We start from the raw sequence: 55,554 nt of genomic DNA on the forward strand, positions 1-55,554 counted from the left end.
AGGCGCACCCCCGAGGCGCCGCGCCCGAGCGAGATCAGCTTCAAGGCCATGACCAGCCGCACCACGGCAGCCGGCAGCGGCGCACCGAAGCCGCAGGCGTGGGAGCGGATCAGGTTCTCCTGGAGCGTCGCCACGTCGCGCGCCGGGATGCGGATCGAGGCGAGCTTACCGAAGCCGGTGTTCACGCCGTAGACCGGCGCGTCCCCCGCCGCGATCTCGGCGATCCGTGCGGCGGAGCGCGCGATCCCCGCGTCGCAGGCGGGCGCGAGCCGCGCGGGCGTACCCGTGCGGTAGATCCGCTCGAGCGTCGCGAGCGGCACGCGCCCGGGCTCGAGCACGATGAGGTCGGGGCTCACGGGCGCACCTCCTCGCCCGCGACCACGCGGGCGTGCAGCGGGTTGAAGCCGATGCGGTAGACGAGCTCGGCCGGCGTCTCGACGTCCCAGATCGCGAGATCCGCCGCCTTGCCCGGCTCCAGCGTGCCGATCTCGGCGAGGAGCCCGAGCGCGCGCGCGGCCTCGCGGGTCGTGCCGGCGAGGCACTCGCTCGGGGTGAGGCGGAAGAGGGTGGCGCCCATGTTCATGGCGAGCAGCAGCGAGGTCAGCGGCGAGGAGCCGGGATTGCAGTCGCTCGCGAGCGCGATTCCGACGCCGGCGGCGCGCAGCGCCGCCACCGGCGGTTCCTGCGTCTCACGCAGCGTGTAATAGGCGCCGGGCAGGAGCACCGCCACCGTGCCGGCCCGCGCCATCGCGGCGACGCCGGCCTCGTCGAGATATTCCAGGTGGTCCGCCGACAGAGCGCCCCGGGACGCGGCGAGCGCCGCGCCGCCGAGATTCGAGAGCTGCTCGGCGTGGAGCTTCACCGGGAGGCCCATGGCGACCGCGGCGTCGAGCACGCGGGCGATCTCGGCGGGCGAGAAGGCGATTCCCTCGCAGAAGCCGTCGACCGCATCGACGAGCCCGCGCGCATGCGCCTGCGCGAGGCCCGGCAGGACGACGGCATCGATGTAGTCGCCCGACCGGCCGGCGAACTCCGGCGGCACCGCGTGCGCCGCGAGCCACGAGGTGACGACCCGCACGCGCCGCGCCGCTCCCAGCCGGCGGGCGGCGTCGAGCATGGCGATCTCGGTCTCCACGTCGAGCCCGTAGCCGGACTTCACCTCGATCGTCGTCACGCCCTCGGCGAGGAAGGCATCGAGCCGCGGCAGCGCGGCGGCGACGAGCCCGTCGACGTCGAGCGCGCGGGTGGCGCGCACGGTGGAGAGGATGCCGCCCCCGGCCCGCGCGATGTCCTCGTAGCGCGCGCCCTCGAGGCGCATCTCGAACTCGCGGGCGCGGTCCCCGCCGTGGACGATGTGGGTGTGGCAGTCGACGAGGCCCGGCGTGATCCAGCGTCCGTCGCAGGAGACGGACTCGGCCCCGCGCGCCGCCTCGGCCGGCAGGTCGCGCTCCGGGCCGGCCCAGACGATGCGGCCGTCGCGGGCGAGGATCGCGCCGGCCTCCACCGCGCCGATCCCCGGCAGGCCGGGGGCGAAGGTGGCGAGCCGGGCGTCGCGCCACAGGCGCGCCGGGCTGGTCAGTGGCGTGGGCTGCGATGCCGCCATGCCGGCCTCCTTCCTGGTGAGCACATGTCTATGCCGCGCGCCGCGGCGCGCAAGCGAAATCGGGCGGCGGCGCGGCGTTCGCGGCGATGCGGGTGCATGGCCGCCGGCGCTCCCCGAAAGCGAGAAGGCCGCCTCGCGGCGGCCTTCCGTCGTCGTGTCCGGACGCGTCGATCGCGGCCTCAGAGCCCGAGCCGGGCCTTCGCCTCGCGCAGCTGCGCGACCGTGTCGGCGGCCTCGGCCTTGAGCACCGGGTCCTCGACCGTCTCGTGCTCGGTCTCGGCGCGGGAGATCTCACGGGCGAGGATGTCGCCGGTGACCTCGGAGACCGGCATGGCGCGCTCGGCCAGCACGGTCGCGCCCTTGGGGCCGACGTCGACGAAGCCGCCCTGGACCAGGATGCGCTCCTCGCCCTTGCCGGAGCCGACGACGAGGAAGCCCGTCTTGAGCGAGGTCATCATCGGGGCGTGGTCGGCGAGCAGCGTCATCTCGCCCTCGGAGGCGGGGATCACCACCGTCTCGACCTCGCCCGAGAAGATGATGCGCTCCGGAGAGACGAGCTCGAAGGGGAAGCTGGCCATGGGACCCTCGTCGGAATGGGTGCCGGGCGCGCCGGGCTCGATCTCGACGATCGGGCGCGCCCGTGATGATCGTGCGGGCCGATCAGGCGGCCTGGGCGAGGCGCTCGGCCTTCTCGACCGCCATGTCGATGGAGCCGACCATGTAGAAGGCGGCCTCCGGCAGGTGGTCGTACTGGCCCTCGACGAGGCCCTTGAAGCCCTTGATCGTGTCCTCGAGCGAGACGAGCTGGCCCGGCGAGCCGGTGAACACCTCGGCCACGAAGAACGGCTGCGACAGGAAGCGCTCGATCTTGCGGGCGCGCGCCACCGTCATCTTGTCCTCTTCCGAGAGCTCGTCCATGCCCAGGATCGCGATGATGTCCTGCAGCGACTTGTAGCGCTGGAGCACCTGCTGGACCTGGCGGGCGACCTGGTAGTGCTCCTCGCCGACGATGCGCGGGTCGAGCATGCGCGAGGTCGAGTCGAGCGGGTCCACCGCCGGGTAGATGCCCTTCTCGGAGATCGCGCGGTTGAGCACGGTCGTCGCGTCGAGGTGGGCGAAGGAGGTGGCCGGCGCCGGGTCGGTCAGGTCGTCGGCGGGCACGTAGATCGCCTGCACGGACGTGATCGAGCCCTTGGTCGTCGTGGTGATGCGCTCCTGCAGCTGGCCCATGTCGGTCGACAAGGTCGGCTGGTAGCCCACCGCGGAGGGGATGCGGCCGAGCAGCGCCGACACCTCGGAGCCCGCCTGCGTGAAGCGGAAGATGTTGTCGACGAAGAACAGCACGTCCTGGCCCTGGTCGCGGAAGTGCTCCGCGATGGTGAGCCCGGTGAGGCCGACGCGGGCGCGGGCGCCGGGCGGCTCGTTCATCTGGCCGAACACGAGGGCGCACTTCGAGCCCTCGGTCGAGCCGCCGTGCTCGTGCGGGTCCTTGTTGACGCCCGACTCGATCATCTCGTGATAGAGGTCGTTGCCCTCGCGGGTGCGCTCGCCGACGCCGGCGAACACCGAGTAGCCGCCGTGGGCCTTGGCGACGTTGTTGATCAGCTCCTGGATCAGCACGGTCTTGCCGACGCCGGCGCCGCCGAACAGGCCGATCTTGCCGCCGCGGGCGTAGGGGGCGAGCAGGTCGATGACCTTGATGCCGGTGACGAGGATCTGCGCCTCGGTCGACTGGTCGGCGTAGCTCGGCGCCTCGGCGTGGATCGGGCGGAAGCCCTCGTTCGGGACCGGGCCGGCCTCGTCGATCGGCTCGCCGATGACGTTGATGATGCGGCCGAGGCAGCCGGCGCCGACGGGCACCTGGATCGGGGCGCCGGTGTCGGTGACCGGCTGGCCGCGGGTCAGGCCCTCGGTCGTGTCCATGGCGATGCAGCGCACGGCGCTCTCGCCGAGCTGCTGGGCGACCTCGAGGACGAGGCGCGTGCCGTTGTTGTCGGTCTCGAGCGCGTTGAGGATCTCCGGCAGGTGGCCGTCGAAGGTGACGTCGACGACGGCGCCGATGACCTGCGAGATGCGTCCGGTAGCTTCAGCCATGGGTCTCGTCCTTCAAGATGGCAGCGTGCTCAGAGCGCCTCGGCGCCCGAGATGATTTCGATGAGTTCCTTGGTGATCTGAGCCTGGCGCGTCCTGTTGTAGGTCAGCGTCTGCTTCTTGATCATCTCGCCGGCGTTGCGCGTGGCCGAGTCCATCGCCGACATGCGCGCGCCCTGCTCGGAGGCGCCGTTCTCGAGCAGCGCCGAGAAGATCTGCACCGAGACGTTGCGCGGGAGCAGCTTCTCGAGGATCTCCTGCTCGGAGGGCTCGTATTCGTAGATCGCGCCGGAGCCGGCCTCCTCGACCTGCGGGATCTCGGTCGGGATCAGCCGCTGGGCGGTGGGGATCTGCTGGATCACCGAGCGGAAGCGCGAGTAGAACAGCGTCGCCACGTCGAAGCCGCCCTCGGCGTAGAGGTTGAGCACCTTCTTGCCGATCTCCTCGGCGTTCTCGAAGCCGAGCACCTTCACGGAGCGCAGCTCGATCAGCTCGAGGATGAGCTTGCCGTGCGTGCGGCGCAGGATGTCGTAGCCCTTGCGGCCCACGCAGACGATCTTGACCGTCTTGCCCTCGGCCAGGAGCCGGTTCGCCGTGTCGCGGGCCAGACGCGCGATCGAGGAGTTGAACGCGCCGCACAGGCCGCGCTCGGCGGTGCAGACGAGGAGCAGGTGGGTGTCGGTTTTGCCGGTGCCGGAGAGGAGCTTGGGCGTCTCCGGGCCGATCTGGACGCCGGCGGCGACGTTGCCGAGCACCTTCGCCATGCGCTCGGCATAGGGACGGGCCGCCTCGGCCTGCATCTGGGCGCGGCGCAGCTTCGCCGCCGCGACCATCTGCATGGCCTTGGTGATCTTCTGCGTCGCCTTCACCGAGGCGATGCGGTTGCGCAGATCCTTCAGAGACGGCATCGAGCGCCCAGACCTCTTCTCGTGTTCGCGACGTGTGCGGATACCTCGCCGCCGGTAGCCGGCGGCGAGGGCCTAGGGCCGCCTCAGGCGGTGAAGGTCTTGGCGAAGTCCGACACGACCGTCTTGAGCTGCTCGGCGGTGTCGTCCTTGAGGTCCTTGGTCTCGCGGATCGCGTCGAGGATCTCCGGGTGCTTCTGGCGCAGCAGCGACAGGAGCCCCTCCTCGAAGGCGCGGACCTTGGCCACCGGCAGCTGGTCGAGGTAGCCGTTGACGCCCGCGTAGATGACGCAGACCTGCTCCTCCATCTTCAGCGGCGAGAACTGCGGCTGCTTCAGGAGCTCGGTGAGGCGCGCACCGCGGTTGAGCAGGCGCTGGGTCGTGGCGTCGAGGTCCGAGCCGAACTGCGCGAAGGCGGCCATCTCGCGGTACTGCGCGAGCTCGCCCTTGATCTTGCCGGCGACCTTCTTCATCGCCTTGGTCTGGGCCGAGGAGCCCACGCGCGACACCGAGAGGCCGACGTTCACCGCCGGGCGGATGCCCTGGTAGAACAGGTCGGTCTCGAGGAAGATCTGCCCGTCGGTGATCGAGATCACGTTCGTCGGGATGTAGGCGGACACGTCGTTCGCCTGCGTCTCGATCACCGGCAGCGCGGTCAGCGAGCCGAGGCCGGCGGCCTCGCCCATCTTCGCGGCGCGCTCGAGCAGGCGCGAGTGCAGGTAGAACACGTCGCCCGGGAAGGCCTCGCGGCCCGGCGGGCGGCGCAGCAGCAGCGACATCTGGCGGTAGGCGACGGCCTGCTTCGACAGGTCGTCGTAGATGATCACGGCGTGCATGCCGTTGTCGCGGAAATACTCGCCCATGGCGCAGCCGGCGAAGGGCGCGATGAACTGCATCGGCGCCGGGTCGGAGGCGGTCGCCGCGATGACGACCGAGTACTCCATCGCGCCGTTCTCCTCGAGCGCCTTCACGAACTGGGCGACCGTGGAGCGCTTCTGGCCCACCGCGACGTAGACGCAGTAGAGCTTCTGGCTCTCGGGCGCGCCCTCGACGTTGAGCGGCTTCTGGTTGAGGATCGTGTCGAGCGCGATTGCGGTCTTGCCGGTCTGGCGGTCGCCGATGATCAGCTCGCGCTGGCCGCGGCCGATCGGGATCAGCGCGTCGATGGCCTTGAGGCCCGTGGCCATCGGCTCGTGCACGGACTTGCGCGGGATGATGCCCGGCGCCTTCACGTCGACGCGCGCGCGCTCGGTGTACTGGATCGGGCCCTTGCCGTCGATCGGGTTGCCGAGCGCGTCGACGACGCGGCCGAGCAGGCCCTTGCCGACGGGCACGTCCACGATGGCGCCGGTGCGCTTGACCGTCTGGCCCTCGGAGATCTCGCGGTCGGAGCCGAACACCACGACGCCGACGTTGTCGGTCTCGAGGTTGAGCGCCATGCCGCGCACGCCGGACTCGAACTCCACCATCTCGCCGTACTGGACCTTGTCGAGGCCGTAGCAGCGCGCGATGCCGTCACCGATGGACAGCACCTGGCCGACTTCGCTGACCTCGGCCTCCTGGCCGAAGTTCTTGATCTGCTCCTTGAGGATCGCGGAGATCTCGGCTGCACGAATGTCCATCAGCGGGCCTCTTTCAGGCTGAGACGAATTGCATTGAGCTTGGTGCGCAGGGACGCGTCGATCATGCGCGAGCCGACCTTGACGACGAGGCCGCCGATCAGCGCGGGGTCGACCTTCACGTCCAGCGACACCTCGGACTGGGCGAGGTCGCGCACGGTGGCGCGGATCTCGTCGAGGAGGGCGGCGGAGGGCTCCTCGGCGACGCGGACCTCGGCGGGGACGATGCCCTTGGCCTGGGCGTTGAGGGCCTTGTAGGCCCGGATCATCTGGAGAAGCAGGAAGAGACGGCGCTTCGAGGCGACGAGCCGCACGAAGTTGCCGGCCAGCCCACCGATGCCGGCCTTGTCGAGCAGGGCGCCGATGGCGGCCTTCTGCTCGTCGGCGGTGTAGACGGGGCTCCGGAGCAGGCGGCGCAGGTCCGCGCTCTCGGCGGCCATCGCCTCGATGCGCGCGAGATCGCTCTCCACGGCGTCGACCGCGTTCTGGTCCTGCGCGAGCTCGAACAGGGCTGACGCGTACCGGCCGGCGACCCCTGACACGATCGAGCCGCCGGACGACGACCCGCCTTCTTGATTTCGCTCAGCCACCGAAAGTCTCTTCCCGAATGGGAGCGCTCGGCCGCCGCGGGGCTGCGAAGGAGCGCTCGCTGAGGTCTGGATTTGGCTCGGCCGCAGGAGTGCGAGGCACCCGGCGCCCGCGAGGCGTGGCTGCGATACCATGGGATGTCAGGGGGCGCAAGCGCTCCGCACGACCCGACGGCAGCGCTTCGCCGCAGTGCGAAAACCGCGCAGGGGACGGGGGAATCAGGCGCGCTTGCGCGCCGCCGCCTCCTGGGCCCGGGCCGCCTTCTCGGCGGCGCGCTCGGCCGGGGTCGGGTCCTCGCGGTCGCGCTGGGGCGGCAGCCGCGGAGGCGCGTCGATGCGCTGCTTGAGCTGCTCCATCTGCCGCGCCACCGTGGCGATCTGCTCGATCATCGCCTGGGCCACGCGGGCGGGCGGGATCCCGGTGTCGCCGGTGAGGCCTTCGGGCGCGAAGGTTCGCGAGACGCCCACCGCCTTGCGCCGGTCCGCGAAGGAGGCGTTCTCCATCGCGGCGATGTAGGCGGCGCAGCCCGCGGCCATTCCGGCGACGCCGTCGATGGCGCTGGCGAGCTTCTTGATGGCGGCGCGGGTCTCTGCGTCCACGATGGTCGGCCCCTCGTCTGCCCCGGCGCATCCCGGTACGGACCCGAGCCTAGGTGGCGACCCGTCACCTTTGCGTTAAGCCCGATGCACAGCGGCCGGCGTGGAGGCGTCGGGGTGCGCGGCTGTGGACGTCCACCTGCGACCGCTGGACGCGGGGCGCCGCGTGGTGCAGGCTGCGCCCCGGCCGTGGGAGGCGACGGGGAAGAGCCCGGGCACAACGGGCCGCCCCGACTCGCCGCTCGCTGCGGAACGCCGCCGCCCGCCCGGCTCGCCTCAGTCCGCCGCGGGGGCGACCGCGCCGTCGAGCTCGATCAGGTGACCGGCCTTGTCGCGCTTGGTCGCGAGGTAGCGCACGTTCTCGGGGTGGCGGCGGCCGATGCTGCGGACGTCGGCGACGACCTCCAGGCCCGCGCCGCGCAGGGCGGCGATCTTCTCGGGATTGTTCGTCATCACCCGCACGCGGGCGACGCCGAGCTGGCGCAGCATCTCCGCGGCGAAGCCGAAGCGGCGCTGGTCGAGCCCGAAGCCCAGCGTCTCGTCCGCCTCGTAGGTGTCGAATCCCTCCGCCTGAAGCTGGTAGGCGCGGATCTTGTTGGCGATCCCGTTCCCGCGGCCCTCCTGGTCGAGGTAGAGCAGGATGCCGCCGCCGCCCTCCGCCATCGCCTGGACCGTGCCGCGCAGCTGGTCGCCGCAATCGCACTTGAGCGAGCCGAAGAGATCGCCTGTGAGGCAGGCCGAATGCAGGCGCACCAGCACGGGCTTGGCGAGATCCGGCTCGCCGACCACGACGGCGACCTGGTCGCGCATGCCCTCGCCGCCGCGGAAGACGACGAACTCGGTCGTCGCCGCGCCCTCGAGCGGCACCGGCGCGCGGCTCGCGATGCGCAGCGTCTTCGCCTGCCGGGCGCGGAAGCTCCGGATCGCCTCGGCCGGCACGCGCAGGAGGCTCGGCTCGCGCTCGATCCCCGCCCGCACGGGGAAGGTCACCACGGCGGGCGTGACGAAGGCGAGGCGCGCGAGCTCGAGCGCATCGGCGTCGAGCGCGTCGACGGGGTGGGCGGGCGCGTCGAGCCGCGTCTCCGAACGCCGGGCGAGGCTCTCGATGCGCTGCGCGTCGAGCCGCGGCAGGGCGACGGCCCCGGGCTCGGCACGCTCGCGGCCGATGCGCGACAGGCGCTTCTCGGTGAGGACGAGCCGGGCGGTGCCGCCGGCGACGAGGTCGAGCCGCGCGCAGGCGTCCGCGTCGAGGTCCTCGACGCCCACGGCGACGACGGCCGCGTCGCCGTCCTCGATCAGCACGGGGCGGGCGTGGCGGAACTCGGCGATGGCGCGCTCGACCCGCGTCAGGTCGATATCCCCGCTCAAGCCCATTACGAGACGCATCATGACTTCCTGGCCTTTCACCCGTGGCGGGCACGCTCTCCGGCCGAGGGTCGGACGACAAGCCTCGACCCTGGCCGTTCGTTCCCGCCACGCTAGTTCGAGAGGGTCTCTCCGATTGCGCGCCGAATTGAGCCGGCTCGCGTTATATCGGGCGCATGTCGCGCGAGGCAATTCGGGTACGGCGGATGCGAAATCACGGATCAGGGAGAAGCGCGGCCGTATTGCCGCAGGGGGACGGCGCGGCGCCGGCATGCGCCCCGCCCGAGGCCGTGTTCGCGCCCTTCGCCGCGGGGCGTCCCGACGCGCCCTTCGTGGTCGGCCAGCTCGGACAGTCCCTCGACGGGCGCATCGCGACGGTGACGGGGCACTCCAAGTACATCAACGGCACGGCGGCGCTCGATCACCTGCACGCGATCCGCGCGCGGGTGGACGCGGTCCTCGTCGGCGTGGGCACGGCGCTCGCCGACGATCCGCTGCTCACCGTGCGTCGCGTGCCGGGCCGGAGCCCCGCGCGAATTGTGCTCGACCCCGGCGGCCGCCTGCCCGCCGCCGCCGCGGTGTGGCGCGCGGACGGGGCGCGACGGATCGTCCTGCGTCGCGGCGGAGTCGAGGCGCCGCTTCCCGACGGCGTCGAGGCCGTCGCCCTGCCGGCGGACGACGCGGGGGGTGTCGATCCCCGGACGATCGTCGCCGCGCTCGGGCGGCTCGGGATCGCGCGGCTCCTGGTGGAGGGCGGAGCCGACACGGTCTCGCGCTTCCTCGCGGCCGGCGCGCTCGACCGGCTGCACGTGCTCGTCTCGCCGATGCTGATCGGCTCGGGGCGACCGGGCCTGACGCTCGCGCCGATCGACACCGTCGGGGAGGCCTTGCGCCCGCGCGCGCGGGCCTATCTCCTGGCGGACGGGGACGTCCTGTTCGATTGCGACCTGCGGTCCGAGGCCGCGGGCGGCGCCTAAGGGAGGAAGCGGATGGCGAGGCGGGACATGGCGGCCGTGCCGCGCTACGCGAGGGTCCAGATCTGGATCCATTGGCTCACGGCGCTCGCGGTCCTCGGCCTGATCGCGGCGGGGCTGACGATGACGCGCATCGGCCCCGGCACGCTGACAAACGCGCTCTACGAGCTGCACAAGTCCTTCGGGCTCGTCGTCGTCGGCCTCGTCGTCCTGCGGCTCGTCGCCCGCGCCGTCCACGGCGCGCCGGCGCACGCGCCGATGCCGGGATGGCAGCTGCTCGCCGCCCGGATCAGCCACGTCGCGCTCTATCTCCTGCTCGTCGTCGTGCCGCTGTCGGGCTGGGCGGCGACCTCGGCCTGCTGCGCGCCGGTCAACCTGTTCTGGAGCGTGGAGATGACGCTGCCGGTCGCGCGCGGGTTCGACGTCGCGCGGCCGATCTTCGTCGTGCACACGTATGCCGCCTACCTGCTCGCCTTCGTGGTGCTGGTGCACGCGGGCGCCGCGCTCCAGCACCATTACCTGCGGCGCGACGACACGCTGGCGCGGATGGCCGGCGGCCGCCCGCGCCGGGTCGGCCTCACCCGGACCTGAGGCTCACGCCTCTCCCGCGCTCACGCCCACTCCCACGCCGACCGGGCAGGAGACGCCGGTGCCGCCGAGCCCGCAATAGCCGCCGGGGTTCTTGGCGAGGTACTGCTGGTGGTAGTCCTCGGCGAAGTAGAACGGCCCGGCCTCGCGGATCTCGGTCGTGATCGCGGGAAAGCCGTTTTCGCGCAGGCGCGCGTCGTAGGCCGCCCGCACCGCCTCCGCCGCCCGGCGCTGGCCGTCGTCGTGGACGTAGACGCCCGAGCGGTACTGCGTGCCGACGTCGTTGCCCTGGCGCATGCCCTGGGTCGGGTCGTGGCTCTCGAAGAAGGCCTCGAGCAGCCGCTCGTAGGAGATCTCGGCCGGGTCGTAGACCACGCGCACGACCTCGTTGTGCCCGGTCATGCCCGAGCAGACCTCCTCGTAGGTCGGGTTCGGGGTGTGCCCGCCGGCGTAGCCGACCGCGGTGACCCACACGCCGGGCAGCTGCCAGAAGGCGCGCTCGGCGCCCCAGAAGCAGCCGAGCCCGAAATCCGCGATCGCCGCGCCCTCGGGATACGGCCCCTGGAGCGGGCGGCCCGAGACGTGGTGGCGCTCGGCCGTCGGGATCGCACGGTCGCGGCCCGGCAGCGCCTCGGCCGGCGTCGGGATCGTGGTCTTCTTGCGGGTGAAGAACATGGGGAGCCTCCTGGTGGCGTCCCCCGACATATGGCCCCGCGCACGCGTGCTTTCGAGGGGCGTGGCCCCGCGCCTCACCGCTCCGTGAGGTAGCCCACGGGCTCGGGCCGCTTCTGCGACAGCCACAGGAGGAGCGCGCCGAGCACGAACGCCACGATCGAGGCCGGCCAGAGCAGGATCGTCAGCAGCACCGGGTCCCACAGGACCGGCGAGACGTGGCGCGTGATCGCGGGCTCGAGCATGGGGAAGCTCTCCGGGAAGGCCTGGAACAGCACCTCGCCGAGCGGCGTGAACGCGATCTCGTAGTTGGCGATCGAGCGGGTGCCGTCCACCACGAGCCCCACGAACCCCGCCGCGACGAGGAGGAGGCCGAGGACACGCACGAGGAAACGGATCATGGGAACACGCTCGCGAACGCCGAGGACACGATGGCGCCACAAGCCTTAACCGCTTGCGTGGGCGGTGCAACAGCGAAATGCGGCTACGCTTCGTCGCGCGCCGCGGGGGGCGAGCGACGCGACGCTCCGGAATGGGGCTTGCGCCGCGGGGGGCGCCGGATATATGGAGAGCCTCCGCGGGCGGCGGCCACTTGTTCGGCGCCCCCCGCGATGCGGACAGGTGGCCGAGTGGTTTAAGGCGCACGCCTGGAAAGTGTGTATACGGGAAACCGTATCGCGGGTTCGAATCCCGCCCTGTCCGCCACTTAATCGCCGCAAGTCTTGGCCAACAAGAATCGTTCCTGTGGTGGTCGTCACATTTGCCCCACCGTTGATCTCACCTTGCGAAGCTGCCTGCAGGCACGAATGAGCCGGGCACGATGGCTGGGCGTTGGGGCGGCTCGAACTTTGCGGCGAGCGGTTCATCGCGGGTTTCTGCAGATTGATCGGATCGGAACCAGAAATCTGAGGAAATCGCTTTGGAGCGCAGAGCGCCATCTGTTTTCATGGAAGATGACGAGGCTGCTCACCGGGACGGCCCTCTCTCCGACTACTTGTGACGTTCCTTCATTTCCCTGTCGTTCACGCCGCCGGGCTCATTCCCGCCTCCTCGCCCGCCGCCTAGCCCGGTGCGCTCACCTGGACCTTCACCCAAAGGAGGCGAGCGGTCGTTCCCCGTGCCCATGCTCTTGTCGATTGCGTCATGCGTGCGGTCAAAGTTGCTCGGGGCGTCCTTTGGCGCCACTCCCTGCTCCCCGCGTTGCGGGGTCTCCTTTTGGTTGGCCATGTCGTACCCTCCGTTGGGCGCCCTTGCTGCGAAGGTCGATCATGGCGGCATTGATGGACACCCGCCACGTAGAAATGAAGCAGGAAGGCGTGGGCCACGGCGTCCTCGATCCGCTGGAGGGCATGTTCCCCGCCGCGATCCACGCGCTCGGGCGTTGACGGGCCTCCATCACCCTCCCGCATCCCGGCCGGGGCTCGTGCCGCGGAAGATGTTGGTCTCGCCGATCATGCGCTCGAGCGCCGAGATGCGCTCCACGCTGGAGCGGGAGCTGCGGCTCTGCACCTCGGCGATGAGGCTCTCGACGAGGATGTTGATCGCGAGCGTCGAGTCCCAGCTCGACGGCACCTCCACGGCGCAGCGGAAGGTGTGGAGCGCGCAACGCTCGATGGGCGAGCCCCACTGGTCGGTGAACAGCACGACGCGTGCGCCCTGCTTCACGGCGAGCTGCGCCAGCTTCTCGAGCTCGCGCTCGTAGCGGCGGATGTCGAAGCAGATCAGCGTCGAGGTCCCGTCCATGTCGAGCAGCGACTGCGGCCAGACGCTGGGCGAGCTGTCGAGCAGGAAGACGCGGGGGCGGATGATCTGCAGGTGATTGTAGAAGTAGTGCGCGTTCGAGCGCGTGATGCGCCCGCCGACGAGGTGCAGTTGCTGCTCGGTCGCCGACAGGAGCGCGGCGACGCGGTCGAACTCGTCGAGGTCGATCTGCTCGAGCGTGCGGCCGATGTTCTCGAAGGCGGCCTTGGCGAATCGCGAGAGGATGTGGTCGCGCGGCGCCTGCGGCTCGGCCATGTCGAGCTTGGCCAGCGGCTGCTTGATGCGCGCGGCGATCTCCTCGCGGATCGCGTCCTGCAGGCCGCCGTAGCCGTCGAAGCCGAGCTTCCGGGCGAGGCGGATGACGGTGGGCGTCGAGACCTCGGCGCTCTCGGCGAGCTTGGTGATGGACTGCAGCCCGCCCACGAGCGAATCCTGCAGGAGCACCGCCGTGAGCCGGCGCTCGGCGGCGGTCAGCTCCGCCTGCTTGCGCTTCAGGAGGTCGCGCACGAGGGGCTTCCTGCTCAAGAAATGTCCTTTCCGCTTCAGTTCGGACCGTCGATGACGAATCCGCTACAGAAACAAGCTTGACACGCCTCGAACTCGTGTAGTGAATTTTACACGAGCTCGGCAAGGGGATTCCGGCGGGGATTCCGGCGACGGGTGCGGGGGCGGAGGAGCGACGACGTGGCGGAGTGCGGCTGGACGGCGGTGGAGATCACGGGAACGGCCGGCGCCGCGCCGCTCGTCCTCGTGTGCGAGCACGCCTCCCGCGCGATCCCCCCGGAGCTCGGGACCCTCGGCCTCGACGCGGAGGCGCGCAGCGCCCACGTCGCCTGGGACATCGGCGCCGCGGTCCTGGCGCGCCGGCTGTCCGAGCGCCTCGACGCGCCGCTGGTGTCGGGCGGCCTGTCGCGGCTCGTCTACGACTGCAATCGTCCGCTCTCGGCACCCGACTCCATTCCCGCGCGCAGCGAGCGCTGGGACGTCCCCGGCAACCGCGACCTCGACGAGGCGGCCAGGCGCGCGCGCTTCGAGCGCGTGCACGAGCCCTTCCACGCCGCCGTCGCGGACGTGTGCCGGCGCCAGGAGCGGCGCTGCGGGCGCGCGATCGACCTCGTCACGGTCCACAGCTTCACGCCGGTCTATCTCGGCGTCTCGCGCGCGGTGGAGATCGGCTTCCTGCATCACGCGGACGCGGCGCTGGCGCGCGCGGCGCTCGCCGCGGAGGTCGCCCGCGGCGCCTATCGCGCGGCGCTCGACGAGCCCTATTCCGCCGCCGACGGCGTCACCTACACGCTCGCGCGCCACGGCGAGAGCGAGGGGCGCCGCGCGCTGATGATCGAGGTGCGCAACGACCTGATCGCCGACGACGAGGCGGCCGCGCGCATGGGCGACCATCTCGCGCAGACGCTGGCGCGTGCGCTCGCCGAGGCGCCGCAGGCGGCGGGGGCGGCGCCATGAGCGTTCTCCTGAGGGGCCTTCGCGCCTACGTCGCCGTGGTCGACCGCTGCAACTGGGCCATCGGCCGCGTGGTCATGTTCGGCCTGTTCGCCTTGATGGGCATCCTGCTCTGGTCCTCGATCTCGAAGACCTTCTTCGTGCCGTCCTTGTGGACGCTGGAGATGGCCCAGTTCGTGATGGTCGCCTACTTCATCCTGGGCGGGCCGTACGCGATGCAGATGGGCTCGAACGTGCGCATGGACCTGATCTACGGCGCGCTCTCGCCACGGCGCAAGGCGCTGATGGACGTGCTCACCGTGGGCTTCCTGATCTTCTATCTCGGCGTCCTGCTCTGGGGCGGGATCGAGAGCACGATCTACTCCTTCTCCTTCGGCGGGGAGCGCTCGTCCTCCGCCTGGCGCCCGTATCTCTGGCCGATCAAGGTGACGATCTGCATCGGCGTGACGCTGATGCTGCTCCAGGCGCTGAGCGAGCTGGCGAAGGACGTCCTCTTCCTCGCTACCGGCGAGCCCGTCCGCCACGAGGACGACGCGCCGGGCAGCCAGGCGCTCGGCGGCGAGGAGCGCGGCGATGCCCTATGAGCTGATCGCCATCCTGATGTTCTCGACGATGATGCTGATGCTCTTCACGGGCCAGCGCGTCTTCGCGGCGATCGGCTTCGTGGCGGTGATCGCGGCGATCCTGCTCTGGGGCGACCGCGGCGGCTACGACCTCGGCTTCTCGGCGATCATCAAGGTGATGCGCTGGTATCCGCTGCTGACGCTGCCGATGTTCGTCTTCATGGGCTACGTCCTGTCGGAATCGAAGATCGCCGACGACCTCTACCGCATGTTCCACGTCTGGACCGGCGGCATGCCCGGCGGCCTCGCCATGGGCACGATCGGGCTCATGGTGCTGATCTCCGCCATGAACGGCCTCTCCGTGGCCGGCATGGCCATCGGCGCCACGATCGCGCTGCCGGAGCTGCTCAAGCGCAACTACGACAAGCTGATGGTGACGGGGGTGATCCAGGCGGGGTCCTCGCTCGGCATCCTCGTGCCGCCCTCCGTCGTCCTCGTGCTCTACGCCATGATCGCCCGCCAGCCGGTGGGCCAGCTCTGGCTCGCGGGGGCGATCCCCGGGCTGATGATGGCGGCTCTGTTCATCGTCTACATCGCGATCCGCTGCCGGCTGAACCCGAAGCTCGGGCCCACCCTCTCGCTCGAGGAGCGCGACCAGATCACGCGCGCCGAGAAGCTGCGCCTCCTGCGCGCCGGCCTGCTGCCGCTCGGCATCTTCGCCGTCATGATGGTGCCCTTCGTCAACGGCTGGACCAGCCTCGTCGAGAGCTCGGCGGTGGGCGCCATGGCTGCGTTCCTGGCGGCGGTCGCCAAGCGGCGCATGACCTGGACGGTGTTCGAGACGAGCGTGCGCCAGACGCTCGGCATCACCTGCATGTTCATGTGGATCATCACGGCGGCGCTCGCCTTCGGGGCGGTGTTCGACGGGCTCGGCGCGGTGCGCGCCATCGACGACCTCTTCACCGACAAGCTCGGGCTCAATCCCTGGGTGATCCTCATCCTGATGCAGCTGAGCTTCATCCTGATGGGCACGTTCCTCGACGACACGGCGATGCTCGTCATCGTCGCGCCGCTCTACGTGCCGCTGGTGGGGGCGCTCGGGTTCGACCTCGTCTGGTACGGCGTGCTATACACGATCACCTGCCAGATCGCGTACATGACGCCGCCCTTCGGATACAATCTGTTCCTGATGCGGGCGATGGCGCCGCCGGAGATCAAGCTCGGGGACATCTACCGCTCGATCATCCCCTTCGTCTTCATCATGATCCTGGCGCTCGCGCTGGTGATGATCTTCCCGCAGATCGCGCTCTGGCTCCCTGCCCAAGTCTACGGTCTGTGACCGTGAGGACCAGAGTGTACGGTCTGTGATCGCAAGGACCAGAGCCGGGACAACCGGCCGGCCATTCGAACCAGAGGAGAAGCCGAGATGACCACACGACGCAGTTTCCTGAAGAGCGCCGCCCTCGCGGCGCCCGCGACCCTCGCCGCCCCCGCGATCGTGCGCGCCCAGGCGCCGATCCGCTGGCGCTTCCAGACCTATGCCGGCGCCGCGCTCGGCGAGCAGGTGACGAAGCCCATCATCGACTACATCAACGCCGCCTCGAACGGCGAGATGGAGATCGAGCTGTTCTACGCCGACCAGATCGTCCCCACCGGCGAGCTGTTCCAGGCGCTCCAGCGCGGCACCATCGACGGCGTGCATTCCGACGACGACTCGATGGCCTCGCCGACGCCGCTGCGCGTCTTCGGCGGCTACTTCCCCTTCGCCACGAAGCACATCCTCGACGTGCCGGTGCTGTTCAATCAGTACGGCCTCGCCGAGATCTGGGACGAGGAATACGCGAAGGTCGGCGTGAAGTGGCTCTCCGCCGCGGGGCAGGACCCGTGCAACTTCAACACGACGAAGGAGATCACCTCCGTCGCGGACCTCGAGGGCCTGCGGCTCTACACCTTCCCCACCGCCGGGCGCTTCCTCAGCCGCTTCGGCGTCGTGCCGGTGAACATCCCCTACGAGGACGCCGAGGTGGCGGTGCAGACGGGTGAGCTCGACGGAATGGCCTGGTCGGGCATCACCGAGGACTACACCGTCGGCTGGGCCGACGTGACGGACTACTTCCTGACGAACAACATTTCCGGTGCCTGGATCGGCTCCTTCTTCGTCAACGAGGCACGCTGGGCCGAGCTGCCGGATCACCTGAAGCAGCTCGTCATGGCGGCGATCGAGGCCGGCCACACCTACCGGAACCAGTGGTACTGGGGCGGCGAGGCGCGCCTGCGCGCCACCGGCGACAAGCTCGCGCTGCGCACCGTCCCGGCCGCGGAATGGGCCGAGGTCGAGAACGCGGCGAAGGAGTTCTGGAACGAGATCGCCGAGGAAGGCGAGGTGCACGCGAAGATCGTCTCGATCTTCCGCGAGTACAACGAGACCATCAACCAGGCGGGACCGCCCTACACGTTCTGACCCGACGCGTCCCCGACACCGAGGGGCGGCCCGTCGCGGGCCGCCCTTCTCCACCCGCTACCGGTATTCGGCACTGGAGCCCGCCATGCCCGCGAACCTGACCCTCGAGTCCCTCGCCGCCAAGGCGGCCGCCGGCGAGATCGACACCGTGCTCGTCGCCATGGTGGACATGCAGGGCCGGCTGATGGGCAAGCGCTACCACGTGGCGAACTTCCTGGAGCACGGGCATCGCGAGACCCATTGCTGCAACTACCTGCTCGCCACCGACCTCGTGATGGCGACGCCCGACGGCTACGCCGCGACGAGCTGGGCCAAGGGCTACGGCGACTACGTCATGCAGCCGGACCTCGCGACCCTGCGGCCGATGCCCTGGCTCCCGGGCACCGCGCTCGTGCTCTGCGACGTGCTCGACCATCACAGCCACGCGCCCGTGCCGCATTCCCCGCGCGAGATGCTGCGCCGGCAGGCCGCGCGGCTCGAGGCGATGGGCCTCGAGGCGATGATGGCGACCGAGCTCGAGTTCTTCCTGTTCGAGGGCGACTATCGCAGCCTGCAGAAGCGCGGCTACCGCGATCTCGTCCCGCTCAACGGCCACAACGAGGACTACAACCTCTTCCAGACCACGAAGGAGGAGGTGGTCATGCGGCCCCTGCGCAACCACCTGGTGGGCGCGGGCGTGCCGGTGGAGAATTCCAAGGGGGAGGCCGAGACCGGCCAGCAGGAGCTCAACATCCGCTACTCCCCGGCGCTCGACTGCGCCGACTACCACACCATCGCCAAGCATGCGGCCAAGGAGATCGCCTGGATGAACGGCTGCTCGGCGACCTTCCTGCCGAAATGGGCGGCGAACAAGGTCGGCTCGTCGAGCCACGTCCACCTGTCGGTCTGGAAGGAGGGCGAGCCCGCCTTCCACGACGCCCGGGCCGAGCACGGCATGTCGGACCTGATGCGCAGCTTCACGGCGGGGCTCCTCGCCTACGCCCGCGACTACACGATCTTCCTCGCTCCATACGTGAACAGCTACAAGCGCTTCGCGCCGGGCACGTTCGCGCCGACGAAGGCGGTCTGGTCGGTGGACAACCGCACCGCGGGCTTCCGCCTGTGCGGGGAGGGCACGCGCGGCGTGCGCATGGAGTGCCGCATCGGCGGCTCCGACATGAACCCCTACCTCGCCCAGGCCGCGATGATCGCGGCGGGGATCAAGGGCATGGAGGAGGGCCTCGAGCTCGCCCCGCCCTACCGCGGCGACGCCTACGCCAGCGGCGACGTCGCCGAGATCCCGCGCGCGCTGCGCGATGCGATCGAGACGCTGCGCGGCTCGGCGATGCTGCGCGAGGCGTTCGGCGACGCCGTCGTCGACCACTACGTCCGCTGCGGCGAGTGGGAGCAGGAAGAGTTCGACCGCGCGGTCACCGACTGGGAGATCGAGCGGGGCTTCGAGAGAGCGTGACCATGACGCAGACACTGAGATGCATCTCGCCGATCGACGGATCGGTGTTCGCCGAGCGGCCCGCCCTGTCCGCGGACGCCGCCCGCGCCGCCGCCGCGCGCGCCCGCGCGGCGCAGCCGGCCTGGGCCGCGAGGCCCCTTCGCGAACGCGTGGCGCTGGTGCGTGCCGGCATCGCGGCGGTGGGCGCGATGAACGACGAGGTCGTCCCCGAACTCGCCCGCATGATGGGCCGGCCCGTGCGCTACGGCGGCGAGTTCCGCGGCTTCGAGGAGCGCGGCGCGCACATGGCGGCGATCGCCGAGGAGGCGCTCGCGGACATCGCCGTGAGCGACGATGCCCAGTTTCGCCGCTACATCCGCCGGCTGCCCTGGGGCGTCGTCTTCGTGGTGGCGCCCTGGAACTACCCCTGGATGACGGCGATCAACACCGTCGCCCCCGCGCTGATCGCCGGCAACACGGTGCTGCTCAAGCACGCCACCCAGACGCTGCTCGTGGGCGAGCGCATGGCGAAGGCCTTCCACTCCGCCGGCGTGCCGGAGGACGTCTTCCAGAACGTCTTCCTCGACCACGACACCGCGAGCGCGCTGATCGCGGAGCGCGCCGTCGACTTCGTCAACTTCACGGGCTCCGTCCCCGGCGGGCAGGCGATGGAGCGCGCGGCGGCCGGCACCTTCATTCCCGTCGCCACCGAGCTCGGCGGCAAGGATCCCGGCTACGTCATGGACGACGCCGATCTCGACGCCGCGGTCGACGGGCTGATGGACGGCGCGATGTTCAATTCCGGGCAATGCTGCTGCGGGATCGAGCGCATCTACGTCCACCAGAGCCTCTACGACGCCTTCGTCGAGAAGGCGGTCGCCTGGGCTGGTGCCCAGCGCCTGGGCAACCCGCTCGATCCGGAGACGACGCTCGGGCCGATGGCGCACGTGCGCTTCGCGCGGCTCGTGCGCGAGCAGATCGACGCCGCCGTCGCCGCCGGCGCCACCGCGCATCTCCCGAAGGATCCCGCCGACGACGGCGGCGCCTACCTGACGCCGCAGGTGCTCACGGGCGTCACCCACGACATGGCCGTGATGCGCGAGGAGAGCTTCGGGCCCGTCGTCGGCATCATGCCCGTGAGGGACGACGAGGAGGCGATCCGGCTGATGAACGACAGCCGCTTCGGCCTCACCGCGAGCCTGTGGACCGCGGATCCGGACCGCGCCGCGCGCGTCGGCGACCGGGTCGAGACCGGCACGATCTTCATGAACCGCGCCGACTATCTCGACCCGGCCCTGTGCTGGACCGGCTGCAAGGACACCGGCCGCGGCGCCGGGCTCTCCGTGCTCGGCTACCACGCGCTCACCCGCCCGAAATCCTACCATCTCAAGAAGGTTCGCTCATGAGCCCGCACGACGGTCCCCGCGCCACCTGGTCCTATCCCACCGCCATCCGCTTCGGCGCCGGCCGCATCGCGGAGCTGCCGCAGGCCTGCCGGGCGGCGGGGATCGCGCGCCCGCTCCTCGTCACCGATCGCGGGCTCGCCTCCATGGAGATCACCGCGCGGGCGCTCGCCATCCTGGAGGAGGCCGGCCTCGGCCGCGCGCTCTTCGCCGAGGTCGACCCGAACCCGAACGAGATCAATCTCGAGGCCGGGCTCGACGCCTACCGCGCGGGCGGGCACGACGGCGTCGTCGCCTTCGGCGGCGGCTCGGGGCTCGACCTCGCCAAGATGGTCGCCTTCATGTCCGGCCAGACGCGGCCGATCTGGGACTTCGAGGATATCGGCGACTGGTGGACCCGCGCCGACCCGGCCGGCATCGCGCCGATCGTCGCCGTGCCGACGACGGCGGGCACCGGGTCCGAGGTGGGCCGCGCGAGCGTGATCACCAACTCGCGCACGCACGTGAAGAAGATCATCTTCCACCCGAAGGTGCTGCCGTCGGTCGTCATCGCCGACCCGGAGCTGACGGTGGGCATGCCGAAGGCCATCACGGCGGGGACCGGGCTCGACGCCTTCGCGCATTGCGTCGAGGCCTTCTCCAGCCCGCACTACCACCCGATGAGCCAGGGCATCGCGCTCGAGGGCATGCGGCTCGTGATCGAGAACCTGCCGCGCGCGTACGACACGCCCGGCGACATCGCGGCGCGCGCCGACATGATGTCGGCCGCCGCCATGGGCGCCGTCGCCTTCCAGAAGGGGCTCGGCGCCATCCACGCCATGAGCCACCCCGTCGGCGCGCTCTTCAACACCCACCACGGCACGACGAACGCGGTCTGCATGCCCGCCGTGCTCGACCTGAACGCGCCCGCGATCCGCGAGCGCTTCGACCGCGCCGCGCCCTATCTCGGCATCGAGGGCGGGTACGAGGGCTTCCGCGCCTTCGTCCAGGCCTTCAACGACCGCTTCGGCATCCCCCGTCGCCTGTCCGACCTCGGTGTGACGGCGGACCGGATCGACGAGATGGTGGCGATGGCGCTCGACGATCCCTCCTGCGGCGGCAACCCCGTGCCGCTGACGGCGGAGAACGTGCGGGGGCTGTTCGAGGCGGCGCTCTGATCGCGGGGGCGGGAGGCGGGTTACGGGGGCGCCGGGGGCGGGGTCGTCAGGGAATCGTCAAGGCGCTCCCGCTAGCCTCCCGCCCGTCCCCCGACGCGAGGAGCCCCGATTCCCCATGCCCTTCATCGAGCTGACCGTCGAGACCGTCCAGAAGCCCAAGGTCCTCATCAACATCGCCCACATCGTCCGCGTCGAGCCCCACCCCCACGCCAAGGGCACGCTCGTCTACACGAGCCCGAAGGCCGACGGGAGCCCGGCCGTGCATGCGGTGGAGGGGTACAAGGCGATCAGGGATCGGTTGATGGGGGAGGGGTGAGGGGGGCGATCAAAACCCGATCAAGACCGGATCCATCGCTCTCGCCATACTAACCCACTGGATTGCATGATCTTTCCTTTTTTGACCGCCTTGCCGGAGGCTCTCCGATCAAAACACGATCAAGACCCTACGCCCAGGCAGGTACATAGCCTGCGCGCGGGCTTTCCGGATCGGCCAGCTTGATCAGGCCGGCGTCCCGAGCTTCATTGATGATCCGCGAGACCTGCGCCGCATTCTGTGGTGCAACACCCGGGCGGACGCGCAGGGAGCCGTTCGTCAGCCGCTCCGCGGCCACGTAGCGCAGGACGGCATGCTGATAGCAGGCGCGCACGCGTTCCGAAGCCGTCATGTGAGCGAAGGAACGGGGAGCGAACAGGACCACTCTCGTGTTCTCGCCGTCCGCTCGAAAATCCGGTGCCGGCAGCTGGAACACCTCGACCGCTGTTACGACCTTGTCGACACCGCTCCCCTGCTCCTCGCAAATCCCCATACGTCGCATCAGCGCGGCCAGACTCTCGTTTCTGGATCTAGGAGGCATGTCGATAAACCTAGCGGGATCGATCAAAGGGCTCCCGGGATTTGTAATCTCGATCCTGTCGCTGAACAGCTCGATGGTAGGGCCGGCGCCCGTTACGGTCATGTCCTGGTGGATCAATGCATTGGCTATAAGTTCGCGGAGCGCAATCTCCGGGTACATTGGACGCTCCTCGCGCAGAGCTTGACCGATGTGCTCGTTCTTCGGGAGAAGACCGCTCACGTAGTCGATCAAGCCCAAGAACCCGCTTGCGTACCCCAACTGCCTATCACGCCTGTTGACGACCGGATCAGCACGGCTGCTGCCGGCGTAGGAGACAACCCTGACGGCTTTCCGCGCCAATCGTTCGAACCGGTCCAGACGCCGGGCGAAGAGAGCGGCGCCCAGGTTCGTAACGTTCCAGCGGCCGCCGACGTCGCGCTGCACGAGCCGCTCGGCCTCAAGCTGGTCGAATATTCCGCCCCGATTGTCCGGGAGCGGACGCCTGAGCAAGCTGAAGTACGAAGGGTAATCGAGCAAGTCCAAGACCTCGTCGGCTTCGACGAATTCTTTCGCGACGCCGCTCTCCCACACGAACGGCTGGAGCTTGGCCCAGAGTGCACGAAGCCGCTCTGGGTAATCGGAAAGGCGTGGCGTTGCGCTGCCGATCCGGACACGAGCGGTCCGATCGAACTCGACCGGCGCATGGGTGGCTGCCGGAATCTCAAGCACGACAACGCGTCCTTCGGGATGCTCTACCTCGTGGAATTGAAGGGCCGGGCCGGGCTGGAGACGCTGAGCGAGCCAGAACTCCAAAGGCTGGTTGCCGACGCGAGTAGCTTTGGGGTCAAACGCTGTACCGACTACCGCGTGCCCTTCGTCGGAGACGCCCCAGACCATGTAGCCCATGTGCTTGTCGACAAGTCGTGCACCATTGGCAAGCGCGGAGATGCGCCCACCGATCATCGTCGGGTCCGCGTTGTTCTCCTTGAACTCGAACCATCCCGCTTCAGCCGGCTGCCCTCGGAGCTCGTCGACCAACGCCACCATGCGATCTTTCGGCATGTTCTCCAGCTCACGATCTCAGGACCGCCACGAGCAGCTCGCGACCGACATCGCCCCAATGCAGCCAACGGGACGGCTCATGAGAGGCGACGGCACTGCCACTGCCGCATCTTCTACACCGGTCGCTCGCAAAGCACGCGCCAAGGCAACACAGAAGCCCGCGAGGGCGGACGATAGCCAACACGGTCTGTAGCGCGGAGTGAGATGTCGAAGTCGTGGGCTGGGAGCGGGCGACGTCGTCCCGAGTAACCGATCGCCGGTGGTATCACGAAGACACCGCGCATCTGCGACCGTTTGGTGCCCAGGAGAGGACTCGAACCTCCACGGCTGTTAACCACTGGTACCTGAAACCAGCGCGTCTACCAATTCCGCCACCTGGGCCCGCTTGCGCGGTGGGGCGCTTCATAGCAGGTCCGCGGGCGCCGTCAATCGTCTTTCTCGCGTCGCCGGGCGCGGCGATCGCGACGGATTCCCCGCGGGCGATGAGGAAATCGGTAACGGGAGGGATCCAGGATGGGGCGGGATGCGTAGTCTCCCATAGACGCGCTCGAATCCGAGAAGGAGGGCCGCCATGCGTGCCCTGATGAAGCAGCCGCTGATCCGCCTGTTCGTGATGAACGGGTTCCTCGGGATCGGCTTCGGCATGGCGATCGCCGCCGTGCTGGTCGCGGTCGACTTCCGCGGCGTGGCGACGCTCGCGCTCACCGATCCCAACGGCTTCGTCGCCGTGATCCTGCTCGCCTTCGGGCTCGCCGTCACCTGCGGCGGGGCGGCCATCGCCACGGCGGTGATGCTGCTGCCCTGGGAGGACGACGACAACGAGGGCGGCTCCGGCGGCGGTGGCGGCCGCTTCGACGAGGACGGCGGGCTGGAGCTGCGCCCCGTGCGGGTGCGGGCCCAGGGCCGCCACGGCGTGCCGCGCATCCCGCCGCGGGATCGATAGGCGCGAGGAGCGCGGCCCCGCGGTCGACGCGCAGGCCGACCACGCAGGCCGACCACGCAGGCCGACCACGCAGGCCGACCACGCAGGCGCCGGCGCGCGTCAAAATCGCCCCGCGCCCTTCCCCAGCGCTGCGGAACGCTCTAGAGATCCCCCGCATCGTGAGCGAGGGGTGAGTGAAATGCAGGCGGCAGGCTGGCCGAGCGCGAAACTGATCACCGTCTTCGGCGGATCCGGCTTCCTCGGCCGGTACGTGTGCCAGGTCCTGGCGCGACGCGGCTACCGGGTGCGCGTCGCCGTGCGCCGGCCCGATCTCGCCTACCATCTCCAGCCCCTCGGCACCGTCGGGCAGATCATGCCGGTGCAGGCGAACCTGCGCTTCCCGGAATCGGTCCGGGCCGCGATGAAGAACGCCGACGGCGCGGTCAACCTCGTCGGCATCCTCCAGGAAGGCGGCAAGCAGACCTTCTCCGCCGTGCAGACGGAGGGCGCCGCCGCCGTGGCGCGGGCCGCGGCGGAAGCGGGCGTGCCGCTCGTCCACGTCTCCGCCATCGGCGCCGATCCCGACAGCCCCTCGCGCTACGGCCGCACCAAGGCCGAGGGCGAGGCGCGGGTCCTCGAGGCGCTGCCCGAGGCGGTGGTGCTGCGCCCCTCGATCGTCTTCGGCCCCGGCGACGGCTTCTTCACCCGCTTCGCCGTGCTGGCGCGCGCGCTCCCCGTGATGCCGATCGCCGCCGCGGGCACGCGCTTCCAGCCGGTCTACGTCGCCGACGTCGCCGAGGCGATCGCCCGCGCGATGGACGGGACGGTCCCGGGCGGGACGGTCTACGAGCTCGGCGGGCCGGAGGTCTTCACCTTCCGGGAGGTGGTCGAGCTCGTTCTGCGCCACACCGAGCGCCGCCGCCCGATCCTCACGCTGCCGGACGGCCTCGCCCGCCTGCAGGCGGGGCTGACGGAGACGCTCGACAAGATCACGCTCGGCCTCCTCCCGGACGAGATCGTGCTCACCCGCGACCAGCTGAAGATGCTCGCCGCCGACAACGTCGTCTCGGAGGCGGCGAAGACCGAGGGTCGCACGCTCGAGGGCCTCGGCATCGCGCCCACCGCCGTCGAGGCGATCGTGCCGGCCTACCTCAAGCGCTTCCGCAAGCGCGGCCAGTTCGAGGCCCCGCGCGACCCGCGGGAGGGGACCGCGGCGTGACGGCCCGCGCCGGCGCAGCTTGACAGCGAAGCCGCCCGGCTTCTTAACCTCCGGCGTTCCACAGCCGTCCGGAGGCCGCCCGTGCCCGCTCTCGCCGAACTCTCCACCGACGACCTCCGGGCGCTCGCAGCCGAGGTCGCGCGCGACATCGAGGCGTTCCGCGCGAAGGGGCTGGCGCTCGACATGACCCGCGGCAAGCCCGCGCCGGAGCAGCTCGACCTCGCCAACGCCATGCTCGCGCTGCCCGGCAACGGCGACTATCACACCCAGGCGGGCGAGGACGCGCGCAACTACGGCGGCCTGCAGGGCATCGCCGAGGCCCGCCGGCTCTTCGCCGGCATGGTCGGCGCGCCGCCCGAGCAGGTCGTGATCGGCGAGAACGCCTCGCTCGCGATGATGCACGATTGCCTCGTCTGGGCGCTGCTCCACGGCGTGCCCGGCGGGGCCGGCCCCTGGTCGCGCGAGCCGGACGGCATCGCCTTCCTCTGCCCGGTGCCGGGCTACGACCGCCACTTCGCCATCACCGAAGGCTACGGCGTGCGCATGATCCCGGTGCCGCTGACCGGCGAGGGACCGGACGTCGACGCGGTGGCCCGTGCGGTCGAGGACCCCTCCGTCAAGGGCATGTGGTGCGTGCCGAAGTATTCCAATCCCACCGGCGAGACCTACGCGCCGGGCGTGGTCGAGGCGCTGGCGCGGATGCGGACCGCCGCGCCGGACTTCCGGCTGTTCTGGGACAACGCCTACGCGGTCCACGACCTCGTCGCGGAGGGCGACGCGCTCGCGAACGTGCTCGACGCCTGCGCGGCGGCGGGCAACCCGGACCGCGCCTTCGTCTTCGCCTCGACCTCGAAGGTGACCTTCGCCGGTGCGGGGCTGTCCTTCTTCGGCTCCTCGCCGGCGAACGTCGCCTGGTACCTCGCCAAGGCGAGCCTGCGCACGATCGGGCCGAACAAGCTCAACCAGCTGCGGCACGTGCGCTTCTTCGGGGACGAGGCGGGGCTCTCCGCGCACATGGACCGGCACCGCGCTCTGCTCGCGCCGAAGTTCGCGGCGGTGGAGGACGCGCTCCAGGCGCGGCTCGCCGGCACGGGTGCGGCGCACTGGGCGCGGCCCCGGGGCGGCTACTTCGTGTCGGTGGACGTGCGCCCGGGCACGGCGCGCCAGGTCGTCGCCACCGCGAAGGCGCTCGGCATCGCGATGACGCCCGCGGGCTCGACCTGGCCCGGCGGCACGGACCCGCGCGACGAAAACCTGCGCATCGCCCCGAGCTTCCCCTCGCTCGCCGACGTGCGCGCGGCGGCGGAGGGCGTCGCGCTCGCCATCCTGGCGGCCGCGGTCGAGGCCGAGCAGCAGGCCCGCGGCGAGGGCACGGCGTCGGCCTGAGCCGCGCCGTCGTCCGCCATATTTTGGCCGCCGGCGCCGATTGTGGTATCCGGAGATCCCCCGCGTCGATCGGCTTTCCAGTCCATGCACCTGTCCCGATACTTTCCCGCGTCCGCCCTGGCGCTCGCGCTCGTCGCGCTCGCCGGTGCGGCCCTCCTCGCGACGAGCGCGCCCGTGCGCGCCCAGAGCGCCACGGAGATCGTCGTGCGGCTCAACCAGCTCGAGGAGGAGGTGCGCCGCCTCTCCGGGCAGGTGGAGCAGCTGACCTTCCAGAACCGCCAGCTGCGCGAGCAGCTCCAGCGCTTCCAGGAGGACGTCGATTTCCGCTTCCGCGAGATGGGCGGCCCCGGGTCGTCGCTGCCGCCCCCCGCGACACCGCCCTCCGCGGCACCCGCGCCCGGCCAGCGTTCCGACGTGTTCGACCCCGGCACGAGCCCGGGCGCGCCCGGCGCGCCGCAGCCGCTCGGCACGACGACGCCCTCCACCCCGCTGGGCACCGCCGAGGCGCCTCCGCCGGAGGGCGGCGGCGCGCCGCTCGACATCGCCGCGATCCTGCGCGGCGAGGCGCCCGTGCCGTCCGTCGAGCGCGCGGGTCCCTCGATCGCCGCCACCGGCTCCGAGGATCCGCGCTTCGACTACGATTCGGCCTACGCCTACCTGCTGCAGCGCCAGTACGAGCGCGCCGAGATGGGCTTTCGGCAGTACCTCCAGTCCCACCCGCGCGACGCGCTGGTGCCGGACGCCACCTTCTGGCTCGGTGAGACCTACGCCCAGCGCGGCCGCCACCGCGAGGCGGCGGAGCAGTTCCTCAAGGTCTCGACGGAGCACGCCGAGTCGCCCAAGGCGCCGGACGCGATGCTCAAGCTCGGAACCTCGCTGATCGAGCTCGGTGCCCGCGAGCAGGCCTGCGCCACATTCGCCGAGCTGACACGCCGCTACGACGACGCCTCCATGCCCGTGCGCGAGGCGGTCGAGCGCGAGCGCCGCCGCGCCTCCTGCGGCTGACGCCGCGCCCGCGATGGCCGCGCCGGACGACGCTCCCCTCGCCGATGCCGAGGCGGACGCGTGCCTGTCGCCGCTCCTCCACGACTTCCGCGAAAGCGGGCTGATCCTCGCGGTGTCCGGCGGCCCCGACTCGGTCGCGCTCATGCGCCTCGCCGCACCGCTGGCCCGCGAGACCGGCACCCCCACCCGCGTCGTCACGATCGACCACGGCCTGCGCCCCGACTCCGTCGAGGAGGCGCCGCGCGTGGCGCGATGGGCCCGCGAGGCGGGCCTTCCCCACGAGATCCGCGCCTGGGACGGCGAGAAGCCGGCCCGCGGCATCCAGGACGCCGCCCGCGAGGCCCGCTACGTGCTCCTCTCCGCCGCCGCCCGCGCCGCCGGCGCCGGCGCGATCCTGACCGCGCACCATCGGGACGACCAGGCCGAGACCGTGTTGATGCGGCTCTGCGCGGGCTCCGGTCCCGCCGGGCTCGCGGGGATGCGGCCGCGCGGCGACCTCGACGGGCTCGTGCTGGCGCGGCCCTTCCTCGACCTGCCCAAGGCGCGCCTCGTCGCCACCTGCATGGCGCGCGGGTGGGGCTTCGTCGAGGACCCGTCGAACGCCTCCCTGCGCTACGCGCGCGCGCGGCTGCGGCGCCTCGCGCCGCAGCTGGCCGACGAGGGCCTCGGCCCCGCGCGCCTCGCCAAGCTCGCCGCACGCGCCGCACGGGCGGAGGACGCGCTGGACGCGGCGAGCATCGCCGCCTTCGCGCGGCTCGCGACCGGGCAGGCGCCGCTCGTCCTCGACGCCGCCGGGCTCGCGGCCGAGCCCGAGGAGATCGCGCTGCGCGTCCTTTCGCGGGCGGTCCGGCGGGTGGGCGGAGCCGCGGGCTACGATCGGCTGTCGCGGCTCGAGGCCTTCTGGAGCCGCCTCGCCCCCGCGATCGCCGCGGGCGCACCGTTCCGCGAGACGCTCGGCGGCGCGCTCGCGACGCTCGAGGCCGGCCGGCTCGTCGTCACGCCCGAGCCGCCGCGGCGCGGTCGCCGACCGCTTTGCGCGAAGCGGGGAGGATGCTAGAGCCTCGCTCATGCTCGAAGGCCTGCACCCCAACCGCCCCACCCACGTCATGCGCCTCGCCACCAGCGAGCGCGCCGCGCGTGCCACCACCGACGTGATCGGCGAGATGTTCGACCCCGCCGAGACGGCGGTCGCCGCCTTCGAGGCCGACGACGGCGCGACCTGGCTGCTCGAGGCCTATTTCGCCTCGCCGCCCGACGAGGAGGCGGTTCGCGCCATGATCCGCCCCGTCATCGGCGAGGAGGCCGATCGCGCGGTGTTCGAGGCGATCGCGCAGAAGGACTGGGTGGCGGCGTCGCTCGAGGGGTTGAAGCCCGTGCGGGCCGGGCGCTTCCTCGTGCACGGGTCGCACGATCGGCACACGAGGGCGGCGAACGATCTCGCCATCGAGATCGAGGCGGCGCTCGCCTTCGGCACGGGGCATCACGGCACGACGCGCGGCTGCCTGCTCGCACTCGTCGACGAGCTGAAGCGCAGGCGTCCGATCCACGTTCTCGACGTCGGCACGGGCACCGGCATCCTCGCCTTCGCGGCGGCGAAGGCGGTGCGGCGGCGCGTGGTGGCGGGGGACATCGATCCGGTGGCGATCGCGGTGGCGCGGGACAACGCGCGGGCGAACGGCGTCGCGCCCTGGCTCGACCTCTACGTCGGGCCGGGCATCCGTGCGCCGCAAGCGGCGCGCGCGCGGCATTTCGATCTCGTCTTCGCCAACATCCTGGCGAAGCCGTTGCGGCGCCTCGCGCCCGATCTCGCGGGGGTGGTGGCGCCGGGCGGGACGCTGGTGCTGTCGGGGCTGCTCGCGCGCGACGTGCCGGGTGTGCTCTCGGCCTATCGCGCGCAAGGGTTCGCGCTGGCGAAGCGCCGCGACCTCGAGGGCTGGGCCGCGCTCACCCTGAGACGCGGCGGCGCGGCGGCCCGGCCGATCGAGCGCTGATCGGCGCGCGAGAACAGCGGGAGACGTGGGTCAGCGCACGAAGGGCAGGCGCGAATCGTCGGCGAGGCCGACGGCGCGGACGCCCTCGTTCTCCATGCGCGCCTCGAGGTGCGGCGCATAGAGGCGCAGCTCCCGCCGCACGCGCTCCATCTGCGCGGCCTGGATGCGGCGCAGGAGGCGCGCGAACAGGCCGGGGCGGGCGCTGTCCGCGGCGGGGGCGGCGGTCTCGCGGGCGGCGCCGCCGAACGTGTCGAGAGCATAGGCCATGATACGGTCTCCGGTCGTGGATCTCGGCTGTGCGAAGGCCCGAGCGTTTCCTTGTTGCGGTGCAAGATAGGTAAGCACCGCTGTCCTAGCTACGCCGCAGGCGCAGGAGCCGCCATGCGATCAGCGCAAGTCTCGTCTATAATTTGGGCCGAGATGCGTGCCTTCTGCATGGTTCGCCGGCAGCCGCCCCGGCTCCCGTTGCACGCGCGCGCGCTTGCGCGTACGCCTTCGCCATGAGCCGCTTCCAGACCTTCGACGACCTCACCGACCCCGCCCGCACCGCCCCGCGGGTCGCCGCGCTGCGTGCCGAGCTCGCCCGCCGGGGCGTGCACGGCTTCGTCGTGCCGCGCTCGGACGAGCACCAGTCCGAGTACGTGCCGCCGAGCGCCGAGCGGCTCGCCTGGCTCACCGGCTTCACGGGATCCGCCGGCGCGGCGGTGATCCTCGCCGACCACGCGGCGCTGTTCGTCGACGGCCGCTACACGCTGCAGGCGCCGGCGCAGACCGACACGGGGGTGATCACCGTCGTCGACAGCGGCGAGACGCCGCCGTCGCGCTGGGTCGAGGCGAACCTGGCCGAGGGCGCCGTCCTCGGCTACGATCCCTGGCTCCACACGGCGGACGCGGTCGCGCGGCTCGAGCGCGCCGCGAAGGCGGCGGGCGGGCGGCTCGAGCCGCTCTCGCCGAACCCCATCGACGCGATCTGGGAGGACCGGCCGGCCCCTCCGAAGGCGCCGGTACGGCCCCATCCGGAGGCGCTCGCCGGGCTCTCGCGGGGAGAGAAGCTCGCGCGGGTGCGCGAGGCGCTCGCCGGGGAGAAGCTCGACGCGCTCGTGATCTCCGATCCGCACGCGCTCGCCTGGCTGTTCAACCTGCGCGGCGGCGACGTCGCCCACACGCCCCTGCCGCTCGGCTACGCGCTGGTGCCGCGGGAGGGGAGCGCGACGCTCTTCCTCGATCCCGACAAGGTGACGAACGAGGCGGGCGACGCGGTCGGCGACGTCGCCGCCTTCCGCGCCCCCGACGCGCTGGCGCCGACCCTCGCCGAGATCGCGCGTCGCGGCGCGCGCATCCGCCTCGACCGCGACACCGCGGCCCGGGCGCTCTCCGACATCGTGCGCGACGCCGGCGCGGAGCCGGACGTCGGCGCGGACCCGATCGCGCGCATGAAGGCGGTCAAGACCGACGCCGAGATCGCCGGTGCCCGCGCCGCGCACGTGCGCGACGGCGCCGCCGTCGCCCGCTTCCTCGCCTGGTTCGAGGCGGAGGCGCCGGGCGGGCTCGGCGAGATCGACGTGGTGGAGAAGCTCGAGGCCTTCCGGTCCGAGACCGGCGCCCTCGTCGACGTGTCCTTTCCCTCGATCGCGGGGGCGGGCCCGAACGGCGCGATCGTGCACTACCGCGTCAGCCGCGCATCCAACCGGGCGCTCGCGGCGGGCGAGCTCTTCCTGATCGATTCGGGCGCGCAGTACCGCGACGGCACGACGGACATCACCCGCACGCTGCCCGTCGGCGTGCCGACGGCCGAGATGCGCGACCGCTACACCCGCGTGCTGCAGGGGCACCTCGCGGTCTCGCGCGCGGTCTTCCCCAAGGGCGCGACGGGCGCGCAGATCGACGGCTTCGCCCGCGCGCCGCTGTGGCGGGCGGGCCTCGACTTCGACCACGGCACCGGCCACGGCGTCGGCAGCTTCCTGTCGGTGCACGAGGGTCCGCAGCGCATCGCCAAGACCGGGACGACCCCGCTGGAGCCGGGGATGATCCTCTCCAACGAGCCGGGCTACTACCGCACCGGCGCCTTCGGCATCCGCATCGAGAACCTGATCCTCGTCGAGCGCCGGGAGATCCCCGGCGCCGAGCGGGAGATGCGGGGCTTCGAGACGCTGACGCTCGCGCCCTACGCGCGAGACCTCGTCGACCTCGCGCTGCTCGACGCCGGCGAGATCGCCTGGATCGACGCCTATCACGCCCGGGTGGAGGAGACGCTCGCGCCCCTCGTCGATGGGCGCACGCGCGACTGGCTCGCCCGCGCCTGTGCGCCGCTCGGCTGAAGGGGTTGGCAGGCGGGCGCGGGCGGGCCGCTTGCTCCCGCCCGCCCGCTCTGCTTGAACCGGAGCCCAGCCGGGAGCCCCGCATGACCGACCGTTCCAGCCACGACCGTCCGTTCTCCAAGCGCAGCCTCGCCGCCCAGGCGATGGGCCTGGTCGAGCCGGTGACCAAGGCCGTGGTGCCGCCGATCCACGTCGCCACCACCTACCTGCGCGATCCCGACAACGGCTATTCCTCCGGCTTCGTCTACGGCCGCCCGGACAACGCCACGGTGCGCGAGGCCGAGGACGTCGTCGCCATGCTGGAGGACGCCCCCGCCGGTGCGCTGCTGTTCGGCTCCGGCATGGCGGCGGCGACCGCGGTCTTCCGCGCGCTCGACCCGGGCGATCACGTGGTGGCGCCCGCGGTGATGTACTGGGCGCTGAGGCAATGGCTGCTCACCGAGGGCCGCCGTGCCGGGCTCGAGGTGACGCTCGTCGAGACCTCGGACCTCGACGCCCTGCGCGCGGCCGTGCGCCCGGGCGCGACGAAGCTCGTGTGGATCGAGACGCCGGCGAACCCGCTGTGGACGATCACCGACATCGCCGCCGCGGCCGAGATCGCGCACGCGGCGGGCGCGCGGCTCGCGGTCGATTCGACCTGCGCCTCGCCCTACCACACCCGGCCGCTGGCGCTCGGCGCCGACGTCGTCATGCACGCGGCGACGAAGATCCTCAACGGCCATTCGGACGTGGTGGCGGGGGTGCTCGCCGGACGGGAGAACGACGCCTTCTGGCAGCGGCTCGCGACGATCCGCAAGGGCGAGGGCGGCATCCTGGGGCCGTTCGAGGCCTATCTGCTGATGCGTGGCATGCGCACCTTCCACCTGCGCGCTGCCGCGCAGGCGGCGTCGGCGATGGCGCTGGCGGAGCGTCTGTCGGCGCATCCCAACGTCGCCGCCGTCCTCTATCCGGGCCTCCCCGGGCACCCAGGCCACGACGTCGCCCGCCGGCAGATGGAGAACGGCTTCGGCTACATGCTCTCGATCCGGGTCGCCGGCGGGGAGCGGGCGGCGATCGCCACCGCCGCCGGCGTGGCGCTGTGGACGCGCGCCACCTCGCTCGGCGGCGTCGAGAGCCTGATCGAGCATCGCGCCTCGATCGAGGGCCCGGACACGCCCTGCCCGCCGGACCTGCTGCGGCTGTCGGTCGGCTGCGAGGACGTCGAGGACCTCCACGCGGACCTGGACCGGGCGCTGCGCGCGGCGCACGGCTGAGGCCGGGCAAAAGAAAAGAGGCGGCTCGCGCCGCCTCCCGAACGATCGATCGGTGATCACCTGCCTGCGAAGCGGGCATCACGGCCTGAGCGCGACGAGGCTCAGCTCCGGGCCCGGCAGGGCGAGCAGGGCGAGGACGGCGCTCAGCCCGACGGCTGCGAACACGAAGGACAGGCTCACGATCGGCATCAGGTCGCGGTTGGGCATTCTGAAGAAGTGCATGATCGGTCCCTCCATGAACGGCGGATGAACAACGCACACGATGTAGTCAGGTTCCATCGCCCATGCAATATCGGGTCCAAACGGACCGGGGTGCCTGCAATTTCCGCGGCTTTCAAACTTCAAACGCCTGCGGCGGCCGATGGCTCCGACCCGCCGACCTCGTATCCGAGCGCCGCTGCGGCGCTCGCCAGCGGCTCCGGCACCGGCGCCGCGACCCGCACCGGCGGCTTCGCGCGCGACAGCGGCACGGCGATGCGCCAGGCGTGGAGGTGGAGCGCCGCGCCTCGGGGAGCGCCGCCGTAGATCGCGTCCCCCACGATCGGGAAGCCGGATGCCGCGCAGTGGACGCGCAGCTGGTGCGTGCGGCCGGTGACCGGCTCGAGCGCGAGGAGCGCCCGCGAGCCATCCGGCGCCCGGGCGAGGACGCGCACGCGCGTCAGCGCCTCCTGTCCGATCGGGTCCGCCTTCATCCGCCAGGGCGTGTCCGGTGCGACGGGCGCGAGCGGGAGGTCGATCGCGAAGGCGTCCGCGCCCGTCGCGGGCGCCGGCGCGACGAGCGCGAGGTAGGTCTTCTCCACGCGTCCGTTGGCGAACAGCTCGGCGAGCCTGCGCAGCGCCTTGGGATGGCGCCCGAGCACGAGGCAGCCGGACGTGTCCCGGTCGAGGCGGTGGGCGAGCTCGGGGCGCCACTTCAGGCCGAAGCGCAGCGCGTCGAGATGCCGCGCGAGCGTCTCCCCGCCGCCGGGACCCGGATGGACCGGGAGCCCGGCGGGCTTGTCGAGGACGAGCATGAGGCCGTCGCGATGCAGGATGCGCGACACTATCTCTTCGGATCTCATGCGAAATCCGCTAGAGCGGACCACGCGAGACGGCAAGCGACGAATGCGGGAGGCGAAGCGCCGATGGCGGACGAGACCGAGAAACGCGGGTTCTTCTCGCGGCTGTTCGGGCGCAAGGCCGAGGAGACCCGCGAGGAGACTCGCGACGAGGCGCGCGAGGAGACTCACGAGGAGGTGCGAGACGAGGCGGCGCCGCCGGCGGCCTCCACCGTCACCGAGCCCTCTCCCGACGCCGCGGACCATGTGCCGCCCGAGCTCGCCGGCGCCGACCTCCAGCCGATCGAGCCCGCGGACGAGGAGGCCCGCGAGGTCGCCATCGCGGAGGAGCTCGAAAAGCAGCCCGGCCCTGCCGGCACGCCGGCGCCGGAGCAGACGACGCCCGAGGATCTGGTCGAGCCGGAACCCGAGCCCGCGCCGGCTGCGACGCCCGCGCCCGCGCCGGCCCAGAAGACCTCCTGGTGGCGGCGCCTGACGCAGGGGCTCGCGCGCACGTCCTCCTCGATGGGTGGCGCGATCACGAGCCTGTTCACCAAGCGCAAGCTCGACGCCACCACGCTCGAGGACCTCGAGGACATCCTCATCCAGGCGGACCTCGGCGTGCCGGCGGCGACCCGCATCACCGAGGCCGTCGCCAAGGGTCGCTACGACAAGGAGATCCCGCCCGAGGAGGTCAAGCGCGTGCTCGCGACCGAGGTCGAGCGCTCGCTCGCGCCGGTGGCGCGCCCGCTCGAGATCGACCGGGCGAGGAAGCCCTTCGTCATCCTCATGGTCGGCGTCAACGGCGCGGGCAAGACCACGACGATCGGCAAGCTCGCCGCCAAGTTCCGCGCGCAGAAGCTCTCCGTCACCATGGCGGCGGGCGACACGTTCCGCGCCGCCGCGATCGAGCAGCTGAAGGTCTGGGGCGAGCGCACGGGGGCGACGGTCGTCGCCCGCGAGCAGGGCGCGGACGCCGCCGGCCTCGCCTTCGACGCGCTGACCGAGGCGCGGCGCACGGGCACCGACGTGCTCCTCGTCGATACGGCCGGGCGCCTGCAGAACAAGGCGGGGCTGATGTCCGAGCTCGAGAAGATCGTGCGCGTCATGCGCAAGGTCGACCCGACGGCGCCCCACGCGGCGCTGCTCGTGCTCGACGCGACGGTGGGCCAGAACGCGCTCTCGCAGGTCGAGCTGTTCCAGAAGGCGGCGGGCGTCACCGGGCTCGTGATGACGAAGCTCGACGGCACGGCGCGCGGTGGCATCCTCGTGGCGCTCGCCGAGCGCTTCGGGCTGCCGGTGCACTTCATCGGCGTGGGGGAGGGCGTCGAGGACCTCGAGCCCTTCGCCGCCAGGGACTTCGCCCGGGCGATCGCCGGGCTGGACGAGGCTTGATCCAGGGAACATCGCCGGAGGACGAGGGGCGGATGGGCGCACATCTCTACGAGGAGATCCGCGGGGGCACCGCGGATCCGCAAAAGCTCTTCATCGAGACGCCGGCGGGCCGGCGGATCACCTATGCCGAGGCCTTCGACGAGGCGGGGCGCTTCGCCAACGCGCTGCGGGCGCTCGGCGTGCGGGAGGGCGACCGGGTCGCGGTGCAGGTCGAGAAGAGCCCGGAGGTGATCCTCCTGCTGCTCGGCTGCCTGCGCGCGGGCGCGGTCTTCCTGCCGCTCAACACCGCCTACACGCCGGCCGAGCTCGCCTACTTCATCGAGGACGCCGAGCCCGCGCTGTTCGTCTGCGACCCGAAGGGGCGCGAGGCGCTCGCGCCGCTCGCCGCCGCGCGCGGCGTGGGCGCGGTCGAGACGCTCGACGCCGAGGGCGCAGGCTCGCTGCGCGATGCGGCCGACGCGGCCTCGCCCGCCTTCGCGGACGCGCAGCGCGGGGCGGACGATCTCGCCGCGATCCTCTACACGTCGGGAACGACCGGGCGCTCGAAGGGCGCGATGTTGACCCACGAGAACCTCGCCTCCAACGGCCGGACGCTGAAGGAGATCTGGCGGTTCGGGGCGGACGACGTGCTGCTCCACGCGCTGCCGACCTTCCACACCCACGGCCTGTTCACGGCGACCAACACGATCCTGCTCGCGGGCGCATCCATGCTCTTCCTGCCGCGCTTCGACGCCGACGAGGTCATGCGCCTCATGCCGCGGGCGAGCGCGATGATGGGCGTGCCGACCTTCTACGTGCGCCTCCTCCAGCATCCGGGGCTGACGCGGGAGGCGACGGCGCACATGCGCCTGTTCGTCTCCGGCTCGGCGCCGCTGCTGGCCGAGACGCACCAGGCCTTCTCGGCGCGGACCGGCCACGCGATCCTCGAGCGCTACGGCATGACCGAGACCAACATGAACACGTCGAACCCCTACGACGGGGATCGCGTGCCGGGCACCGTCGGCTTCCCGCTGCCCGGCGTGGATCTGCGGGTCGTCGACCCGGAGAGCGGCACGCGCCTGCCGGACGGCGAGATCGGCATGATCGAGGTGCGCGGGCCCAACGTCTTCGTCGGCTACTGGCGCAATCCCGAGAAGACGAAGGCCGAGTTCCGCGAGGACGGGTTCTTCGTCACGGGCGACCTCGGGAAGATCGACGATCGCGGCTACGTCCACATCGTCGGGCGCGGCAAGGACCTCGTCATCACGGGCGGCTACAACGTCTACCCCAAGGAGGTCGAGAGCGAGATCGACGCGCTCGAGGGCGTGGTCGAGAGCGCGGTCTTCGGCGTGCCGCATCCGGATTTCGGCGAGGGCGTCACGGCGGTGGTGGTGGCGGAGCCGGGCGCGGCGGTGAACGAGGCGGGCGTGCTCGCCGCCCTCGCCGACCGGCTCGCGCGCTACAAGCAGCCCAAGCGCGTCCTCCTCGTGGCGGAACTGCCGCGCAACACGATGGGCAAGGTGCAGAAGGCGGCGCTGAGGGAGCGCTACGCCGACCTGTACGAAAGCTGAGCCGGCATCCATGCGAAGACGCCCCCCGCGCCGGGCGCGGAGGGCGTCGAACGAGAGCCGATCGGTCGAGAACCGCTCAGGCGGCGTTGGCCTCGAGCGTGCGCGGCGCCTTGTCGGCGGACGCGATCGGGACGAGGCGCGGCTTCTTCGACTCGGGGATCTCGCGCACGAGGTCGATGTGCAGGAGCCCGTTCTCGAGGCTCGCGCCCGTCACCTGCACGCCGTCGGCGAGCTGGAAGCGGCGCTCGAAGGCGCGCGCGGCGATACCCTGGTGCAGGAACTGGGTCGAACGCTCGTCCTCGGCCTTCTTGCCGCGGACGGAGAGCGTGTGCTCCTTCACCTCGATGGCGAGGTCGTCCTCGGTGAAGCCGGCGACCGCGACGCTGATGCGGTAGGCGTTCTCGGCGCTGCGCTCGATGTTGTAGGGCGGGTAGCCCTGAGCGCCGTCGACGCCGGCGAGCTGGTCGAGCGTGGAGAACAGCCGGTCGAAGCCGACCGTGTTGCGATAGAGCGGGGAGAGATCGAAGTGACGCATGGCATATCCTTTCGCTGAAGCGACATGCGAGTCTGTTCGGATCGGTCCGCCGCGAGGGGCCGGACCGGGTCGACGTGCCGCCGTCTGGCCGGCACGCTCACGAGATGGGAAGCGCGGGCGCGGCGCGCAAGAGGGGGCGCCGCGCCCGTGCGGTGCTCCTCAGGCCGCCTGGACGGGCGGGCGCACCTCCGGCGGGATCGGGCAGGAATAGGGCGTGCGCGCCATCCGCGCCGCGTGCGCGGCGGCGGCCTCGCGGCGCAGGCCCTCGTCGCGCATGAGCAGGCGGGCGAGGCCCGCCATCGCCTTGGCGGCGTGGGCCATGCCCTTGTGCGCCGCCGGCGCCTTGCCCTGGGCGGTCATCTGCCAGGTGTGCAGCGGCGTGCCGATGGCGCAGGTGGCGACGCGCGCCTGGACGGTCGGCACCGCCCAGCTGACGTCGCCGACGTCCGTCGAGCCCATGCCGCCGAGGAAGGGGCGCTCGAGCGGCAGCACGAAGTCGCACAGGGGCGCCTCGTTCTCCGCGTCCGTCACCAGCGCAGGATCGCGCCCCATGTCGCGCCAGGCGGCGGCGATATCGCCGGGCGAGAGGGTGCGGCGGATCTCGGCGGCGAAGGCGCGGTCGGCGGCGTCGAAGGGTACCGGCCCGAGCCCGTCGAGGACGCGCTGCAGCGCCTCCTCCAGCGGCCTGTTGCCGACCAGGTTCGACACCGCCGAGTGCACCCGGCTCTCCACACGCGTGCCGGTCATCAGCGCCGCGCCGTCGGCGATGGCGCGCACTCGCTCGACGAGATCGGCGAGGCCGGCGAGGTCGCGCGCGCGGATCAGCTGGCGCACCGTGGCGCGCGCGGGCACGACGTTGGGCGCCGTGCCGCCGGCGTCGAGATAGGCGTAGTGGACGCGCGCCTCGTCGGGCATGTGCTCGCGCAGGTAGTTGACGCCGACGTTCATCAGCTCCACCGCATCGAGCGCGCTGCGGCCGAGCTCGGGCGCGCCGGCGGCGTGCGCCGCCTTGCCGTGGAAGGTGAAGTCGATGCGCGTGTTGGCGAGCGACCGCGCCGGGTCGACCCCGGTGTGCGAGTAGGGATGCCAGGAGATGGCGGCGTCGACGTCGGCGAAGAGCCCGTCGCGGACCATGTAGGTCTTGGCGGCACCACCCTCCTCGGCCGGGCAGCCGTAGTAGCGCACGCGGCCGGGGATGCCCTCGGCCTCCAGCCAGTCGCGCACGGCGGTGGCGGCGAGGATGGCGGCGGAGCCCAGCAGGTTGTGGCCGCAGCCGTGGCCGTGGCCGCCCTCCTCGACGGGGGTGTGCGCGGCGACGCCCGCCTGCTGGCTGAGCGCCGGCAGTGCGTCGTACTCGCCGAGGATGGCGATCACCGGCCCGCCTTCGCCCCACTCGCCGACGACGGCCGTGGGAATGCCGGCTGCGTTCTCGGTGACCCGGAAGCCCTGGGCGCGCAGCATCGCCGTGTGCTCGGCCACCGCCCGGCGCTCGGTGTAGGCGATCTCGGGCGCGTCGAAGATGCGGTCGGCGAGGCCCTCGAAGTCCTCGCGCTTGGCATCCACGAGATCCCAGACCGGATCGATGTTGCGCGTGTCCATGCTCGCTCTCCTCGGGCGTTCGGTGTTTCGGGCGCGATGCCCGGATATGCGAGGGGGTGTCGCGCGCGCCGGCGCGCCCGGTCAAGCGTCATGGGCGCGAGGACGGTATCCGCGCCCGCCCACCGGCCGCGCCGGCCCGGGAGGAGCGCACAACTCCCACCCCGTCGGGGCGGGGACGATCCGCGCAGCGGATCAGGGGCGGGGTCCCCCGGCTCCACGTCGGCGGTGGTTTCGGCTCCGCCGAAGCGCGCCTGCCGGCGCACCCCCTCCGTCTCGTCGGCTTCGCCGCCGATCCACCTCCCCCGATGGGGGAGGAGCCCGCGCCATCAACGCAGGTCGAAGCGCACGGGGACGGTGAGGGTGACGGCGCCCTCGGGCGGGGCAGGGGCGGGGGAGGCGCGACGGACCATGGCGACCGCCGCCTCGTCGAGAGCGGATGCGCCGCTCGAGCGGGCGACGCGGGCGCTCGTCACGCTGCCGCGCGCGTCGAGGCCGAAGGTGACGTGCACGACGCCCTCGATCCGCTGCGCCCGGGCGGCGGCCGGGTAGCGCTTGTGCCGCTCGAGGTGGGCGAGGAGGCGCGCCTGCCAGCGGGCGCGCTCCGCCGGCCCGGCGGAGGACGCGCGGGCGGGCTCCGGCGCCGCCGCATGTTCCCGGGTCTGCGCCGCACGGGCGGCGGCGCGGGCCGAATCGAACGTGTCGCGGCCGGGACTCGCCGCGGGCGGGGCGGCGCGCGTGGCACGGGGGCGCTGGGGAGGCGGCAGATCGGTGGGTCTCGGCGGAGGCAGCACGAATGGGGGAGCCGCCGCCTCGATCATCGGCGCCGTGACGGGGGCCGGCTCCGGCTCTGTGGCGGCTTCGGGGACGGGCTCGGGCGGCTGCTCCGGCGGAGCCAGCGCTTCCGGCGCGGGGTCCTCCGGCGCGGGGTCCTCCCGGGCAGGCTCGTCCGGGGGAGGCGCCGGCGCGGGTGCGGCTTCGTCGGCGGTCGCCTCGGGCGCGGGCGGCTCCTCCTCGGCGGCATCGGCCAGCGGTGCGCTCGGCAGCGCCGCGATCTCGACGGCGAGGAAGCCGTCCGGCGCGGCGGCGGGCTCCGGCGGCGGGACCTGCGGCAGCAGCGCGAGGCCGAGCGCCGCGTGCGCCGCCCCGGCGAGACCCGCCGCGGCGAGCCAGGCGGCGAGCCGCGCCGCCCCCCGGCGGCCGCTCATGGCCGATCGGCCCCGACTCCGTCGGCCGGGACGGTCTCAAGCCCGGCCAGCGCGACGCGCAGGTATCCGGCGGCGCGCAGGTCGTCGAGGAGATCCATCAGCGCCCGGTAGGGGAGGCCCTGGTCGGCGCGCAGGAAGACGCGCGCCTCGCGGTCGCCCGCGGTCGCGGCGTCGAGCGCGGTCGCGAGATCCGCGCGCGCGATCGCCGTCTCGCCGAGCGACAGCGCCCTCTCCGCATCGAGCGTGAGCACGATCGGCTCCGTCGGCGCCGGTTGCGCCGCCGCCGTCGAGGCCGGGAGGTCGACCGGCACGGAGACCGTCGCCAGCGGCGCGGCGATCATGAAGACGATGAGGAGGACGAGGATCACGTCGATGAAGGGCGTGACGTTGATCTCGGCGAGCGCGTCGTCCGCGTCGTCCTCGCCACCGTCCGGGCGCATCGCGAAGGCCATGGGCGCCGCCTCATTCCGCCGCGAGGCGCAGGCCCGGCGCCGCCGCACGCGCCGCGTCGAGATCGCGGCTGAGCTGCCGGGCGAGCCGGGCCGAGACGTCGCCGAGGAGGCCGCGATAGCCGGCGAGGCCGCGGGCGAAGAGGTTGTAGAGGATCGCCGCCGGGATGGCCGCGACGAGGCCGATGCCGGTGGCGAGCAGCGCCTCGGCGATGCCCGGCGCGACCACGGCGAGGTTCGTGGTCTGCGTCGCCGCGATGCCGATGAACGAGTTCATGATCCCCCACACCGTGCCGAACAGGCCGAGAAAGGGTGCGGCGGAGGCGGTGATGGCGAGGAGGCCCGTGCCCGCCGCGAGCCGGCGTCCCGCCGCCTTCTCGATGCGCGCGAGGCGGATCGCGGCACGCTCGCGCACGCCCGCGGGATCGCGACGGGGGCCGAGCGCCTCGCTCTCGCGCCATTCCTCGCCGAGGGCGCGCACCAGCGTGGCGGGGGCACCGCCGCGGCCGGCGAAGGCACGCTGCGCCTCCTCGAGGGAGGTCACGTCGTCGAGGAGCCGCAGCGCCCGGCGGGCGCGGACGCGTGCGCCGGCCAGCTCGAGACCCTTCACCAGCGCGATCGTCCAGACCAGGACGGAGGCCGCGACGAGGCCGACCATCACCGCCTGCACCACGATGTCGGCGGCGAGGAACATCCCCCACGGCGAGAGGTCGTGCGCGGCGCCCGCCGCGACGGGCGAAGCGAGCGGCGTCTCGACCGGTGCTTCCACGGGCGTCATGGCAGGGCGAGCCTCTCGCGCAGGGACTCGAAGGCGGCGAGCTGGGCGGGCTCGAGCTCCCGGTCCGGCCCGCGCCGCACGAAGATCTTGAACATCGACGCGCCCGACTCGTCGAAGAACTGCATCGAGCAGGAGCGCCGGCCGTGGAAGCGCCGGTCGACGAGGTAGATCGCCCGGCAGGCGTCGGCGCGGATGTGCCCGCCGATGGGGCTGTCGCCGTGGATGTTGAACCACCCGCGGCCGATCGAGCCGGGCGGCAGGCGCCCGACCACCTCGAGCACGACGCTCGGCCCGTGCATCAGGAAGAGCACCTCGCCCCAGGTGGTCGCCGCCGCCCAGACCTCGCCGAAGCGCGCGCCGGGGACGAAGAGGCGCTCGCCCGCGGGGAGCGCCTCGACGACGGTGCGCAAGGGCGCGCCGTGGGCCCGCGCCACGTCCTCCAGCACGCCGTCGGGCCTCTCGGCGAGGCTCGCGCGGATCGCCGCGAGGAGGCCGGGGTCGACGGCGGCGGGCGCGTCCATCACGCCACCTTCGCCGAAGAGGACGCCGTTGCGGGCGCGTCCTCGCCGAGCACGCTCTCGAAGCCCTCGAACTCGGGATGGCCGAGGTAGAGCCCCTTGTTCTGGCCCGCGTTGCGGTGCGAGTCGCGGAACTGCTCCGAGCGCGTCCAGGCCTCGAAGCTCGCCCGGTCGGTCCAGACCGTGTGCGAGGCGTAGAGCGTGTGGTCCTCGCGCTCCGGGCCCTTCAGCAGATGGAAGCCGACGAAGCCCGCCATCTCGTCGAGCCGGGTCTTGCGGCTCGACCAGACGGTCTCGAAATCGCTCTCGCGGCCCTTCGCGACCTTGAAGCGGTTCATGGCGACGAACATGGTCTGTCTCTCCTGTGATCTGTTCTGGTGGTCCGCCGGGCTCACATCCCGAGCCGCGCCTGGAAGCCGATCTTGGCGACGAAGCCCGGGCTGTCCGCACCGTCGCGGAAGCGCCGGTAGCGCACGTCCCCGACGTTCTCGAGCCGCACGTAGGCGCGCGCGTCCGGCGTGATGTCGTACGAGCCGTAGAGGTCGACGAGGGTATAGTCGTCGCTCTTCAGGCTCGCCGCGGTCAAGGGCAGCCGGTCCTGGGCGGCGACGAAGGTGACGCGTCCCCCGAAGGTCAGCTTCTCGTCGAGGAAGCGCAGGCCCGCCCCGAGCGCCAGCCGGTCGGGGTAGACCGAGGTCAGCGGGTCGTCGGTGACGCGGTTGTCGCCGCGCGTCGTCCCGCCCGACACGCTCGCGAACCAGCGCCGCGCGTCGTAGGTCAGGTCCAGCTCCGCGCCGGTGAGGCGGGCGCGGGAGATATTGTCGTAGCGGAAGGTCGCGTCGGCGCAGGCGTTGCGCACGCGCGGGTCGCCGCAGGGCGCGCCCGGATCGGAGTAGATGCTCTCGATGTAGTCGTCGACGTCGGTGCGGAACACCGAGACCTTGCCGCGCAGGCGGTCGCCCTCGAGGAACAGGTCGTCGAAGGACAGGTTGAGGCCCGCCTCGATCGTCTTGCCGATTTCCGGGCGCAGGTTCGGGTTCGGCCGGAACGAGAACGCGGCCGGGAAGGGGTGCACGCCCGCGATCAGCGTCTCGGTGACGGAGGGCGCGCGGTAGCCCTCGGCATAGGTGCCGTAGACCTGCAGCCCCTCGATCGGGCGGATGCCGATCGTCAGCTTCGGCGAGATGCGGCTGCCGTCGGAGGAGACGGTGCCGCCGGACAGCTGGTAGGCGTCGAAGCGCGCCGCCCCGATCAGGTCGACGATGCCCCAGGTGGCCTGGCTCTGCAGGAAGCCGCCCCACACCGTGCGCTCGCCCGAGGGCGTGAACAGGTCGGCGGAGCCCAGCGGATCGGCGACCGTCACCTCGTCGCGGAAGGCGTCCCAGCCATAGGTGAGCGCGAGGCCGACCGGTCCGGCATCGAAGCGCGAGGTGTTGTGGACGTCCGCGCCGATCGTGTGGATCTCGAAGGAGCGCCGGCTCCCGAGGGCGGGCGCCGTGCCGGAGACCTGCCGCTGGTCCGTCTGCGTGCGCGTCGACCAGGCGGAGACGTCGAGGTCGACGAGGCGGTTCGCCGGGTCGTTCCAGCCCCAGCGCGCGACGAAGGTCTCGGTGGTCACCTCGTTGTCCCGCCGCGGCTCGCGGGCGGTGCCGAGCCCGTTGGCGAAGTCGAAGCGCTGGAGCTGGGCCGAGAGCTCGACGCGGTGGAAGGGCGCGGGATCGAGCACGACCTTGCCGATCCCCGAGACGATCTCCTGGCCGCTGTCGGCGACTCGCGTGCCGTCGCCGGTCTCGTAGTCGTCGGCGTCGCGCAGGCTGAGGCCCACGAGCGCGCCGAAGGCCTCGACGGGCCGCATCGCGGCGATGCCCGAGCCGAGGATGCCGGTCTGGCGCCCCATCAGGAAGGTCGTGTCGAGGGTGAGCGAGAGCCGCTCGCCGGGGGCGAGGACGTCGTCGGGGTCGACGGTCTGGAAGGAGACCACGCCGCCGATCGCGCCCGAGCCGTAGACGTTGGCGACGGGCCCGCGGGTCACGTCGACGAGGCGCACGAAGGCGGGATCGAGGAAGAAGGCGCCGTCGGCGTTGTGGCCGGAGCGCTGGAAGTTCTGCCGCGCGCCGTCCACCGTCACCGCGACCCGGCCGAAGTCCTGCAGGCCGCGGATGTTCACCGCCGTGGCGGGATCGTTCGCGTTCTCCTGCGTGGCGACGTTCGGCAGCGCGTCGAGCACCGTGCCGATGCGCTGCACGGCGCGCGTCCGGATCTCCTCGCGCGTCACCACGCTCGCGCCGGCCATCGCCTCGACGGCACGGGTCTCGTCCTTCGTGGCCGTCACCGTCACGGCGTCGAGCAGGATGCCCTCCTGCGCCGCCGCGGCCCCGATGCCCAGCGCCAGAGCGCCGAGCGATACCGCTCCCAGAAACAGCTTACGCATCGCCATCCACCTTGCCTGTCGTCTGTTCACGATGGCTGGCGGGCCCCGCGGCGCGTGCCGCGGAAAGGGGCTGGCTGGCTGTGCGCTCGATTTCTCACGCGAACGCTTGACGTCGTCTATGCGAGACGGCACACAGCGTCAATCGGAAACTTGAAAATATCCTCTTTCGAGCGATTCGAAGGAGGAACGACTTGACGAACACTCGAAAGGCTCGAGTAGATGAATTCCAAGGAAGAGCCGAACATTGCCGCGCAGGACGCGCGCGCACCCGGGGCGCCGCCCGTCGTCGACGTGCGCGCGCTCGTCGGGGAGGGGCGCGAGGCGATCATCCGCCACAACGGCGAGAGCTACCGCCTGCGCATCACCGCCGCCAACAAGCTGATCCTCACCAAGTGACCACACGCGGGACCGCCGACATGCTGCGCATCATCGTCCTCCTCGCGGGGCTGCCCCTCGCGGGCCTCCTCCTCGCCGCCCCGCTGCCGGCCGCCGCGGCCGAGCGCATCGTCGCGGCCGGCGGCGTCGTCACCGAGATCCTCTACGCGCTGGGCGTCGAGGACCGGATCGTCGGCGTCGACACGACGAGCGTGCACCCGCCGCAGGCGCTCGCGGACAACCCCGACGTCGGCTACGTCCGGGCGCTCTCCGCGGAGGGCGTGCTCTCGCTCGCGCCCGACCGGGTGATCGCCACCGACGCCGCCGGGCCCGCGGCGGCGCTCGACCTCGTCCGGCAGGCGGGCGTGCCGATCGACGTCGTCGGCGAGGAGCCGACCCGGGCGGGCGTCACCGGGCGCATCCGCACGATCGGCGCGCTCGTGGGCGCGGAGGCGCGGGCCGAGGCGCTCGCCGCGGAGGTCGAAGCGGACTTCGCGGCGTTGGCGGAGGCGCGCGCGCGGCTCGACGGCGCGCAGGTGCGCGTATTGTTCGTGCTCTCGCTCCAGAACGGGCGGGCGATGGTCGGCGGGGCGGGGACCTCGGCGGACGCGATCATCGCGCTCGCCGGCGGGGTCAACGCGGTGCCGGAGGTCGCCGGCTACAAGCCCGTCACCGACGAGGCGATCATCGCGGCGGCGCCCGACGTCGTGCTCTCGATCGCCCGCGGCGACCACGCGCTCGACCCCGACGAGGTCTTCGCGATGCCGGCCTTCGCGCTGACGCCGGCCTCCGAGGGGCGTCGGCTCGTGTCGATGGACGGGCTCGCGCTGCTCGGCTTCGGGCCGCGCGCGCCGCAGGCGGCGGCCGCGCTGATGCGTGCGCTCCATCCGCGAGCCGAGATCCCGCCGATCGGCGCTGCCGAGGCGACGCGATGAGCGCCGGCGTCGCCGGGGCCGGGGCCGTGCCGTCGCGAACGCAAGCGGATGCGCTCGCCGCGCGGCGGCGGCGGGCGCGGCTCGGGCTCGTCGCGCTCGCGGTCCTCGTCGGCGCGCTCTCGATCCTCGCGCTCGGGGCGGGGGCGGTGGTGATCCCGCCGGGGCGCGTCGTCGCGATCGTGTGGGACGCGGCGACCGGCGCCGGGAGCGGGGCGGCGCGCGACGCGCTCGTCGTCACCGGCATCCGCCTGCCGCGCCTCCTGATGGGGCTCCTCGTCGGCGCGGCGCTCGCAGTGGCGGGGGCGCTGATGCAGGGGCTCTTCCGCAACCCCCTCGCGGATCCGGGCCTCGTCGGCGTCTCGTCGGGCGCGGGGCTGGCGGCGGGGATCACGATCGTCCTCGGCGAGCGGCTGCTGCCGGCGGCGCTCGGCGTCGACCCGTTCGCGCTCCTGCCGATCGGCGCCTTCCTCGGCGGCCTCGCCTCGACGCTCGTGCTCTACGCCATCGCCACGCGCAACGGCCGCACCTCGATCGCGACGATGCTGCTCGCCGGCATCGCGCTCGGCGCGCTGGCGGGGGCGGCGAGCGGCTTCCTCGCGTATCTCAGCGACGATCGGCAGCTGCGCGACCTCACCTTCTGGTCGCTCGGCTCGCTGGGCGGCGCGACCTGGAGCAAGCTCGCCGTCGTCGCCCCGATCCTGCTCGTCACCCTCGCGGCGACGCCGATCCTGGCGCGGGCGCTCAATGCGCTGGTGCTCGGGGAGGCGGAAGCCTACCACCTCGGCGTGGCGGTGGAACGGGCCAAGGCGGCGATCGTCGTGCTGGTCGCCGCCGCCGTCGGCGCCAGCGTGGCGGCGGCGGGCGTGATCGGCTTCGTCGGCATCGTGGTGCCGCATCTCCTGCGCCTCGCCATCGGGCCGGACCACCGGGTGCTGCTCCCGGCCTCGGCGCTGCTCGGCGCGGCGCTCCTCGTCGGCGCGGACATCGTGGCGCGCACCGTGGTGGCGCCGGCGGAGCTGCCGATCGGCATCGTCACCGCGGCGATCGGCGCACCGTTCTTCCTGTGGCTGCTCCTTCGCAAGCGAGGGCTCTTCCCGTGACCGCGCTGATCGAGGCGGAGGGCGTCGCCTACGGCGTCTCCGGCCGCACCCTCGTCCACCCCACCGACGTGACGCTCGCGCCGGGCGAGACCCTCGTCGTCGTCGGGCCGAACGGCGCCGGCAAGTCGACCCTGCTCAAGCTCCTCACCGGCGAGCTCGCGCCGAGTGCCGGACGGGTGCGCTACGGCGGGGAGGACGTTCGCGCCCTGCCGGCCTGGCGGCTCGCGGCGATGCGCGCGGTGATGGCGCAGTCGGAGACGATGGCGTTCCCGTTCACGGTGGCGGAGCTCGTCGGCATCGGCCTCGACGGCGCCGCCGGCGGGGTGCGCGGCGGCGCCCGCGACGCGCGCATCCTCGCCGCGCTCGCGCGCGCGGACATCGTCCACCTCGCCGCGCGCGACGTGCAGACGCTGTCGGGCGGCGAGCGCCAGCGGGCGCAGTTCGCCCGCGCGCTCGCCCAGCTCGACGCCGGGCGCGCGGCGATGCGCGGCGGGATGCGCGCGGCCGGTGGCGGGCAGGTGCTGTTCCTCGACGAGCCGGTCTCGAGCCTCGACCTCGGCCACCAGATCGCGCTGCTCGAGGCGGCGCGCGCCCTCGCCGAGGAGGGGCTCGGCGTCGTCGCCGTGCTGCACGACCTCAACCTCGCCGCGCTCTACGCCGACCGGATCGTCGCGCTCGCCGGGGGGCGGGTCGTCGCCGCGGGCCGCCCGGAGGCGGTCGTCGACGCCGCGCTCCTGCGCGACGTGTTCGCCGTTCCCCTGCCGGTCCACCGCCGCGCCGGGGGCGGCGCGCCGTTCGTGCTGCCGGAGCGGCCGCGTCCCGCCTGACGTGGCGCCCGCTCAGGCGAGGCCGCGGCGGGCCTGCGGGATGGACGACGCCAGCGCCCCCCGCCCGCCCGGGCCCTGGACGGCGACGCTCGCCGCCCCGATCGCCTCCGCGAGGATCCGCTCGGGCGCGGCACCGGCGAGCCAGGCGTGGACGAGGCCCGCGTTGAAGGCGTCGCCCGCGCCGGTCGTATCGACGACCGGGACCGCGCGAGCCGAGGCGTGGCGGCGGACCGCGCCGGCCGCGAGGAGCGCACCGTCGGGGCCCGCCTTGAGCGCCACGAGGGGGAAGCGCGCCGCGAGGACGTCGAGGGCGGCGGGGGCGCTCGTCTCGCCGGTGATGGCGAGCGCCTCCTCGAGGTTCGGCAGGAACACGTCGACGCCGTCGCAGGCCTCGATCAGGCCGGGCGCGCGGATCAGCGCGTCGTCCCAGCTCGGGTCGAGGGAGACGGTGAGGCCGTGCTCGCGGGCGCGCGAAACGAGGTCGGGGATCTCGGCCAGCGTGGCGTACTCGGCGATGTGCAGGTGCACGGCCTCGCCCCAGGCGAGCGCCCGCTCCAGCGTCGCGGGACGGGCGCGGCCGGCGCGCCGCGTCAGGAAGGCGCGCTCCTCGCGTGCGGCGATGGCGACGGTGACCTGCGGGCCGGCGTCCCTCGCCCGGTCGAGGAAGCGCAGGTCGACGCCGCTCGCGCCGAGCTCGTCGTCGAGCCCCGCCGAGAGCCGGTCGAGGCCGAGCCGCGCCACGAGCGCGGTCGCCCGCCCCAGCGCCGCGAGATGGGCGGCCGCGATGTAGGCGCCCCCGCCCGCCACGATCGCGAGATCGCGGGCGTAGACCTCCCGGCCGAGCGCCGGGAACGCGTCGAGATCCGTGAAGACGAGATCGCAGTAGATCCGCCCCACGCTGAGGACCGCACCGGTCCGCCGGTCGCGCTGGCTCATGCGTGCTCCGCTGCGCGGCCCAGCGCCTGTTCGCTCGCGGCGTCGAAGAGGTGGAGCGCGCGGGTGCGCGCGAGCGCCGTCGCGGGGGCGCCGACGGGCGGTGCGGCGCGGTCGGCCGCGAGCGCGATCACCGGCCCGCCGCTCGTGTCGAGGTGGACGTGCGTCTCCGGCCCGAGCGGCTCGACGGCGGTGACGGTGCCGGTGACGGTCAGCACGTCCGGGTCCGCGCCGGCGCCAGCGTCGGTGCAGACGAGGTCCTGCGGCCGCACGCCCACGAGGAGCCGCGCGACGCCCGCGGCGGACGCCGGAGCGCGGATCGGCGCCGCCGCGCCCTCGACGACGAGCCCGTCGGGGCCGTGGGACGCCGGGAGCAGGTTCATGGCCGGCGTGCCGATGAAGCGGGCGGTGAAGACGTCGGCGGGAGCGTCGTAGAGGTCGCTCGGCGTGCCGATCTGCAGGATGCGCCCGTCGCGCATCACCACGATGCGATCGGCCATCGTCATCGCCTCGACCTGGTCGTGCGTGACGTAGACTGTCGTGGCGCCGATGCGCTGGTGGAGGCGCTTGATCTCGATGCGCATCTGGTTGCGCAGCTGCGCGTCGAGGTTCGAGAGCGGCTCGTCGAAGAGGAAGGCGGACGGGTTGCGCACCATGGCGCGGCCGATGGCGACGCGCTGGCGCTGGCCGCCCGACAGCGCCGCCGGGCGCCGGTCGAGCAGGTCCTCCAGCCCGAGGATGCGCGCCGCCTCGTCGACGCGCGCGGCCTTCTTCTCCTTGGGCAGTCCCGACGTGTAGAGGCCGAAGGCGATGTTCTCGCGCACCGTCAGGTGCGGGTAGATGGCGTAGTTCTGGAACACCATGGCGACGTTGCGGCGCTTGGGCTCGTGGTGGTTCACGACGACGCCGCCGATCCTGAGCGTGCCGGCGGAGACGTCCTCCAGCCCCGCGATCATGCGCAAGGTCGTCGACTTGCCGCAGCCCGACGGCCCGACGAGGGCGACGAACTCGCCGTCGGCGATGGCGAGGTCGAGGCCGTGGACGACGGTCGCCGACCCGAAGCGCTTGACGATGTTCTCGAGCTCGATCGTCGCCATCTCACCTCACCTCCATCAGGGCCGCGAAGGCCCGCGTGCGGTCCGCCGCCGCATCCCGCTCGCGCGCCGCGCGCGCCGCCGCCCGGGCGGCGAGCCCGTCCGCCGCGACGCGGTAGGTACCGAGCGCCTCCTTCATGGCGGCGGGCGCGGGCCCGCCGAACCGGTCGCGCACGGCCACGAAATGCTCCGGCGAGACCGTCTGCGCGAAAGCCGCCTCGTCGAGTGCCGTCTCGCGCCCCGTCGCCCGCCGGAACGCGTCCGCGAAGGGCGCCCAGCCGTTCCGTGCCAGATCGCCGCCCGCCGCGACAACCGCCTTCGCCGTCGTCGCCGCGATCTCGTGCGCCTCGCGGAAGGAGAGGCCTTCGCGGCGCACCAGGGTATCGGCGAGCTCGGTGATGGTGATGCAGGAGCGCGCGATGTTGGCCGCGACGCGCGCCGGGTCGATGCTCACCTGCGCCACGAGCGCGGCGAGGAGGTCGAGGGCGCGCTCGGCCACCGCGAAGGCCTGGTAGCCCATCTCCTGGGTCTCGCCCTCCGAGTCGTTCATGTCGGTGAAGGGCGTGTTGTGCATCACGTCGCGCATCGCCCGCGCCCGGCCCACCACCTGGCTCGCGAGATGGCGCAGGTGCTCGATCGGCACGGGATTGCGCTTCTGCGGCATGATCGAGGAGATCTGGACGAGGGCGTTGGGCACGTAGAGCTGCCCCACCTCGAAGCTCGACCAGACCTGGAAGTCCTGGATCGGCCGGCCGAGATGCAGGAACACGAGCTCCAGCGCCGAGAACGTCGCCGTCTGGTAGTCCACCGCCGCGATGCAGGAATAGGAGTTCCGAAGCGGCGCCGCGAAGCCGAGGAGCTGCGCCACGCGCCCGCGGTCGACGGGAAAGCCGGAGGTCGTGATCGCGGCGGCACCCATGGGGCACAGGTCGACGATGCCGCGCGCCTCCTCGAGCCGCGCGATGTCGCGCAGGAGCACCTCGATCACGGCGGCGAGGTAGTGGCCGAAGGTCGTCGGCTGCGCCGGCTGGCCGTGGGTGTAGGCGACGATGATCGTGTCGCGCTCGCGGGTCGCAGCATCGAGGAGCGCCTCGAGCAGCGCGCGGGCGCGGGCGAGAATGCCGTCGAGGCGCGCCTTGAGGGCGAGCTTGAAGAGCGTGTGGTCGATGTCGTTGCGCGAGCGCGCGGTGTGCAGCCGTCCGCCGAGGTCCGGGCCGACCCGGGCCTTGAGCTCCCGCTCCACCAGGAAGAAGTAGTCCTCCACCTCGCCGGTATAGGTCAGCGTCGCCGGGTCGATCTCGCGCGCGATCGCCGCGAGCGCGCGGGCGATGGCGCCGGCCTCCGCGCGTGTCAGGATGCCGGTCTCGGCCAGCATCACGCAATGCGCCTCGTCGACGGCCCTGAAGCCCTCGACGTGGGAGGTCTTCGCGGCGTCGAACAGCGGCGCAAGCACCGTGCGGGCGTAGACCGGATCGGGGAAGACGCTCGCGTCGCGCGCCTGCGGGGTCAGGGTCTCGTTCATCCCTTCAGCCCCGCCAGCATGACGCCGCGCACGATGTAGCGCTGCAGGGCGATGAACACGAGGAGCGTCGGGATGGTGGCGAGCGCGGCGCCCGTCATGATCATCTCCCATTGGATCGACTGCTCGACGGCGAAGCTCGAGAGCCCGACGGGGAGCGTGTAGAGCTCGCGGCTCGTCACCGAGATCAGCGGCCAGAAGAACGCCGTCCAGTTGCCGAGGAAGGTGAAGATCGCCAGCGCCGAGAGGGCCGGCGTGACGAGCGGCATCGCCACCTTCCACCAGATCTGGAACTCGTTGAGCCCGTCGATGCGCGCCGCCTCGAGGAAGTCGTCCGGCACGCCCTCGAAGAACTGCTTCATCAGGAAGGTGCCGAAGGCCGTCATCATGCCCGGGAACATGATGCCCCAGTAGGTGTCGAGCCAGCCGAGCTGGCTCGCCATCAGGTACCAGGGGATGACGAGCATCTCGGTGGGGATCATCAGGGTCGAGAGGATGGCGATGAAGACGATCATCCGGCCGCGGAAGCGGAACTTCGCCAGCGTGTAGCCCACCAGGCTGTCGAAGAACAGGTTCGACAGGGTGACGGCGACGGCGACCAGCGTGGAGTTCAGGAACCAGCGCAGGAAGCGTCCGTCGGAGAGCACCTCGACGTAGTTCGCGAGCGTCGGGCTCGCCGGGATCAGCCGCAGGTCGTAGACCTGGCCGGCGGTCTTCAGCGAGGTCGAGAACATGAAGAGCAGCGGCGTCACCATGACGACGCCGCCGATGAAGAGCAGCGTCCAGGCGACGATGCGGCCCGGCCGCAGCGGGCGCCGGCCGGCGGGCGCGTCGAGGCTCTCGGCGGGGGCGATCATGTCCTCTCCCTCAGGATCCAGAGCTGCAGGAGCGAGACCACGAGGAGGATCGAGAAGAGCACCACGGTCTGCGCCGCGGCGTAGCCCATCTCGTAGGACGAGAAGGCGCTCTGATAGATCATCAGCACGAGCGGCTTCGTCGAGCCGAGCGGCCCGCCGGGATCGTTCGTGGTCATGTTGTAGACCTGGTCGAAGATCCGCAGGAATCCGATCGAGGAGAGCACGACGAGGAAGACCGTCGTGGGCTTCAGCAGCGGCAGCGTGATCTTGCGCAGGATGGCGAGCTCGCCCAGCCCGTCGATGCGGGCGGCCTCGTAGTAGGTGCCGGGAATGGCGCGCAGGCCCGCCATGAAGATGATGATCTGGAAGCCGAGCCCGGCCCAGATCGCGGTGACCATGATCGCCGGGAGCGCCTGCTCGGTCGAGCGCAGGAAGGGCTGGGCGGGAATGCCGAAGGTCGCGAGGAAGCCGTTGATCGCCCCGATCGGCGGGGGCTGGTAGAACCAGCGCCAGACCCAGGCCATCGCGGCGGCCGTGGTGAGGAAGGGCAGGAAGTAGAGCGCCCGGATCAGCCCGTGCATGAAGCGCACGCGGTCGAGATAGTAGGCGATGACGAAGGCGATGACGATGCTCGTCGGCGTGCCGATCAGCAGGTAGGCGAAGGTGTTGTTGAAGACCTGCCAGAACTGCGGGTCGGAGACGAGCCGCGCGTAGTTCTCGAGCCCGACGAAGCGGGCCGGGCGCAGCAGGTTCCAGTCCGTCAGCGACAGCCAGAAGGCGTCGAGCGTGGGGTAGAAGCGGATGCCCGCGTAGAACAGGATCGGCAGGGCGAGGAAGCCCCACGCCCAGACGACCTGCTTCTGGCTCATCGAGAGGCGGTGCCAGCCCCGGGGCGGCGCCTCGGGGCTGGTCGGCGAGGGGAGGGGGGCCGTCGTGACGACGCCCGGCTCGCTCGTTCGTGCCGAGATCCGCGCCATGATCGACCTCCCTTCCCCGGCCCGCGCGCTCAGTTACGCGCGTCGATCAGCGCCTGCTCGTCGCGCGCCGCCTGCTCGAGCGCGGCCTCCGGGGACTGGCCCTGGAGCAGGATGCGGTTCGTGGCGTCGATGATCAGCTGGCGCTGGGCCGCCTCGTCGACGAACAGCGTGGTGTGGGCGTACTCGAGCCCGCGCAGGAACGGCCCGTAGATCGGGTCGGCGAGGTTCGCCTCGGTGAGCGCCACCTCGCGCCGCGCCGGCAGCTCGCCCACCGTCTCGAGCCAGACCTCCATCGCCTCCTCCGAGGTGATGTAGGCCAGGAACTTCTCCGCCGCCTCGAGCTCCTCGCCCTCGGCGGACGCGCCGATGCCGTTGGCGAAGTAGCTCGAGTAGTTCGAGCGGGTGCCGTCCGGACCGGCGGGCAGCTCCGCCACGCCCCATTCGAAGCTCTCGATGGAGCGGAAGGCGCCGAGCCGGAACGTGCCGTCGATGGTCATGGCGGCGAGGCCCGCGCGGAAGGCGGCCTGGCCCTCGTCCATGAATCCGGCGGCGCCGACGCCCTTCTCGAGCTGGAGGTCCGTGTACCACTCGAGCGCGGCACGTCCGGCCTCGCTGTCGTAGGTCACGGTACGGTAGTCGTCGGTGTAGGGCTCCCCGCCGAACTGGCGCACGAGCACCTCGCGCCACCAATGGTGATCCTGCCCCGCCATGTCGAGCGTGGTCCCGGCCGAGATCATGTTGCCGGCGCCGTCGCGCTTCGTCGTCGCCTCGGCGGCGGCGACCCACTCGTCGAGGGTCGTCGGCGGGCTCTCGGGATCGAGGCCGGCCTCCTCGAAGAGGTCCTTGTTGTAGAAGAGCGCCAGCGAGCGCACGGCGGTCGGCAGGCCCCAGTACTCGCCCTCGCGCTTCATGGCGGTGACGATCGGGAAGAAGTCCTCCTCGATCTGCGCGTGGGGGAACGCCTCCTGGGACAGCGGCTGCAGGATGCCGCCGTCGACGAAGTTGTCCGTCCAGCCGTAGAAGAGCTGCACGACGTCCGGTCCGCGCCCGGCCGCGTGGGCGGCGACGACGCGGGTCTGGTAGTCGGCGTAGGGGAAGGTGACGTGCTTCACCGTGACGCCGGGATTGGCCGCCTCGAAGTTCTCGATGAGCTGGTCCATCGCCTTGACGCGCGCGTCGAACACGTACTGCCAGTACTCGATCTCGACCGCCTGGGCCGCGTTGGCGGCGAAGAGGCCGACGCCGGCGAGGAGGCCGGCCTTCAACAGGGTGGTGCGCATCTCGTCCCTCCGCGTGGACCGGCTCCGGCCGCATGGGCCCGCCGGGCTTCCCTCGTTCATGGTCGAGCGCGGCCGTGAGCCCGCTCGGATGCCAGGATCACAAGCCGGCTCGGCTCCTGTCAATAAAATAATCCACTTGAGTTATTCGGTGGCCTGGCGGATGCTGGCCGGCAAGGAGCGTCGCGATGAGAGGCAGGCCGCAGGGCGGGAACCGGGTTGCGATCGGCAGCAATCCCGAGCGCAACCGCAGCCACAATCGCCGGGTCGTGCTCGACGTCGTGCGCGTGCACGGCCCCGTCGGTCGCACGCGCATCGCCGAGCTCGCGCGCCTGACACCGCAGGCGGTGGCGAACATCGTCGAGGAGCTCGTCGCCGAGCGCTTCCTCGTCGAGGCCGGGCGCCTGCGCCGCGGGCGCGGCCAGCCGCCGATCCAGTTCGCCGTCAACCCGGACGGCCCGGTGACGATCGGCGTCGAGATCGCCGCCGACCACGTCACCACCGTCGCGCTCGACCTCGCCGGCGGCCTGCGCGGGCAGCGGGTGACGCCGCTCGCAGACACGATTCCGGACGTCGTCCTGCCGCTGCTCGTGGCGGAGATCGCGGCGCTCGAGGCGGCGCTCGCCGATGCCGACGGGGCGGGCGAGATCGCGATCCTCGGCGTCGGCGTGGTGATGCCGGGCCCCTTCGAGATCGAGGGCATGTCCTCCGTCGGGCCGACCACGCTCGCGGGGTGGGACGGGATCGCGCCGGCGAAGGCGCTGGCGGACGCGATCGGCCGCCCCGTCGTGGTCGAGAACGACGCGACCGCGGCCGCGGTGGGCGAGCGGCTGTTCGGCGCGGGGCGGCATCTGCAGACGTTCTGCCAGCTCTATTTCGGTGCCGGCCTCGGGCTCGGCATCATGCACGAGGGGCGGCCCTACCGCGGCGCCTTCGGCAAC

General features: G+C 72.1%; 55 protein-coding genes and 2 tRNA genes (2 of these 57 cut by a window edge). 26 read left to right on the forward strand and 31 right to left on the reverse strand.

Going from position 1 to position 55,554, the window contains the following annotated elements:
• The 9 genes from hutH to ribA form a co-directional block, all read right to left on the reverse strand.
• Positions 1-356, reverse strand: partial view of a histidine ammonia-lyase gene (gene hutH, locus G407_RS0101825; protein ID WP_029029439.1) — the beginning only. The gene continues 1,183 nt to the left of window position 1, outside the view; the window shows 356 of its 1,539 coding nt (coding positions 1-356); the start codon lies at positions 354-356; its stop codon lies beyond the left edge, outside the window.
• Positions 353-1,603, reverse strand: a complete 1,251-nt coding sequence (gene hutI / locus G407_RS0101830; RefSeq protein WP_052340825.1) for an imidazolonepropionase — start codon at positions 1,601-1,603, stop codon at positions 353-355. Before hutI ends, hutH begins: the two co-directional genes overlap by 4 nt.
• A 179-nt stretch (positions 1,604-1,782) precedes the next feature.
• Complete coding sequence (locus G407_RS0101835; RefSeq protein WP_029029441.1) at positions 1,783-2,181, reverse strand: F0F1 ATP synthase subunit epsilon; 399 nt, start codon at positions 2,179-2,181, stop codon at positions 1,783-1,785.
• An 82-nt stretch (positions 2,182-2,263) separates the two neighbouring features.
• A complete protein-coding gene (gene atpD / locus G407_RS0101840; protein ID WP_029029442.1) occupies positions 2,264-3,697 on the reverse strand; it encodes a F0F1 ATP synthase subunit beta in 1,434 nt (477 codons plus the stop codon).
• Between the two features lie 29 nt (positions 3,698-3,726).
• A complete protein-coding gene (locus tag G407_RS0101845; RefSeq protein WP_029029443.1) occupies positions 3,727-4,602 on the reverse strand; it encodes a F0F1 ATP synthase subunit gamma in 876 nt (291 codons plus the stop codon).
• A gap of 83 nt (positions 4,603-4,685) precedes the next feature.
• Positions 4,686-6,221, reverse strand: coding sequence for a F0F1 ATP synthase subunit alpha (gene atpA / locus G407_RS0101850; protein ID WP_029029444.1), 1,536 nt, complete (start codon positions 6,219-6,221; stop codon positions 4,686-4,688).
• A complete protein-coding gene (locus G407_RS0101855) occupies positions 6,221-6,808 on the reverse strand; it encodes a F0F1 ATP synthase subunit delta (RefSeq protein WP_052340826.1) in 588 nt (195 codons plus the stop codon). Before G407_RS0101855 ends, atpA begins: the two co-directional genes overlap by 1 nt.
• A gap of 216 nt (positions 6,809-7,024) precedes the next feature.
• Positions 7,025-7,405, reverse strand: a complete 381-nt coding sequence (locus tag G407_RS0101860; RefSeq protein WP_029029446.1) for a hypothetical protein — start codon at positions 7,403-7,405, stop codon at positions 7,025-7,027.
• Positions 7,406-7,678: 273 nt separating this feature from the next.
• Positions 7,679-8,791, reverse strand: a complete 1,113-nt coding sequence (gene ribA / locus G407_RS0101865) for a GTP cyclohydrolase II RibA (protein WP_043538629.1) — start codon at positions 8,789-8,791, stop codon at positions 7,679-7,681.
• Positions 8,792-9,009: 218 nt separating this feature from the next.
• Here ribA and G407_RS25155 point away from each other — a divergent pair, with 218 nt between their 5' ends.
• Together G407_RS25155 and G407_RS25160 are read left to right on the forward strand one after the other, a co-directional pair.
• Positions 9,010-9,744: a RibD family protein gene (locus G407_RS25155; RefSeq protein ID WP_052340827.1), complete on the forward strand. Its 735-nt coding sequence runs from the start codon at positions 9,010-9,012 to the stop codon at positions 9,742-9,744.
• 12 nt (positions 9,745-9,756) lie between these two features.
• Entirely contained in the window at positions 9,757-10,332 is a 576-nt protein-coding gene (locus tag G407_RS25160; protein WP_245258996.1) for a cytochrome b, read from the forward strand.
• Between the two features lie 3 nt (positions 10,333-10,335).
• Here the strand turns inward: G407_RS25160 and msrA are convergent, their stop codons facing one another.
• Both msrA and G407_RS0101885 read right to left on the reverse strand, forming a co-directional pair.
• Positions 10,336-11,004, reverse strand: a complete 669-nt coding sequence (gene msrA / locus G407_RS0101880; RefSeq protein ID WP_029029448.1) for a peptide-methionine (S)-S-oxide reductase MsrA — start codon at positions 11,002-11,004, stop codon at positions 10,336-10,338.
• A gap of 74 nt (positions 11,005-11,078) precedes the next feature.
• Positions 11,079-11,402: a hypothetical protein gene (locus G407_RS0101885; RefSeq protein ID WP_029029449.1), complete on the reverse strand. Its 324-nt coding sequence runs from the start codon at positions 11,400-11,402 to the stop codon at positions 11,079-11,081.
• A 214-nt stretch (positions 11,403-11,616) separates the two neighbouring features.
• On the opposite strand from G407_RS0101885, the gene G407_RS0101890 reads away from it, so the two are divergent.
• A tRNA-Ser gene (locus G407_RS0101890) sits at positions 11,617-11,706 on the forward strand.
• A 690-nt stretch (positions 11,707-12,396) separates the two neighbouring features.
• Here the strand turns inward: G407_RS0101890 and G407_RS0101900 are convergent.
• Entirely contained in the window at positions 12,397-13,287 is an 891-nt protein-coding gene (locus G407_RS0101900; RefSeq protein ID WP_029029450.1) for a MurR/RpiR family transcriptional regulator, read from the reverse strand.
• Positions 13,288-13,446: 159 nt separating this feature from the next.
• Here G407_RS0101900 and G407_RS0101905 point away from each other — a divergent pair, with 159 nt between their 5' ends.
• The 8 genes from G407_RS0101905 (at position 13,447) to G407_RS0101940 (ending at position 21,549) form a co-directional block, all read left to right on the forward strand.
• Complete coding sequence (locus G407_RS0101905; protein ID WP_029029451.1) at positions 13,447-14,223, forward strand: N-formylglutamate amidohydrolase; 777 nt, start codon at positions 13,447-13,449, stop codon at positions 14,221-14,223.
• The gene (locus G407_RS25165) at positions 14,220-14,804 is read left to right on the forward strand and encodes a TRAP transporter small permease subunit (protein ID WP_084327187.1); all 585 of its coding nucleotides are present in this window, start codon (positions 14,220-14,222) and stop codon (positions 14,802-14,804) included. Before G407_RS0101905 ends, G407_RS25165 begins: the two co-directional genes overlap by 4 nt.
• Complete coding sequence (locus G407_RS0101915) at positions 14,794-16,122, forward strand: TRAP transporter large permease (protein ID WP_029029452.1); 1,329 nt, start codon at positions 14,794-14,796, stop codon at positions 16,120-16,122. Before G407_RS25165 ends, G407_RS0101915 begins: the two co-directional genes overlap by 11 nt.
• 87 nt (positions 16,123-16,209) lie before the next feature.
• Positions 16,210-17,244: a TRAP transporter substrate-binding protein gene (locus tag G407_RS0101920; RefSeq protein ID WP_029029453.1), complete on the forward strand. Its 1,035-nt coding sequence runs from the start codon at positions 16,210-16,212 to the stop codon at positions 17,242-17,244.
• Between the two features lie 85 nt (positions 17,245-17,329).
• The gene (locus tag G407_RS0101925; RefSeq protein ID WP_029029454.1) at positions 17,330-18,694 is read left to right on the forward strand and encodes a glutamine synthetase family protein; all 1,365 of its coding nucleotides are present in this window, start codon (positions 17,330-17,332) and stop codon (positions 18,692-18,694) included.
• Positions 18,695-18,696: 2 nt separating this feature from the next.
• The gene (locus G407_RS32430) at positions 18,697-20,079 is read left to right on the forward strand and encodes an aldehyde dehydrogenase family protein (protein ID WP_029029455.1); all 1,383 of its coding nucleotides are present in this window, start codon (positions 18,697-18,699) and stop codon (positions 20,077-20,079) included.
• Positions 20,076-21,233, forward strand: coding sequence for an iron-containing alcohol dehydrogenase (locus tag G407_RS0101935; protein WP_029029456.1), 1,158 nt, complete (start codon positions 20,076-20,078; stop codon positions 21,231-21,233). The genes G407_RS32430 and G407_RS0101935 overlap by 4 nt, the downstream gene beginning before the upstream one ends.
• 115 nt (positions 21,234-21,348) lie before the next feature.
• Positions 21,349-21,549 carry a hypothetical protein gene (locus G407_RS0101940; RefSeq protein WP_029029457.1) on the forward strand — a complete coding sequence of 67 codons (201 nt, stop codon included), beginning with the start codon at positions 21,349-21,351 and terminating at the stop codon, positions 21,547-21,549.
• Positions 21,550-21,676: 127 nt separating this feature from the next.
• On the opposite strand, the gene G407_RS0101945 is transcribed toward G407_RS0101940, so the two are convergent.
• Both G407_RS0101945 and G407_RS0101950 read right to left on the reverse strand, forming a co-directional pair.
• The gene (locus G407_RS0101945) at positions 21,677-23,128 is read right to left on the reverse strand and encodes an ATP-binding protein (RefSeq protein ID WP_029029458.1); all 1,452 of its coding nucleotides are present in this window, start codon (positions 23,126-23,128) and stop codon (positions 21,677-21,679) included.
• Positions 23,129-23,423: 295 nt separating this feature from the next.
• Positions 23,424-23,509: transfer RNA gene (locus tag G407_RS0101950), tRNA-Leu, on the reverse strand.
• A gap of 190 nt (positions 23,510-23,699) precedes the next feature.
• Here G407_RS0101950 and G407_RS0101955 point away from each other — a divergent pair.
• From G407_RS0101955 to G407_RS0101980, 6 genes are all read left to right on the forward strand, one after another.
• A complete protein-coding gene (locus tag G407_RS0101955) occupies positions 23,700-24,071 on the forward strand; it encodes a hypothetical protein (protein WP_029029459.1) in 372 nt (123 codons plus the stop codon).
• Between the two features lie 178 nt (positions 24,072-24,249).
• Positions 24,250-25,269, forward strand: coding sequence for a complex I NDUFA9 subunit family protein (locus tag G407_RS25170; RefSeq protein WP_052340828.1), 1,020 nt, complete (start codon positions 24,250-24,252; stop codon positions 25,267-25,269).
• A gap of 81 nt (positions 25,270-25,350) precedes the next feature.
• Entirely contained in the window at positions 25,351-26,655 is a 1,305-nt protein-coding gene (locus tag G407_RS0101965; protein ID WP_029029460.1) for an aspartate aminotransferase type Ic, read from the forward strand.
• A gap of 84 nt (positions 26,656-26,739) precedes the next feature.
• On the forward strand, positions 26,740-27,660 hold the full coding sequence (gene ybgF / locus G407_RS0101970; RefSeq protein ID WP_052340829.1) for a tol-pal system protein YbgF: 921 nt from the start codon (positions 26,740-26,742) through the stop codon (positions 27,658-27,660).
• Between the two features lie 13 nt (positions 27,661-27,673).
• Positions 27,674-28,717, forward strand: coding sequence for a tRNA lysidine(34) synthetase TilS (tilS, locus tag G407_RS25175; protein WP_052340830.1), 1,044 nt, complete (start codon positions 27,674-27,676; stop codon positions 28,715-28,717).
• Positions 28,718-28,727: 10 nt separating this feature from the next.
• Positions 28,728-29,651, forward strand: a complete 924-nt coding sequence (locus tag G407_RS0101980; protein ID WP_029029462.1) for a 50S ribosomal protein L11 methyltransferase — start codon at positions 28,728-28,730, stop codon at positions 29,649-29,651.
• A gap of 30 nt (positions 29,652-29,681) precedes the next feature.
• On the opposite strand, the gene G407_RS0101985 is transcribed toward G407_RS0101980, so the two are convergent.
• On the reverse strand, positions 29,682-29,918 hold the full coding sequence (locus tag G407_RS0101985; protein WP_029029463.1) for a hypothetical protein: 237 nt from the start codon (positions 29,916-29,918) through the stop codon (positions 29,682-29,684).
• 233 nt (positions 29,919-30,151) lie between these two features.
• On the opposite strand from G407_RS0101985, the gene G407_RS0101990 reads away from it, so the two are divergent.
• On the forward strand, positions 30,152-31,969 hold the full coding sequence (locus tag G407_RS0101990) for an aminopeptidase P family protein (protein WP_029029464.1): 1,818 nt from the start codon (positions 30,152-30,154) through the stop codon (positions 31,967-31,969).
• An 83-nt stretch (positions 31,970-32,052) separates the two neighbouring features.
• The gene (locus G407_RS0101995; protein ID WP_029029465.1) at positions 32,053-33,222 is read left to right on the forward strand and encodes a trans-sulfuration enzyme family protein; all 1,170 of its coding nucleotides are present in this window, start codon (positions 32,053-32,055) and stop codon (positions 33,220-33,222) included.
• A 78-nt stretch (positions 33,223-33,300) separates the two neighbouring features.
• On the opposite strand, the gene G407_RS31500 is transcribed toward G407_RS0101995, so the two are convergent.
• Together G407_RS31500 and G407_RS0102005 are read right to left on the reverse strand one after the other, a co-directional pair.
• Positions 33,301-33,444 carry a hypothetical protein gene (locus G407_RS31500; protein ID WP_156917438.1) on the reverse strand — a complete coding sequence of 48 codons (144 nt, stop codon included), beginning with the start codon at positions 33,442-33,444 and terminating at the stop codon, positions 33,301-33,303.
• Positions 33,445-33,563: 119 nt separating this feature from the next.
• The gene (locus tag G407_RS0102005; RefSeq protein WP_052340831.1) at positions 33,564-34,283 is read right to left on the reverse strand and encodes an RluA family pseudouridine synthase; all 720 of its coding nucleotides are present in this window, start codon (positions 34,281-34,283) and stop codon (positions 33,564-33,566) included.
• A gap of 63 nt (positions 34,284-34,346) precedes the next feature.
• On the opposite strand from G407_RS0102005, the gene ftsY reads away from it, so the two are divergent.
• Entirely contained in the window at positions 34,347-35,654 is a 1,308-nt protein-coding gene (gene ftsY / locus G407_RS0102010) for a signal recognition particle-docking protein FtsY (protein WP_029029467.1), read from the forward strand.
• A 32-nt stretch (positions 35,655-35,686) separates the two neighbouring features.
• A complete protein-coding gene (locus G407_RS0102015; protein WP_029029468.1) occupies positions 35,687-37,204 on the forward strand; it encodes a malonate--CoA ligase in 1,518 nt (505 codons plus the stop codon).
• Between the two features lie 76 nt (positions 37,205-37,280).
• On the opposite strand, the gene G407_RS0102020 is transcribed toward G407_RS0102015, so the two are convergent.
• From G407_RS0102020 to G407_RS25190, 8 genes are all read right to left on the reverse strand, one after another.
• Entirely contained in the window at positions 37,281-37,739 is a 459-nt protein-coding gene (locus tag G407_RS0102020; protein WP_029029469.1) for an Hsp20 family protein, read from the reverse strand.
• 159 nt (positions 37,740-37,898) lie between these two features.
• Positions 37,899-39,338 carry an amidohydrolase gene (locus G407_RS0102025; protein WP_029029470.1) on the reverse strand — a complete coding sequence of 480 codons (1,440 nt, stop codon included), beginning with the start codon at positions 39,336-39,338 and terminating at the stop codon, positions 37,899-37,901.
• A 326-nt stretch (positions 39,339-39,664) separates the two neighbouring features.
• Positions 39,665-40,543 (reverse strand): energy transducer TonB, encoded by an 879-nt coding sequence (locus tag G407_RS32715; RefSeq protein ID WP_052340832.1) that lies wholly within the window; start codon positions 40,541-40,543, stop codon positions 39,665-39,667.
• Positions 40,540-40,995 carry a TonB system transport protein ExbD gene (exbD, locus tag G407_RS0102035; protein ID WP_210163055.1) on the reverse strand — a complete coding sequence of 152 codons (456 nt, stop codon included), beginning with the start codon at positions 40,993-40,995 and terminating at the stop codon, positions 40,540-40,542. The genes G407_RS32715 and exbD overlap by 4 nt, the downstream gene beginning before the upstream one ends.
• Before the next feature lie 10 nt (positions 40,996-41,005).
• Positions 41,006-41,770, reverse strand: a complete 765-nt coding sequence (gene exbB, locus G407_RS25185; RefSeq protein ID WP_043538631.1) for a tonB-system energizer ExbB — start codon at positions 41,768-41,770, stop codon at positions 41,006-41,008.
• Positions 41,767-42,291: a heme utilization cystosolic carrier protein HutX gene (gene hutX, locus G407_RS0102045; protein ID WP_029029472.1), complete on the reverse strand. Its 525-nt coding sequence runs from the start codon at positions 42,289-42,291 to the stop codon at positions 41,767-41,769. Before hutX ends, exbB begins: the two co-directional genes overlap by 4 nt.
• Complete coding sequence (hmuQ, locus tag G407_RS0102050; protein ID WP_029029473.1) at positions 42,291-42,638, reverse strand: heme-degrading protein HmuQ; 348 nt, start codon at positions 42,636-42,638, stop codon at positions 42,291-42,293. The genes hutX and hmuQ overlap by 1 nt, the downstream gene beginning before the upstream one ends.
• Positions 42,639-42,679: 41 nt before the next feature.
• Positions 42,680-44,719: a TonB-dependent hemoglobin/transferrin/lactoferrin family receptor gene (locus tag G407_RS25190; protein ID WP_169728754.1), complete on the reverse strand. Its 2,040-nt coding sequence runs from the start codon at positions 44,717-44,719 to the stop codon at positions 42,680-42,682.
• A gap of 219 nt (positions 44,720-44,938) precedes the next feature.
• On the opposite strand from G407_RS25190, the gene hemP reads away from it, so the two are divergent.
• From hemP to G407_RS0102075, 4 genes are read left to right on the forward strand one after another with little or no spacing between them, the layout of a single operon-like run.
• Positions 44,939-45,115, forward strand: coding sequence for a hemin uptake protein HemP (gene hemP / locus G407_RS30895; protein WP_084327188.1), 177 nt, complete (start codon positions 44,939-44,941; stop codon positions 45,113-45,115).
• Between the two features lie 20 nt (positions 45,116-45,135).
• The gene (locus G407_RS25195; RefSeq protein WP_052340834.1) at positions 45,136-46,029 is read left to right on the forward strand and encodes a heme/hemin ABC transporter substrate-binding protein; all 894 of its coding nucleotides are present in this window, start codon (positions 45,136-45,138) and stop codon (positions 46,027-46,029) included.
• Positions 46,026-47,129, forward strand: a complete 1,104-nt coding sequence (locus G407_RS0102070; RefSeq protein ID WP_029029474.1) for a FecCD family ABC transporter permease — start codon at positions 46,026-46,028, stop codon at positions 47,127-47,129. The genes G407_RS25195 and G407_RS0102070 overlap by 4 nt, the downstream gene beginning before the upstream one ends.
• Positions 47,126-47,956 carry a heme ABC transporter ATP-binding protein gene (locus tag G407_RS0102075; RefSeq protein WP_029029475.1) on the forward strand — a complete coding sequence of 277 codons (831 nt, stop codon included), beginning with the start codon at positions 47,126-47,128 and terminating at the stop codon, positions 47,954-47,956. Before G407_RS0102070 ends, G407_RS0102075 begins: the two co-directional genes overlap by 4 nt.
• 12 nt (positions 47,957-47,968) lie before the next feature.
• On the opposite strand, the gene G407_RS0102080 is transcribed toward G407_RS0102075, so the two are convergent.
• From G407_RS0102080 to G407_RS0102105, 6 genes are all read right to left on the reverse strand, one after another.
• Entirely contained in the window at positions 47,969-48,892 is a 924-nt protein-coding gene (locus tag G407_RS0102080; RefSeq protein ID WP_029029476.1) for a carbohydrate kinase family protein, read from the reverse strand.
• Positions 48,889-49,986, reverse strand: a complete 1,098-nt coding sequence (locus G407_RS0102085) for an ABC transporter ATP-binding protein (RefSeq protein ID WP_029029477.1) — start codon at positions 49,984-49,986, stop codon at positions 48,889-48,891. The genes G407_RS0102080 and G407_RS0102085 overlap by 4 nt, the downstream gene beginning before the upstream one ends.
• Position 49,987: 1 nt before the next feature.
• Positions 49,988-51,505 carry an argininosuccinate lyase gene (gene argH / locus G407_RS0102090; RefSeq protein WP_029029478.1) on the reverse strand — a complete coding sequence of 506 codons (1,518 nt, stop codon included), beginning with the start codon at positions 51,503-51,505 and terminating at the stop codon, positions 49,988-49,990.
• Positions 51,502-52,359: a carbohydrate ABC transporter permease gene (locus G407_RS0102095; protein ID WP_029029479.1), complete on the reverse strand. Its 858-nt coding sequence runs from the start codon at positions 52,357-52,359 to the stop codon at positions 51,502-51,504. The genes argH and G407_RS0102095 overlap by 4 nt, the downstream gene beginning before the upstream one ends.
• Entirely contained in the window at positions 52,356-53,228 is an 873-nt protein-coding gene (locus tag G407_RS0102100) for a carbohydrate ABC transporter permease (RefSeq protein ID WP_029029480.1), read from the reverse strand. The genes G407_RS0102095 and G407_RS0102100 overlap by 4 nt, the downstream gene beginning before the upstream one ends.
• Before the next feature lie 137 nt (positions 53,229-53,365).
• Positions 53,366-54,616, reverse strand: a complete 1,251-nt coding sequence (locus G407_RS0102105; RefSeq protein ID WP_029029481.1) for a sugar ABC transporter substrate-binding protein — start codon at positions 54,614-54,616, stop codon at positions 53,366-53,368.
• Positions 54,617-54,801: 185 nt separating this feature from the next.
• Between G407_RS0102105 and G407_RS25200 the strand changes: the two genes are divergently transcribed.
• On the forward strand, positions 54,802-55,554 hold the 5' portion of the coding sequence (locus G407_RS25200; protein ID WP_052340835.1) for an ROK family protein. Its footprint extends 540 nt past the window's final position; only the first 753 of its 1,293 coding nucleotides appear in the window; the start codon lies at positions 54,802-54,804; its stop codon lies off the right edge, out of view.

The organism is Salinarimonas rosea DSM 21201 (assembly GCF_000429045.1).
In the GTDB taxonomy this organism is placed as follows: Bacteria; Pseudomonadota; Alphaproteobacteria; order Rhizobiales; family Beijerinckiaceae; genus Salinarimonas; species Salinarimonas rosea.

Coding starts and splice junctions, on each gene's coding strand:
- hutI (WP_052340825.1), bottom strand. CDS start 1,603: ATGGCGGCATCGCAGCCCACGCCACTGACCAGCCCGGCGCGCCTGTGG.
- G407_RS0101835 (WP_029029441.1), bottom strand. CDS start 2,181: ATGGCCAGCTTCCCCTTCGAGCTCGTCTCTCCGGAGCGCATCATCTTC.
- atpD (WP_029029442.1), bottom strand. CDS start 3,697: ATGGCTGAAGCTACCGGACGCATCTCGCAGGTCATCGGCGCCGTCGTC.
- G407_RS0101845 (WP_029029443.1), bottom strand. CDS start 4,602: ATGCCGTCTCTGAAGGATCTGCGCAACCGCATCGCCTCGGTGAAGGCG.
- atpA (WP_029029444.1), bottom strand. CDS start 6,221: ATGGACATTCGTGCAGCCGAGATCTCCGCGATCCTCAAGGAGCAGATC.
- ribA (WP_043538629.1), bottom strand. CDS start 8,791: ATGATGCGTCTCGTAATGGGCTTGAGCGGGGATATCGACCTGACGCGG.
- G407_RS25160 (WP_245258996.1), top strand. CDS start 9,757: ATGGCGAGGCGGGACATGGCGGCCGTGCCGCGCTACGCGAGGGTCCAG.
- msrA (WP_029029448.1), bottom strand. CDS start 11,004: ATGTTCTTCACCCGCAAGAAGACCACGATCCCGACGCCGGCCGAGGCG.
- G407_RS0101885 (WP_029029449.1), bottom strand. CDS start 11,402: ATGATCCGTTTCCTCGTGCGTGTCCTCGGCCTCCTCCTCGTCGCGGCG.
- G407_RS25165 (WP_084327187.1), top strand. CDS start 14,220: ATGAGCGTTCTCCTGAGGGGCCTTCGCGCCTACGTCGCCGTGGTCGAC.
- G407_RS0101915 (WP_029029452.1), top strand. CDS start 14,794: ATGCCCTATGAGCTGATCGCCATCCTGATGTTCTCGACGATGATGCTG.
- G407_RS0101920 (WP_029029453.1), top strand. CDS start 16,210: ATGACCACACGACGCAGTTTCCTGAAGAGCGCCGCCCTCGCGGCGCCC.
- G407_RS0101925 (WP_029029454.1), top strand. CDS start 17,330: ATGCCCGCGAACCTGACCCTCGAGTCCCTCGCCGCCAAGGCGGCCGCC.
- G407_RS32430 (WP_029029455.1), top strand. CDS start 18,697: ATGACGCAGACACTGAGATGCATCTCGCCGATCGACGGATCGGTGTTC.
- G407_RS0101935 (WP_029029456.1), top strand. CDS start 20,076: ATGAGCCCGCACGACGGTCCCCGCGCCACCTGGTCCTATCCCACCGCC.
- G407_RS0101940 (WP_029029457.1), top strand. CDS start 21,349: ATGCCCTTCATCGAGCTGACCGTCGAGACCGTCCAGAAGCCCAAGGTC.
- G407_RS0101945 (WP_029029458.1), bottom strand. CDS start 23,128: ATGCCGAAAGATCGCATGGTGGCGTTGGTCGACGAGCTCCGAGGGCAG.
- G407_RS0101955 (WP_029029459.1), top strand. CDS start 23,700: ATGCGTGCCCTGATGAAGCAGCCGCTGATCCGCCTGTTCGTGATGAAC.
- G407_RS25170 (WP_052340828.1), top strand. CDS start 24,250: ATGCAGGCGGCAGGCTGGCCGAGCGCGAAACTGATCACCGTCTTCGGC.
- ybgF (WP_052340829.1), top strand. CDS start 26,740: ATGCACCTGTCCCGATACTTTCCCGCGTCCGCCCTGGCGCTCGCGCTC.
- tilS (WP_052340830.1), top strand. CDS start 27,674: ATGGCCGCGCCGGACGACGCTCCCCTCGCCGATGCCGAGGCGGACGCG.
- G407_RS0101980 (WP_029029462.1), top strand. CDS start 28,728: ATGCTCGAAGGCCTGCACCCCAACCGCCCCACCCACGTCATGCGCCTC.
- G407_RS0101985 (WP_029029463.1), bottom strand. CDS start 29,918: ATGGCCTATGCTCTCGACACGTTCGGCGGCGCCGCCCGCGAGACCGCC.
- G407_RS0101990 (WP_029029464.1), top strand. CDS start 30,152: ATGAGCCGCTTCCAGACCTTCGACGACCTCACCGACCCCGCCCGCACC.
- G407_RS0101995 (WP_029029465.1), top strand. CDS start 32,053: ATGACCGACCGTTCCAGCCACGACCGTCCGTTCTCCAAGCGCAGCCTC.
- G407_RS31500 (WP_156917438.1), bottom strand. CDS start 33,444: ATGCACTTCTTCAGAATGCCCAACCGCGACCTGATGCCGATCGTGAGC.
- G407_RS0102005 (WP_052340831.1), bottom strand. CDS start 34,283: ATGAGATCCGAAGAGATAGTGTCGCGCATCCTGCATCGCGACGGCCTC.
- ftsY (WP_029029467.1), top strand. CDS start 34,347: ATGGCGGACGAGACCGAGAAACGCGGGTTCTTCTCGCGGCTGTTCGGG.
- G407_RS0102015 (WP_029029468.1), top strand. CDS start 35,687: ATGGGCGCACATCTCTACGAGGAGATCCGCGGGGGCACCGCGGATCCG.
- G407_RS0102020 (WP_029029469.1), bottom strand. CDS start 37,739: ATGCGTCACTTCGATCTCTCCCCGCTCTATCGCAACACGGTCGGCTTC.
- G407_RS0102025 (WP_029029470.1), bottom strand. CDS start 39,338: ATGGACACGCGCAACATCGATCCGGTCTGGGATCTCGTGGATGCCAAG.
- G407_RS32715 (WP_052340832.1), bottom strand. CDS start 40,543: ATGAGCGGCCGCCGGGGGGCGGCGCGGCTCGCCGCCTGGCTCGCCGCG.
- exbD (WP_210163055.1), bottom strand. CDS start 40,995: ATGGCCTTCGCGATGCGCCCGGACGGTGGCGAGGACGACGCGGACGAC.
- exbB (WP_043538631.1), bottom strand. CDS start 41,770: ATGACGCCCGTGGAAGCACCGGTCGAGACGCCGCTCGCTTCGCCCGTC.
- hutX (WP_029029472.1), bottom strand. CDS start 42,291: ATGGACGCGCCCGCCGCCGTCGACCCCGGCCTCCTCGCGGCGATCCGC.
- hmuQ (WP_029029473.1), bottom strand. CDS start 42,638: ATGTTCGTCGCCATGAACCGCTTCAAGGTCGCGAAGGGCCGCGAGAGC.
- G407_RS25190 (WP_169728754.1), bottom strand. CDS start 44,719: ATGCGTAAGCTGTTTCTGGGAGCGGTATCGCTCGGCGCTCTGGCGCTG.
- hemP (WP_084327188.1), top strand. CDS start 44,939: ATGAATTCCAAGGAAGAGCCGAACATTGCCGCGCAGGACGCGCGCGCA.
- G407_RS25195 (WP_052340834.1), top strand. CDS start 45,136: ATGCTGCGCATCATCGTCCTCCTCGCGGGGCTGCCCCTCGCGGGCCTC.
- G407_RS0102070 (WP_029029474.1), top strand. CDS start 46,026: ATGAGCGCCGGCGTCGCCGGGGCCGGGGCCGTGCCGTCGCGAACGCAA.
- G407_RS0102080 (WP_029029476.1), bottom strand. CDS start 48,892: ATGAGCCAGCGCGACCGGCGGACCGGTGCGGTCCTCAGCGTGGGGCGG.
- G407_RS0102085 (WP_029029477.1), bottom strand. CDS start 49,986: ATGGCGACGATCGAGCTCGAGAACATCGTCAAGCGCTTCGGGTCGGCG.
- argH (WP_029029478.1), bottom strand. CDS start 51,505: ATGAACGAGACCCTGACCCCGCAGGCGCGCGACGCGAGCGTCTTCCCC.
- G407_RS0102095 (WP_029029479.1), bottom strand. CDS start 52,359: ATGATCGCCCCCGCCGAGAGCCTCGACGCGCCCGCCGGCCGGCGCCCG.
- G407_RS0102100 (WP_029029480.1), bottom strand. CDS start 53,228: ATGAGCCAGAAGCAGGTCGTCTGGGCGTGGGGCTTCCTCGCCCTGCCG.
- G407_RS0102105 (WP_029029481.1), bottom strand. CDS start 54,616: ATGCGCACCACCCTGTTGAAGGCCGGCCTCCTCGCCGGCGTCGGCCTC.